At 65.2% G+C, this 56,365-nt stretch carries 48 protein-coding genes and 2 tRNA genes (1 of these 50 cut by a window edge); 26 read left to right on the top strand and 24 right to left on the bottom strand.

All coding sequences use genetic code 11. The annotated features are described in order from the left end of the window. On the top strand, positions 1-596 hold the 3' portion of the coding sequence (locus BZL41_RS03230) for a nitric oxide reductase activation protein NorD (protein ID WP_095597966.1). It extends 1,246 nt beyond the left edge of the window; 596 of the gene's 1,842 nt are visible here — the last part of the coding sequence; the start codon falls outside the window, past its left edge; it ends in the stop codon at positions 594-596. A 15-nt stretch (positions 597-611) separates the two neighbouring features. Here BZL41_RS03230 and BZL41_RS03225 read toward each other — a convergent pair whose 3' ends face one another. From BZL41_RS03225 to BZL41_RS28960, 3 genes are all read right to left on the bottom strand, one after another. Continuing rightward, positions 612-803, bottom strand: a complete 192-nt coding sequence (locus BZL41_RS03225) for a DnrP protein (RefSeq protein WP_084334915.1) — start codon at positions 801-803, stop codon at positions 612-614. Between the two features lie 65 nt (positions 804-868). Then, on the bottom strand, positions 869-1,552 hold the full coding sequence (locus BZL41_RS03220; protein WP_095597965.1) for a Crp/Fnr family transcriptional regulator: 684 nt from the start codon (positions 1,550-1,552) through the stop codon (positions 869-871). A gap of 73 nt (positions 1,553-1,625) precedes the next feature. After that, positions 1,626-1,760, bottom strand: a complete 135-nt coding sequence (locus BZL41_RS28960; RefSeq protein WP_256578066.1) for a hypothetical protein — start codon at positions 1,758-1,760, stop codon at positions 1,626-1,628. A gap of 285 nt (positions 1,761-2,045) precedes the next feature. Between BZL41_RS28960 and BZL41_RS03215 the strand changes: the two genes are divergently transcribed. Further along, positions 2,046-4,127: a TonB-dependent siderophore receptor gene (locus BZL41_RS03215; RefSeq protein WP_095597964.1), complete on the top strand. Its 2,082-nt coding sequence runs from the start codon at positions 2,046-2,048 to the stop codon at positions 4,125-4,127. 141 nt (positions 4,128-4,268) lie between these two features. After that, the gene (locus tag BZL41_RS03210) at positions 4,269-6,146 is read left to right on the top strand and encodes an MFS transporter (protein WP_095597963.1); all 1,878 of its coding nucleotides are present in this window, start codon (positions 4,269-4,271) and stop codon (positions 6,144-6,146) included. 264 nt (positions 6,147-6,410) lie between these two features. Here the strand turns inward: BZL41_RS03210 and sugE are convergent, their stop codons facing one another. From sugE to rdgC, 3 genes are all read right to left on the bottom strand, one after another. Further along, positions 6,411-6,725, bottom strand: coding sequence for a quaternary ammonium compound efflux SMR transporter SugE (sugE, locus tag BZL41_RS03205; RefSeq protein ID WP_084334905.1), 315 nt, complete (start codon positions 6,723-6,725; stop codon positions 6,411-6,413). Positions 6,726-6,870: 145 nt separating this feature from the next. Beyond that, positions 6,871-7,818, bottom strand: a complete 948-nt coding sequence (locus BZL41_RS03200; RefSeq protein WP_095597962.1) for a bile acid:sodium symporter family protein — start codon at positions 7,816-7,818, stop codon at positions 6,871-6,873. A gap of 75 nt (positions 7,819-7,893) precedes the next feature. Then, the gene (gene rdgC, locus BZL41_RS03195; protein ID WP_084334901.1) at positions 7,894-8,814 is read right to left on the bottom strand and encodes a recombination-associated protein RdgC; all 921 of its coding nucleotides are present in this window, start codon (positions 8,812-8,814) and stop codon (positions 7,894-7,896) included. A 218-nt stretch (positions 8,815-9,032) separates the two neighbouring features. On the opposite strand from rdgC, the gene BZL41_RS03190 reads away from it, so the two are divergent. The 7 genes from BZL41_RS03190 (at position 9,033) to BZL41_RS03160 (ending at position 12,221) form a co-directional block, all read left to right on the top strand. Further along, a tRNA-Val gene (locus BZL41_RS03190) sits at positions 9,033-9,108 on the top strand. 15 nt (positions 9,109-9,123) lie between these two features. Beyond that, a tRNA-Asp gene (locus BZL41_RS03185) sits at positions 9,124-9,200 on the top strand. A gap of 177 nt (positions 9,201-9,377) precedes the next feature. Continuing rightward, entirely contained in the window at positions 9,378-10,121 is a 744-nt protein-coding gene (locus BZL41_RS03180) for an FKBP-type peptidyl-prolyl cis-trans isomerase (RefSeq protein WP_084334899.1), read from the top strand. A gap of 372 nt (positions 10,122-10,493) precedes the next feature. Then, positions 10,494-10,922, top strand: a complete 429-nt coding sequence (locus BZL41_RS03175; RefSeq protein ID WP_095597961.1) for a YkvA family protein — start codon at positions 10,494-10,496, stop codon at positions 10,920-10,922. 148 nt (positions 10,923-11,070) lie between these two features. Continuing rightward, positions 11,071-11,388: a helix-turn-helix domain-containing protein gene (locus BZL41_RS03170; protein ID WP_095597960.1), complete on the top strand. Its 318-nt coding sequence runs from the start codon at positions 11,071-11,073 to the stop codon at positions 11,386-11,388. Next, positions 11,385-11,750 carry a hypothetical protein gene (locus BZL41_RS03165; RefSeq protein WP_095597959.1) on the top strand — a complete coding sequence of 122 codons (366 nt, stop codon included), beginning with the start codon at positions 11,385-11,387 and terminating at the stop codon, positions 11,748-11,750. Before BZL41_RS03170 ends, BZL41_RS03165 begins: the two co-directional genes overlap by 4 nt. After that, positions 11,751-12,221 carry a tetratricopeptide repeat protein gene (locus tag BZL41_RS03160; RefSeq protein ID WP_095597958.1) on the top strand — a complete coding sequence of 157 codons (471 nt, stop codon included), beginning with the start codon at positions 11,751-11,753 and terminating at the stop codon, positions 12,219-12,221. Positions 12,222-12,233: 12 nt separating this feature from the next. On the opposite strand, the gene BZL41_RS03155 is transcribed toward BZL41_RS03160, so the two are convergent. Beyond that, positions 12,234-13,994 (bottom strand): bifunctional diguanylate cyclase/phosphodiesterase, encoded by a 1,761-nt coding sequence (locus BZL41_RS03155; RefSeq protein ID WP_095597957.1) that lies wholly within the window; start codon positions 13,992-13,994, stop codon positions 12,234-12,236. Positions 13,995-14,117: 123 nt separating this feature from the next. Next, entirely contained in the window at positions 14,118-16,202 is a 2,085-nt protein-coding gene (locus tag BZL41_RS03150; RefSeq protein ID WP_095597956.1) for a carboxy terminal-processing peptidase, read from the bottom strand. Positions 16,203-16,466: 264 nt separating this feature from the next. Here BZL41_RS03150 and BZL41_RS03145 point away from each other — a divergent pair, with 264 nt between their 5' ends. Continuing rightward, entirely contained in the window at positions 16,467-17,429 is a 963-nt protein-coding gene (locus tag BZL41_RS03145) for an NAD(P)H-quinone oxidoreductase (RefSeq protein ID WP_095597955.1), read from the top strand. A gap of 42 nt (positions 17,430-17,471) precedes the next feature. Here the strand turns inward: BZL41_RS03145 and BZL41_RS03140 are convergent, their stop codons facing one another. Next, entirely contained in the window at positions 17,472-18,455 is a 984-nt protein-coding gene (locus BZL41_RS03140; protein ID WP_095597954.1) for an AraC family transcriptional regulator, read from the bottom strand. Positions 18,456-18,633: 178 nt separating this feature from the next. On the opposite strand from BZL41_RS03140, the gene BZL41_RS03135 reads away from it, so the two are divergent. The 5 genes from BZL41_RS03135 (at position 18,634) to BZL41_RS03115 (ending at position 28,125) form a co-directional block, all read left to right on the top strand. Continuing rightward, on the top strand, positions 18,634-20,619 hold the full coding sequence (locus BZL41_RS03135) for a TonB-dependent receptor (protein ID WP_256578065.1): 1,986 nt from the start codon (positions 18,634-18,636) through the stop codon (positions 20,617-20,619). Continuing rightward, positions 20,616-21,668 carry a methyltransferase domain-containing protein gene (locus BZL41_RS03130; RefSeq protein ID WP_095597952.1) on the top strand — a complete coding sequence of 351 codons (1,053 nt, stop codon included), beginning with the start codon at positions 20,616-20,618 and terminating at the stop codon, positions 21,666-21,668. Before BZL41_RS03135 ends, BZL41_RS03130 begins: the two co-directional genes overlap by 4 nt. After that, a complete protein-coding gene (locus BZL41_RS03125; protein ID WP_095597951.1) occupies positions 21,665-22,936 on the top strand; it encodes an MFS transporter in 1,272 nt (423 codons plus the stop codon). Before BZL41_RS03130 ends, BZL41_RS03125 begins: the two co-directional genes overlap by 4 nt. Before the next feature lie 238 nt (positions 22,937-23,174). After that, positions 23,175-25,580, top strand: coding sequence for a decarboxylase (locus tag BZL41_RS03120; RefSeq protein ID WP_256578064.1), 2,406 nt, complete (start codon positions 23,175-23,177; stop codon positions 25,578-25,580). Between the two features lie 25 nt (positions 25,581-25,605). Beyond that, entirely contained in the window at positions 25,606-28,125 is a 2,520-nt protein-coding gene (locus tag BZL41_RS03115) for an aminotransferase class III-fold pyridoxal phosphate-dependent enzyme (protein WP_095597949.1), read from the top strand. A 195-nt stretch (positions 28,126-28,320) separates the two neighbouring features. Here BZL41_RS03115 and BZL41_RS03110 read toward each other — a convergent pair whose 3' ends face one another. After that, positions 28,321-29,247 (bottom strand): cyclopropane-fatty-acyl-phospholipid synthase family protein, encoded by a 927-nt coding sequence (locus BZL41_RS03110; protein ID WP_095597948.1) that lies wholly within the window; start codon positions 29,245-29,247, stop codon positions 28,321-28,323. 289 nt (positions 29,248-29,536) lie between these two features. On the opposite strand from BZL41_RS03110, the gene moeB reads away from it, so the two are divergent. The 8 genes from moeB to BZL41_RS03070 all read left to right on the top strand — a co-directional run bounded on the left by moeB (position 29,537) and on the right by BZL41_RS03070 (position 38,730). Further along, positions 29,537-30,709 carry a molybdopterin-synthase adenylyltransferase MoeB gene (moeB, locus tag BZL41_RS03105; protein ID WP_095597947.1) on the top strand — a complete coding sequence of 391 codons (1,173 nt, stop codon included), beginning with the start codon at positions 29,537-29,539 and terminating at the stop codon, positions 30,707-30,709. 38 nt (positions 30,710-30,747) lie between these two features. Continuing rightward, positions 30,748-31,179, top strand: a complete 432-nt coding sequence (locus BZL41_RS03100; protein WP_095597946.1) for a Mov34/MPN/PAD-1 family protein — start codon at positions 30,748-30,750, stop codon at positions 31,177-31,179. Between the two features lie 56 nt (positions 31,180-31,235). Next, positions 31,236-31,508 (top strand): MoaD/ThiS family protein, encoded by a 273-nt coding sequence (locus BZL41_RS03095; RefSeq protein ID WP_095597945.1) that lies wholly within the window; start codon positions 31,236-31,238, stop codon positions 31,506-31,508. A 94-nt stretch (positions 31,509-31,602) separates the two neighbouring features. After that, entirely contained in the window at positions 31,603-33,462 is a 1,860-nt protein-coding gene (locus BZL41_RS03090) for a CoA transferase (RefSeq protein WP_095597944.1), read from the top strand. Further along, positions 33,459-35,108 carry a class I adenylate-forming enzyme family protein gene (locus BZL41_RS03085; protein ID WP_084334862.1) on the top strand — a complete coding sequence of 550 codons (1,650 nt, stop codon included), beginning with the start codon at positions 33,459-33,461 and terminating at the stop codon, positions 35,106-35,108. The genes BZL41_RS03090 and BZL41_RS03085 overlap by 4 nt, the downstream gene beginning before the upstream one ends. 65 nt (positions 35,109-35,173) lie before the next feature. Next, the gene (locus BZL41_RS03080) at positions 35,174-36,388 is read left to right on the top strand and encodes an acyl-CoA dehydrogenase family protein (RefSeq protein WP_095597943.1); all 1,215 of its coding nucleotides are present in this window, start codon (positions 35,174-35,176) and stop codon (positions 36,386-36,388) included. A 12-nt stretch (positions 36,389-36,400) separates the two neighbouring features. Further along, positions 36,401-37,633 (top strand): MFS transporter, encoded by a 1,233-nt coding sequence (locus BZL41_RS03075; protein ID WP_095597942.1) that lies wholly within the window; start codon positions 36,401-36,403, stop codon positions 37,631-37,633. Continuing rightward, on the top strand, positions 37,630-38,730 hold the full coding sequence (locus BZL41_RS03070; RefSeq protein WP_143518011.1) for a glucuronyl hydrolase: 1,101 nt from the start codon (positions 37,630-37,632) through the stop codon (positions 38,728-38,730). Before BZL41_RS03075 ends, BZL41_RS03070 begins: the two co-directional genes overlap by 4 nt. 71 nt (positions 38,731-38,801) lie before the next feature. Here BZL41_RS03070 and BZL41_RS03065 read toward each other — a convergent pair whose 3' ends face one another. From BZL41_RS03065 to BZL41_RS03035, 7 genes are all read right to left on the bottom strand, one after another. After that, complete coding sequence (locus tag BZL41_RS03065) at positions 38,802-39,206, bottom strand: nuclear transport factor 2 family protein (protein ID WP_095597940.1); 405 nt, start codon at positions 39,204-39,206, stop codon at positions 38,802-38,804. A 411-nt stretch (positions 39,207-39,617) separates the two neighbouring features. Next, positions 39,618-40,271 (bottom strand): HAD family phosphatase, encoded by a 654-nt coding sequence (locus tag BZL41_RS03060; RefSeq protein ID WP_095597939.1) that lies wholly within the window; start codon positions 40,269-40,271, stop codon positions 39,618-39,620. Beyond that, positions 40,272-41,261, bottom strand: a complete 990-nt coding sequence (locus BZL41_RS03055) for an ABC transporter ATP-binding protein (RefSeq protein ID WP_095597938.1) — start codon at positions 41,259-41,261, stop codon at positions 40,272-40,274. It abuts the gene before it with no gap. Continuing rightward, positions 41,258-42,055, bottom strand: a complete 798-nt coding sequence (locus BZL41_RS03050) for an ABC transporter permease (protein WP_095597937.1) — start codon at positions 42,053-42,055, stop codon at positions 41,258-41,260. Before BZL41_RS03050 ends, BZL41_RS03055 begins: the two co-directional genes overlap by 4 nt. Then, positions 42,042-42,953 carry an ABC transporter permease subunit gene (locus BZL41_RS03045; protein ID WP_095597936.1) on the bottom strand — a complete coding sequence of 304 codons (912 nt, stop codon included), beginning with the start codon at positions 42,951-42,953 and terminating at the stop codon, positions 42,042-42,044. The genes BZL41_RS03050 and BZL41_RS03045 overlap by 14 nt, the downstream gene beginning before the upstream one ends. Then, positions 42,950-43,756 carry an alkaline phosphatase family protein gene (locus BZL41_RS03040; protein ID WP_095597935.1) on the bottom strand — a complete coding sequence of 269 codons (807 nt, stop codon included), beginning with the start codon at positions 43,754-43,756 and terminating at the stop codon, positions 42,950-42,952. Before BZL41_RS03040 ends, BZL41_RS03045 begins: the two co-directional genes overlap by 4 nt. Positions 43,757-43,811: 55 nt before the next feature. After that, on the bottom strand, positions 43,812-44,870 hold the full coding sequence (locus BZL41_RS03035; protein WP_095597934.1) for an ABC transporter substrate-binding protein: 1,059 nt from the start codon (positions 44,868-44,870) through the stop codon (positions 43,812-43,814). Positions 44,871-45,206: 336 nt separating this feature from the next. Between BZL41_RS03035 and BZL41_RS03030 the strand changes: the two genes are divergently transcribed. Together BZL41_RS03030 and BZL41_RS03025 are read left to right on the top strand one after the other, a co-directional pair. Beyond that, complete coding sequence (locus tag BZL41_RS03030; protein WP_095597933.1) at positions 45,207-45,926, top strand: UTRA domain-containing protein; 720 nt, start codon at positions 45,207-45,209, stop codon at positions 45,924-45,926. Positions 45,927-45,980: 54 nt separating this feature from the next. Then, positions 45,981-46,685: a hypothetical protein gene (locus BZL41_RS03025; protein ID WP_143518010.1), complete on the top strand. Its 705-nt coding sequence runs from the start codon at positions 45,981-45,983 to the stop codon at positions 46,683-46,685. 16 nt (positions 46,686-46,701) lie between these two features. On the opposite strand, the gene BZL41_RS03020 is transcribed toward BZL41_RS03025, so the two are convergent. The 7 genes from BZL41_RS03020 to BZL41_RS02990 form a co-directional block, all read right to left on the bottom strand. Beyond that, positions 46,702-47,886, bottom strand: coding sequence for a DUF3322 domain-containing protein (locus tag BZL41_RS03020; protein WP_095597931.1), 1,185 nt, complete (start codon positions 47,884-47,886; stop codon positions 46,702-46,704). Then, on the bottom strand, positions 47,883-51,263 hold the full coding sequence (locus tag BZL41_RS03015; RefSeq protein WP_095597930.1) for an ATP-binding protein: 3,381 nt from the start codon (positions 51,261-51,263) through the stop codon (positions 47,883-47,885). The genes BZL41_RS03020 and BZL41_RS03015 overlap by 4 nt, the downstream gene beginning before the upstream one ends. Next, on the bottom strand, positions 51,260-51,865 hold the full coding sequence (locus tag BZL41_RS03010; RefSeq protein ID WP_095597929.1) for a DUF4194 domain-containing protein: 606 nt from the start codon (positions 51,863-51,865) through the stop codon (positions 51,260-51,262). The genes BZL41_RS03015 and BZL41_RS03010 overlap by 4 nt, the downstream gene beginning before the upstream one ends. A gap of 8 nt (positions 51,866-51,873) precedes the next feature. Next, positions 51,874-53,310 carry a DUF3375 domain-containing protein gene (locus BZL41_RS03005; protein WP_095597928.1) on the bottom strand — a complete coding sequence of 479 codons (1,437 nt, stop codon included), beginning with the start codon at positions 53,308-53,310 and terminating at the stop codon, positions 51,874-51,876. Next, positions 53,310-54,599 (bottom strand): M18 family aminopeptidase, encoded by a 1,290-nt coding sequence (locus BZL41_RS03000; RefSeq protein WP_095597927.1) that lies wholly within the window; start codon positions 54,597-54,599, stop codon positions 53,310-53,312. Before BZL41_RS03000 ends, BZL41_RS03005 begins: the two co-directional genes overlap by 1 nt. 258 nt (positions 54,600-54,857) lie before the next feature. After that, the gene (locus BZL41_RS02995) at positions 54,858-55,517 is read right to left on the bottom strand and encodes a HEAT repeat domain-containing protein (protein ID WP_095597926.1); all 660 of its coding nucleotides are present in this window, start codon (positions 55,515-55,517) and stop codon (positions 54,858-54,860) included. Positions 55,518-55,599: 82 nt separating this feature from the next. After that, positions 55,600-56,365, bottom strand: a 766-nt coding sequence (locus BZL41_RS02990; protein WP_305884100.1) for an RHS repeat domain-containing protein, incomplete at its 5' end; no start/stop codon positions are given.

Genomic DNA, 56,365 nt, shown 5'->3' with positions numbered 1-56,365 from the left:
GGCAGACCCGCCGCGACCTGACCTGCCTGCTGCTGGCGGACCTGTCGATGTCTACCGAGGCACATCTGGACAACGAGCACCGGGTCATCGACGTGATCGGCGACAGCCTGTTGCTGTTCGGCGAAACCCTATCCGCTCTTGGCGATCCTTTCGCCCTCTACGGCTTTTCCTCGCTGCGCCGCCAACAGGTGCGCCTGTCGGAACTGAAAGCCTTCGAACAACGCTACGACGACCACACCCGTGGGCGTATCCAGGCGCTCAAGCCTGGCTACTACACCCGCATGGGCGCGGCGATCCGCCAGGCCAGCCGTCTGCTCGCCGAGCGCGGCCAGCGGCGCAAGCTGTTGCTGCTGGTCACCGATGGCAAGCCCAACGATCTGGATCTCTACGAGGGGCGCTACGGGGTGGAGGACACCCGCGAGGCGGTGATGGAGGCACGCCGCCAGGGCATCCTGCCGTTCTGCATCACCATCGATCAGGAGGCCGGCGACTACCTGCCGTACATGTTCGGCGCCAACGGCTACACGCTGATCCGCCAACCCCGGCAGTTGCCGCTGCGGCTGCCGCAGTTGTACCGGCAGTTGACCCAGCGCTGATGGCGAGGGGACGGGTCAGGACAGGCTGCGCGGCAGCCAGACGATCATCGCTGCGCAGAACAGCGCCAGACCGATGCAGAACCAGAGGAAACGCCTCTGCCGGCGCGCCGCCGCGCCGTCCGCTCGCACCGGCAGCGGCATGCCGCAACGCCGGCACGCGACGGTGCCGGCCGGGTGCTCTTCTCCGCAGTACAGACAGTTCGCCATGGGTCACCTCCGGGGGCGAAGACTGGCATGCCATGCGCGCGTTCACGCTTGATGGCGATCAAGCCTCACTCGAATTGCTCCAGGCGCTGGCGGTCGAGGATACGGATTTGCCGGCCGTCGAGGTCGATGATGCCCTCGTCGCTCAGGCGGCGGATGATTCGCGAGAAAGTCTCCGGCTGGATACCCAGGTGCCCGGCCACCAGTTGCTTGGCCACCGGCAGCTCGATGCGGTTCTCGTCCTCGGGGAGCTGCGCCATCTGGCTGAGGAAGTAGCGGATCACCCGGTGGGTGGCGTTCTTCAGCGAGAGGGTCTCGATCTCGTTCAGACGCTGATGCAGACGTACGCAGAGCTTGCCGAGCAGGGCGAAGGTCAGTTGCTGGTTGACCTGCAGCAGGCGCATGTAGGCGGCGTTGGAAAAACGGTAGAGCTGGGTCGGCCCCACGGCCTGGGCGGAGGCCACATAGTTGGGCGTGTCCATGAGCATCATGGCTTCGGCGAAGGTCTGGCGGTCGCCGATGATCTCGAAGATTTTCTCCTGGCCGTCCGGCGTCAGGCGAAAGATTTTCACGCAGCCCGAGATGACGAAGTAGAACGCGGTCGCCTTGTCGCCCTGGTTGAAGAGGGTGTCTCCTTTCTCGAGGTTGAGCAGTTGGCTGGCGGCGAGCAGTTCCTTGAGCTGGTCGTCGCTCAGCGGCTCGAAAAGGTGATGGCTGCGCAGGATCTGATGGTGAACGCGATGTGGCCCCATGGGTGTGTTCCTGGAAATGGCTGGGCCGCGGGCAAGCCGCGGCCGGAAAAACGATGATGGACCGGATACGGGGTTAGCGGACGGCGCTCGTCTGATCTGCGGCCGGGGTAGCGTTCGGGGCGGTGGTCAGCGACAGCGCAACGCCACTGGCCAGCGACAGCACGGAAGCTAGCACGCAACCCCAGATCAGCGGGTAGAACAGCTTCATGGGTAGGTTCTCCAGCAGGCATGGATGAGTTGAGACATCTGGGTGTCTCTTTTTCAGGCTTGCAGTTTGACGATCGAGGCCAGGGCGAATGCTGTCCTGGATCAATAAGCCGGTGGGAAACGGAGGCCGGTCGTCGTTTGGAAACCCAAGGCGATTTTTGTCAAGAAATTGTAAGCATTCTTATTAACAGTCGATACGAATTCACATATAGTCCCGCCCCAACCTTTGGGTCTTGTCCGCTCGGACAGGTCCGCTTCTGTTCTTTTTCTCTGGGGGAGACAAGTGATGTCGTCTGTCTGCATGCCTTCGCGCCTGGCCCTGGGCGTTGCCCTGGCTTTTTCTTCTTTGCCTCTGATCGCGGCCGAGACCCATGATCTCGGCGAGACTACGGTAGTCGGCGACTGGCTCGGCGAGGCGTCCGAGCAGGACGTGAAGAACCATCCCGGCGCGCGGACCGTGGTGCGCCGCCAGCAGATCGAGGAGAGCGGCGCCAGCAACGTGCGCGACGTGCTGCGCCGGGTCCCCGGTCTGCAGGTGCAGGACAGCAACGGCACGGGCGGTAGCGACATCTCGCTGAACGTCGGCAGCCGCGGCCTGACTTCCCGCCTGTCGCCGCGCGCCACCATCCTGCAGGACGGCATTCCCCTGGCCATCGCGCCCTACGGTCAGCCGCAACTGTCCCTGGCGCCCACCAGCCTGGGCAACATCGAGTCCATCGACGTGGTGCGCGGCGGCGGCGCGGTGCGCTACGGCCCGCAGAACGTCGGCGGCATCATCAACTTCGTCACCCGTGGAATTCCCGAGGAACTGGTGCGGGAAATCAGCTACCAGACCGAATCGGCACCGGCCCAGGGCGGCTTTCTCAACCGTACCAATGCCTTCCTCGGCGGTACCGCCGACAACGGCCTGGGCGCGGCGCTGCTGTACTCCGGCGTGCGTGGCGATACCTACCGCGACCACAGCGGTACCCGCATCGACGACGTGATGCTCAAGTACAAGTACGCGCTGAGCGATATCGACGAGCTGTCCGGCAGCCTGCAGTTCTACCAGGCCGACGCCGACATGCCGGGCGGCCTGAGTGCCGCCGATTTCGATGCCGACCCGTACCAGAGCACCCGCCCGTACGACAGCTTCGAAGGCGACCGCAAGCAGGCGGTGGTCAAGTACACCCGCACCCCGGACGCCGAGCGCCAGTTCGAGGTGACCGCCTTCTACAACACCAGCTACCGCAGCGGCATGCTCGCCAACAACACGCCGCAGCGCATGACCTGGCTGCGTGAACTGCCGCGCGACTACGAGGTGTTCGGCATCGAGCCGCGCTACTCGCAAATCTTCTACGCCGGCGACAGTAGCCACGAAGTGGGCATCGGCTACCGCTACATGGAAGAGGACTCCACCGAGAAGCGCTACGACCGCAGGGGCTTCGGCACCGGCGGCGATCCGTACAGCGTGCCCAAGCGCCTGGCCATCTATAACGTGGCCGACACCGAGGCGCATTCCTTCTACATCGACGACCGCATCGATATCGGCAACTGGACCGTCACTCCCGGCGTGCGCTACGAGCGGGTGCGGGTCAACTCGACCAACCGCCTGGACGGCGAAAAGAGCCAGCAGCGCTCCCGCGAGCCGCTGCCGTCGCTGAACGTCATGTACCACCTGTCCGATGCCTGGAAGCTGTACGCCAACGCCAACACCTCGTTCGGCAGCATCCAGCACTACCAGCTTTCCCGCGACGCCAGCCTGAAGGCGGAAAAGGCGCGTACCTACGAGGTTGGCACCCGTTACGACGACGGTCTGTGGAATGCCGAACTGACGGTGTTCCAGATCGACTTCGACGACCAGCTCGAATACCAGTCGGCGGGGGATATCTGGGTCAACTCCGGCAAGACGCTGCACCGCGGCGTGGAAATGGCCGGTGGCTACGAACTGGCGGGCCTCGACCCGCGCCTGCAGGGGCTGTCGATCTACGCCTCGCTGGCGCTGACCAAGGCGACCCGCGAGGAGGGCGAGAACGAGGGCAACGACCTGCCGTTCTACTCCCGCGAAGTGGCGACCCTCGGCCTGCGCTACGAGACCGGCCCCTGGACCTGGAACCTGGACGGCTATGCGCAATCCCGCCAGTTCGCCGATGCGGCCAACACCGATGAAGAGAGCGCCGACGGCTCCCTTGGCGAGATTCCCGGCTTCGGCTACTGGAACGCCCGCGGCGAGTACGCCTTCGGCCCGCAACTGGCCAACCTCAAGCTGGCCGCCGGGGTGAAGAACCTGTTCGGCCGCGAGTACTACACGCGCTCCACCGACACCAACCGGGGTAAATATCTCGGCCAGCCGCGTACGGTGTATCTGCAGACCAGCGTTTCTTTCTGACGCCTTCCGAGCCCCGCGCCAGACGCGGGGCTCGGGCCTCTTGCCTCGATCCGCGCAAAAAACGCGTAAAAACCTGTGGCTTCCGGCTGGCTTCCTGCCATCCAATAGGGCAGGCCATCACGGGCTATCAGGTAAGGGACTATGAGCGCACCCTCTCAATTCGCTTTGCTCGGCAAACGGCGTTTCCTGCCGTTCTTCCTCACCCAGTCGTTGGGGGCTTTCAACGACAACATCTTCAAGCAGTCGCTGATCCTCGCCATTCTCTACAAGCTCGGTTCCAGTGCGGACAAAAGCCTGTTGGTGAACCTCTGCGCGCTGCTGTTCATCCTGCCGTTCTTTCTGTTCTCCGCCCTCGGCGGGCAGTTCGGCGAGAAGTACGCCAAGGACTCGCTGATCCGCGCGATCAAGTTCGCCGAGATCGTCATCATGGCCGCCGGTGCGACCGGATTGCTGCTGGGCAACCTGCCGCTGATGCTCGCCGTATTGTTCTGCATGGGCACCCAGTCGGCGCTGTTCGGGCCGGTGAAGTATTCGATCCTGCCGCAGCACCTCAAGGAAGAAGAGCTGGTCGGCGGCAACGCTCTGGTTGAGATGGGTACCTTCCTGGCCATCCTCGCCGGCACCATCGGCGCCGGGATCATGATGTCCTTCGAGGGCTACGCCGGCATCGTGGCCACCTCGGTGATCCTGGTGGCGGCGCTGGGCTACCTGGCCAGCCGCGGCATCCCCCGTGCCCACGCAGCGCTGCCGGAGCTGGCGCTGGATTGGAACATCTTCCGGCAATCCTGGGCCATCCTCCGCCTGGGGCTGGTCAAGCAATTGCCCTCGGTGTCGCGCTCGATGCTGGGCAACTCCTGGTTCTGGTTCCTCGGTGCGGTCTACCTGACGCAGATCCCGGCCTATTCCAAGGACCTGCTGCACGGCGATGAAAGCGTGGTGACGCTGATCCTCACCGTGTTCTCCGTGGGCATCGCGCTGGGCTCGGTGCTCTGCGAGCGGTTGTCCGGGCACAAGGTGGAAATCGGCCTGGTGCCCTTCGGCTCCGCCGGCCTGACCCTGTTCGGCATCCTCCTCTGGTGGCTGTCCGGCGGCTTCCCCCTGGCCGCGCAGCCGCACGACTGGCTGGGTGTGCTCGCCCACGGCCAGGCTTGGGCCGTCCTCGGTTGCGTGCTGGGCATCGGCATGTTCGGCGGCTTCTACATCGTCCCGCTGTACGCGCTGATCCAGGCCCGTACCGCCGAGCACGAGCGCTCCCGGGTGATCGCCGCGAACAACATCCTCAACGCGCTGCTGATGGTGATCTCGGCCATCGTCGCGATCCTCTTCCTGACTGTCGCCGGGCTGTCGATCCCCGAGTTGTTCCTCGCTGTATCGCTGATGAACGTCGCGGTGAACGCCTACATCTTCAAGATCGTCCCCGAGTTCAGCATGCGCTTCATGGTCTGGCTGCTCGGCCACTCGATGTACCGGGTCGAACACAAGGGGTTGGACGCCATCCCGGATGAGGGGCCGGCGCTGCTGGTGTGCAACCACGTTTCCTTCGTCGACGCCCTGTTGATCGGCGGCGCGGTGCGCCGGCCGGTGCGCTTCGTCATGTACTACAAGATCTACAACCTGCCGGTGCTCAACTTCATCTTCCGCACTGCGGGTACCGTGCCTATCGCCGGGCGCAACGAAGACCTGCTGATCTACGACGCGGCGTTCCAGAAGATCGGCGAATACCTGAAGAACGGCGAAGTGGTATGCATCTTCCCCGAGGGCAAGTTGACCGGCGACGGCGAGATCAACGAGTTCAAGGCCGGCGTCGAGCGCATCCTCGCGGAAAACCCGGTGCCGGTGATCCCCATGGCACTGCAGGGGCTGTGGGGTAGCTTCTTCAGCCGCGACCCGAACAAGGGCTTTTTCAAACGCTTCTGGTCGCGCATCACCCTGGTCGCCGGCCCGGCCCTGGCGCCGGAGAACGCCGACCGGCAGACGCTCCAGGCCCAGGTGAGCGAATTGCGCGGGGCGGTGCGGTAAGGTCGTTCGATGTCGCGCGGGCGGATAAATCCGCCCCTACAAGGATGACGGCATCGGCCTTTTGCGATGGGGATGGATTGTCAGATGTGGGAGCGAATTCATTCGCGATGGGGTGACGGCGGAGCTTCGCCAATCGCGAATGAATTCGCTCCTACGATTGCGTGCTTTTCGTAGGGGCCTGCTCTGCGGGCGAAGCGCTTGTGTTGCCTGTTTCGCGAGCAGAGCTCGCTCCTACAGGGTTACGTGCCGCCGATGGCATTCCACTCAATGGCTCAGCTTGAGCCCCACAAGGCCGCAGGCGATCAGCGCCACGCTGGCCAATCGGAGTGGGGCCAGCGACTCGCCGAACAGGATCACACCGGCAATCACGGTGCCTACCGCGCCGATGCCGGTCCAGATCGCATAGGCGGTACCCAGGGGCAGTTCCTTCATGGCCAGGCCGAGCAGGCCCAGGCTTGCCAGGATGGCGCCGACGGTGAGCAGGGTGGGAAGGGGACGGCTGAAACCGTCGGTGTATTTCAGGCCGACGGCCCAGCCGACCTCGAACAGACCGGCGAAAAACAGAATGAACCAGGACATGGATGACCTCCTCGGGTAACGGTCATGGAGGAGGGGCCGTCCCCGGGTGGTCACGTCAGGCGTGGTGAGGTCGTCCTCACATGCCGTCATTCTGCACGGGATCGACACCGGGGCAAGCAACCCCGGATCGACGGAACTACCTGAATCATTTCGAGATTTTTTCGGAATCCTGACCTGTCCGACGATAGACGGTCGCCAGCAGGGCGCCGGAGAGGTTGTGCCAGACGCTGAACAGCGCGCTGGGCACCGCCGCCAGTGGCGAGAAGTGCGCACTGGCGAGGGCGGCGCCCAGGCCGGAGTTCTGCATGCCGACCTCGATGGACAGCGTCTTGCGCTGCGCCAGCGGCAGGCCGAAGACGCGACCGATCAGGTAGCCCAGGGCAAGCCCAAGGCCGTTGTGCAGCACCACCACGGCCATGATCAGTAGCCCGGATTCGGCGATCTTCGCCTGGCTGGCCGCCACCACGGCGGCGACGATGATCACGATGCTGACCACCGAAACCAGCGGCAGCACGTCCACCACGTGATGCACCCGTTTCCCGAGCAGGCGTTGGGCGATCAGGCCGAGGACGATGGGCAGCAGCACGATCTGCAGGATGGACATGAACAGGGCGCCGAACTTCACCGGCAACCAGGCTGAGGCCAGCAGCCAGATCAGCGCCGGGGTCGCCAGCGGCGCGAGCAGGGTCGTGACGGCGGTGATCGATACCGACAACGCCACGTCGCCGCGGGAGAACCAGGTGATGACGTTGGATGCGGTGCCGCCTGGGCAGCAACCGACCAGGATCACGCCGACGGCGATTTCCGGCGGCAACCCGAGCACCTGGCAGAGCAGCCAGGCGAGCCCCGGCATGATCAGGAACTGCGCGGCGACTCCGAGCAGCACCCACAGCGGACGGCGCACCACCTCGCGGAAGTCCTCGGTCTTCAGGGTCAGACCCATGCCGAACATGATCAGCCCCAGCAGCGGCACGATCCAGGCGGTGGCCGGCAGGAACCAGTTTGGCTGGAAAAACGCCAGCACGGCGAACAACAGCACCCAGAGGGCGAAGGTATTGCCGACGAAGCGGCTGAAAGCAGTGAGCGCACGCATGGGCCGATCCTTGTCGTCAGGCGATCAGGCTGGTGGTACGCGGGGTGGCTGGCGACCGCGTACCGCCAGATTCCATCAGATACCTTGAGGAATTTCCTCGCCACCCAGGGCTTCGAACAGCGCCGGGAGGAATTCGGAGAAGGTCAGCATCATCAAGGTGAAGCTGGCGTCCAGTTGGCCGAGGGCATCGTCGCCACCGTCCTGCTCGGCCTGGTCCTGCAGCAGGTCTTCGAAGCGCAGGCGCTTGATCGCCAGCTTGTCGTCCAGCACGAAGGACAGCTTGTCCTGCCAGGCCAGGGACAGCTGGGTGACCAGCTTGCCGGTGCTCAGGTGCAGCTGGATTTCCTCGCTGGTCAGGTCCTGGCGCTTGCAGCGCACCACACCGCCGTCTTCATGAGTGTCGCGCAGCTCGCATTCGTCGAGAACGAAGAAGCCTTCCGCGGCCTGTTGCGACTTCACCCAGTCGGTGAGCGTGGCGGTGGGGGCGACCTTGACGCTGAGCGGACGCACCGGCAGCGAGCCGATGGCTTCGCGCAGGGTGGAGAGCAGGTCTTCGGCGCGCTTCGGGCTGGCGGAGTCGACCAGGATCAGGCCCAGCTTGGGGGCGATCGCGGCGAAGGTCGCCGAGCGGCGGATGAAGGCGCGCGGCAGGAAGGTCTGGATAATCTCATCCTTGAGCTGGTCGCGCTCCTTCTTATAGACCTTGCGCATCTGCTCGGCTTCGATCTCGTCGACCTTCTCCTTCAGGGCATCGCGCACCACGCTGCCGGGCAGGATGCGTTCTTCCTTGCGCGCGGCGATCAGCAGGAAGTCCTGGCTGACGTGCACCAGCGGTGCGTCTTCGCCCTTGCCGAACGGCGCCATGAAACCATAGGTGGTCAGTTCCTGGCTGGCGCAGGGGCGGGCTGGCTTGGCGGCCAGTTGCGCTTCCAGCGCTTCGGCATCGAAGGGGATGTCCTGGGTGAGACGGTAGACGAGCAGGTTGCGGAACCACATGAGGGGGGAACTCTCCATTACGCAAAGCGAAAGCGCGCATTATTCTCCCCCCGACGCTCCAGGCCAACCCTGGGCGAAGCGGCGAGCGCAATTAATCGAGTGCCGCCCGGCAAATGGAAGGGTCTCTCTAACTCTTTGGAAGTTTTGAAAATTTTTTTCATCGGGGGCTTGCCAAGGCCGGAATGCCTCTCTAGAATGCGCACCACTTCGAGAGCGAAGGGTGGTTAGCTCAGCTGGGAGAGCATCTGCCTTACAAGCAGAGGGTCGGCGGTTCGATCCCGTCACCACCCACCAATCTCGGGGTTACGCGCAGCGGTAGTTCAGTCGGTTAGAATACCGGCCTGTCACGCCGGGGGTCGCGGGTTCGAGTCCCGTCCGCTGCGCCACTTTTTCCCTCCTCGCTTTCCCCTCCTGTGACACCTCGCTTCATTTCGTAAAATTCCTTTTGAACACCTGAACTTATCGTGGTTTTCCCGTTCGTATCCCCGTAGCCAGTCATGATGGCGGCCTGCTAAGCTCGCCCTTTCACTCGACTGCCTCTGGCGCACGAACAAGGAAACAGCATGAGACAACATCGGTTGGCCGCAGCGATGGCCCTGGTAGGCCTGGTTCTCGCGGGCTGCGATTCGCAGACCAGCGTTGAACTGAAGACTCCGGCCCAGAAAGCCTCCTACGGCATCGGCCTGAACATGGGCAAGAGCCTGGCCCAGGAAGGCATGGACGACCTCGATTCGAAAGCGGTCGCCCAAGGCATCGAAGATGCCATCGGCAAGAAAGAGCAGCGCCTGAAGGACGAAGAGCTGATGGAAGCCTTCGCCTTCCTGCAGAAGCGTGCCGAAGAGCGCATGGCGGCGATCAGCGACGAGAACGCCAAGAAGGGCAAGCAGTTCCTGGAAGAGAACGGTAAGCGCGAAGGCGTGACCACCACCGCTTCCGGCCTTCAGTACGAAGTGCTGAAGAAGACCGACGGCGCCCAGCCCAAGCCCACTGACGTGGTCACCGTGCACTACCAGGGCAGCTTGGTGGACGGCAGCGTCTTCGACAGCTCCATCGAGCGTGGCAGCCCCATCGACCTGCCGGTCAACGGCGTGATCCCCGGTTGGGTGGAAGGCCTGCAGCTGATGCATGTCGGCGAGAAGTACAAGCTGTTCATCCCCAGCGAACTGGCCTACGGTGCGCAGAGCCCGTCGCCGATGATCCCGGCGAATTCGGTGCTGGTATTCGAACTGGAGCTCCTTGGCATCAAGGGCCAGGGCCAGGGCGAGGCACCTGAGCAGACCGAGCCGGCCGAGCAGCCTCAGCAGTAAGGTTTACCCCGTTTCACACAGCGCCCCGTTTTGACGGGGCGTTGTCGTTTCCGGGCCTTGCTAAAGACGAACCCGGCGGCTGACCGGCGAGTCTCTATTTATATGTCGCTGCGTTCCGATGTTACGGTTATTCACATTGACGGCGGTTTTTATTTCTGATCTTCAAGGTGGCCGAACGTAAGTTTGGGATGATTTTTAAGTTGCTGTTTTTATTAGATTTTTCTGGCTGGATAAATTTTATCCGATCCGTGGCCAAGCCCCGTGAACCGGGCCTTTGGTAAGCTGCTCACAGATATGTTCACAAGGTTATCCACAGCTTTGGTGGATAACCGGGACGAGCCCGCCAAGCTCGCGGGCTGTGGAGGAGGAAGGGTGAAAGCACCGTGGAATTTTGCGCGTTACCTGCCCGTGGCCGAGCGTTTGTTGGTGCGGGGGCGCTTGCCGAAGTTGTTGCTCGCGGTGGCAAAAAAGGGTGGCCGCGAAGGGCGCCGCCTGGGCGGCGTCAAGGATGATCTGCGTCTGTTGCAGGCACTGTGCCTCGCCTGGTGGCGCGGCGAGTACCGGGCCATTGGCTCCCAGGCACTGGTGGCTTCGGTGGCGGCGCTGGCGTATTTCCTCTCGCCGATGGATGCGATTCCGGACTGGCTCCTGGCAATCGGCCTGATTGACGACCTGGCGGTCCTGGCCTGGGTCTTGCGTACCTGGCGGAGCGAACTGGATGCGTTCCGGGCCTGGCATTTCGCCCAGCCGGCGGAACGGGTCGCACCGCCCTTGCTGCCGGCACCGGGCCCTCAGGAGTAACGAGCGAAGCGCATTCCATCGTATCCACGGGGCCGTCGGGAAAATGCGTGCCGCTCCGGGCGCCCTTCGTCCGGCATGGCCTGTTAAGATGACGCCCTGCACGGAAAGTGCCGAGGTTGCGAGCACTTCTTTTTCCATGGAGAGCGTGATGAGTGTGCAAGTGATCATGCGTGACGGCGAGGCGGAGTACGCCGTCCTGCCCTGGTCCGAGTATCAGGCTTTGTTGAAGGCCGCCGGACGAAACGGGCAGGTCTCTCCGGATGAGTCAGCGGAACCTACCGGCCTGGAGCGTCTCGCGGCGTTGCGCGAAGCCCGGGGGATGACCGTCCAACAGCTGGCTCAGGCGGTCGGCGTCAGCCCCCACTATCTGGATCTGATCGAGAAAGGCGAGCGCCAGCCCGACATGGCCATCCGCCGTGCCTTGGCGCGGGCGCTGGGTATAGCAGGCTGGGAGTCCCCGTCTTGAGTGTGCGTATCAGTCGCCTGCATTGGCAGGCGCTTCTCAACGAACTGGACGATGCGCGCCGCCAGCGCCATCTGCTCACCTACCGCGCCCTGATCGAGCGCCTGCAGTTGCCGCCGCCGGCCATGCAGACACTCACTGCCGCGCTGGAACATCTGGCCGTACTGGATGCGCGTGCCGAGCGGCCGTTGCGCAGCTCGCTGGTGATCAGCCAGGGGGCGAGCCGCCTGCCGCGTACCGGCTTCTTCGATTGTGTGGCGCGCATCGGGCGCTTCTCCGGCCCGTCGGATGGCGTGGCGGCGGCGTCCTGGCATGCGGCCGAAGTGGCACGTGTATTTGAATTCGACTACCCCGAGGAACCCTGAATGCTCTGGTGGCGCTTGCGCGCACGCTTGGGCTACATGATGGCCCGTCGCCTGTTTCACTGGCGGAAGCTGATGGAGCAGCCGCGCGTCTGGCGTTGGATGGAAGGCCAGTTCGCGCGCATGGCCAACCTGGGGCATGTCCCGGCCCAGAGTTTCTACGGGCACCTGCTGCTGTTCCGTGGTCAGGGGCTAGGCGCAAGGGACGAGGGGCTGCGCCTGCTGCGACTGGCGGCCCAGGCAGGAGACGCCAAGTCGGCCTACCAGCTCGGCGTCGCAAGCCTCAACGGCGATGCACGCAAAGCCCCGGATGGCGTGGAAGCTGCACGCTGGTGGACCCTCGCCGCCGAGGCCGGACATCCGCTGGCGGCACGCAAGCTCGCCGATCTCTACCGCGTCGGTGGCCACGGTTTGGCAGCCGATCCGCTCAAAGCCGAGCAGTTGAGCCAGCGCGCCAGCCGGCTCGGGCTCTGATGCCGTAGCCGTTCACCCCGCCCACTGTTGCGTATCGATGATGTGCAGGCTGTAGCCGGGCACCGTCTTGGCTTGGCGCTTGGCTTCCGAGGCCAGGCTGGCCAGTTGGCTGGCGTCGAGGTTGGCGGAGGCTGCGGAACGAAGCTGCACCACGCCCAGGGATAGCGACAGCAGCGGAAACTCCTCGCGTACGCCCAGGCGGTTATGGCTGACGAAACAGCCCGCCTGCAAGTGATCGGCACGATAGAAGCGCCGGCACTGTCCCTGGAAATCCTCCAAGAGCTGATTGAGGCGCGGACGCCAGTCCTCCGAGCCGAGTACCAGCATGAAGTCGTCGCCGCCGATATGACCGACGAAATCCCGCGTCGGATCGACCCGCTCGCTCAGGCATTGCGCCAGGCAGAGCAGCACTTCGTCGCCCTTGGCATAACCGTAGAGATCGTTGAAAGGCTTGAAGCTGTCGATATCCACATAGCAGACCACCGCTTCGCGGCCTTGCTGGAGCAAGCGTTGCAGGCATTGCTGAATGGGTACGTTGCCCGGCAGCAGGGTCAACGGGTTGGCGTGCCGGGCCTGTTGGATCTTCAGTTCGGTGATCAGCTTGAGCACGTCGATGACCCGGCCCAGGCCCTGGTAGCGGCCATCGAGGGTGATGATGAAGTCTTCCTCGATGCGCTGGCGGGCGCGGCTGGTGAGTAGGCGGCTGACCTGCTGGAGCGACTGGCCCATTTCCACGGCAAGAAAGTCCTCGCTCATCAGCCGGCTGATCGGCTTGCGCGCGTACAGCTCGGTGGCGAAGGGCTTGAGTAGCGCATCCGACAGCGAATGGCGATGCACGATGCCGACCGGCTGGCGGTGGGCGTCGAGGATCGCCAGGGAGTTCAGGTTCGGCTGGCTGCGGAAGGCATCCAGCACGTCGCCCACTAGGGCGTTGTCGGCCATGGCCGGCTGATCGATGAGCAGCGCGGAGAGATCGGTACCTTCTTCGGCCAGCGAAGCTACCGAGGCATCCAGGCGTGGCAGCAGGCCGCGGGCATCCCGTGGCGGTTGGTCCTGGGGACGGCCGAGCAGGTAGCCCTGCACCAGGTCGACCCCCATCTCGGCGAGCACGGCCAGTTCTTCCGGCAGTTCGATGCCCTCGGCGATGACCTGGGCGCGGGAGGCCTTGGCCATCTGCAGGATGGAACCGACGAGTTCGCGCTTCACCGCGTCCTGGTGGATACCGTCGATGAAGTGGCGGTCGATCTTCACGTAGTCGGGGCGCAGTTCGGACCACAGGCGCAGGCTGGAGTAGCCGGCGCCCAGGTCGTCGAGGGCGATGGAAAAGCCCATGGCGCGGTAGTGATGCAGGGCGGTGTCGAGCAGGCCGAAATCTTCGGTGGGGGTTTGTTCGGTCAGCTCGATCACCACCTGGCTCGGTGGGATGCCGAAGGCTTCCAGCAGTTGCAGGGTGCGGCCGGGCTGGTGGGAAGGATCGAGCAGCGATTCCGGGGATACGTTGAGGAACAGGCTGCCGTTCAGCTTGAGTTCGTGGAAGCGTGTGCAGGCGCGACGCCGGCATGCGATTTCCAGTTCGTTGAGACGGCCGGCATGACGGGCCACGGCGAACAGGGTGACGGGGGAGTGCAACGAACTGTTGGACGGGCCGCGGGTGAGGGCCTCATAGCCCAGGATGCGTCGCTCGGATAGCGACACGATGGGTTGGAACAGGCTGTTCAGGTCGCCGTGAGCGAGGATCTGGGCCAGTGCGCTCAACTGCTCGGTGACGGTCATGGCAGGTCTCGTAGGCCGGATGGCAAAAGGCCGGCATTGGTGCCGGCCTCTGCATTTCACGACAAACTCGTGACCCTTTTATGACGGTTGCTCACCGTGTGCCCGCTGTCCGGGCGCCGGTTTTCAGTGCTTGGCCACCGCGGCGCTGAGGCCCAGGTAGTCCAGCAGGATGCGACCGCTCTCGGAGAGATAAGCGTCGTCTTCCGGCTTGGTCTTCTCATCGTCCAGCGGCAGCGCTTCCTCGTCTTCCTGTTTCAGCTCCTTCAGCGGTTCTTCGCCCTTGGCCTTGCGCCGGGCATTCTCGATGGCCAGTTGCTTGGCCTCGATGTCCGTTTGCTGGGTGCGGCGCTTGCTTTCGTTGAGGCTGACGGTGGTTTCCTGCATCAGCTGCTGGGCCAGGGCCAGGCGCTTGCGAGTGAAGACGAAGTCGGGATCGTTCGCCGTGCGGGCGTCGTGGCGGGCCTTGAGCTCGGTCAGGAATGGCTTGAACGGGTCCATTTCCGGGCGGATCGCCGGGCGGATGCTGTCCCAGGGCATGGCCTCGGGGAGGGCGCTTTCGCCGATTTCCTTGGTGTCCACCACGTCCGGGTAGGTGATGTCGGGAATCACGCCCTGGTGCTGGGTGCTCTGCCCGGATACGCGGTAGAACTTGGCCAGGGTCAGCTTCAACTCGCCGTGGTTGAGCGGCTGGATGGTTTGCACCGTGCCCTTGCCGAAAGTCTGTCCACCGAGGATCAGGGCGCGATGGTAGTCCTGCATGGCACCGGCGAAGATTTCCGAGGCGGAGGCCGACAGGCGGTTGACCAGCACGGCCAGCGGCCCGGTGTAGAAGGCACCAGTGTTTTCGTCGGCGAGCACGTCGACGCGGCCGTCGCTGTTGCGCACCAGCACGGTCGGGCCCTGCTCGATGAACAGGCTGGTCAGCTCGGTGGCTTCCTGCAGGGAGCCGCCGCCGTTGTTGCGCAGGTCGATGACGATACCGTCGACCTTTTCCTTCTGCAGTTCGGTGATCAGGCGTTTGACGTCGCGGGTGGTGCTCTTGTAGTCCGGGTTGCCGGCGCGGAAGGCCTTGAAGTCCAGGTAGAAGGCCGGCACGTCGATGACGCCCAGCTTGTACTCGCGACCGTCATGCTCCAGCTTGAGCACGGACTTCTTCGCTGCCTGCTCCTCCAGCTTCACCGCTTCGCGGGTGATGGACACCACCTTGCTGGTTGGGTCGTTCGGCGCGTTGCTCGCCGGGATCACCTCCAGGCGTACCACCGAGCCTTTCGGGCCGCGGATCAGCTTGACTACTTCGTCCAGGCGCCAGCCGATCACGTCGACCATTTCGCCGTTGCCCTGGGCAACGCCGATGATCTTGTCGGCAGGGGCGATCTGCTTGCTCTTCTCGGCCGGGCCGGCCGGCACCAGGCGGACCACCTTGACGTGCTCGTTGTCGCTTTGCAGCACCGCGCCGATGCCTTCCAGCGACAGGCTCATGTTGATGTCGAAGTTTTCCGCGTTGTCCGGCGACAGGTAGTTGGTGTGCGGGTCGTAGGACTGGGCGAAGGCGTTGATGTAGCTCTGGAAGATGTCTTCGCCGCGGGTTTGATCCAGACGCGCGCGCTGGTTCTTGTAGCGCTTGGTCAGCACTTCCTGGATGTTCTTCGAGTCCTTGCCGGCAATCTTCATGCGCAGCACTTCGTCTTTCACGCGCTTGCGCCAGAGATCGTCCAGCTCGGCCTTGTCCTTCGCCCAGGGGGCGTCCTTGCGGTCGACCAGGAGCGTTTCGTCGACGCTGAAGTCGAAGCTGTCGACGCCCTTGTCGAGCAGGGCGAGCGCATAGTCGAGGCGCTCCTTGAGGCGATCGAGGTGGCGCTTGTAGATGGTGAAGCCCGGTTCGAGGTTGCCGCTCTTGAGGAAGTCGTCGAACTGGGTCCGCCATTTGTCGAACTCGGCGATGTCGGCGGCGGTGAAGTAGCTGCGCGACGGATCAAGCATCTTCAGGTAGCCCTGGTAGATCTTTTCCGAACGCTCGTCGTTCAGCGGCGGCTTGTTGTAGTGATGGCGCTTGAGCAGCTCCACCACGTTGAGACTGGCGATCACCTGCTCGCGGTCGGGCTGCAACGCATCCCAGCCATCGGGGCCGGCGGTGGTCTTGGCGAACAGCGGCATGGCGCTGAAGCCAAGGATGAAGGCAAGGGCGGTGCTGGGCAGGAGGCGTTTCATACTGATTCGACGTGCGGGCAAGTGATGACGCATATTAGGCCGTCTATAAGGGCGCCCGGTTCCGTCTGGAACGAGGCGGCATAACGCGAAAGCCCGACTTGGCGGGCTGTGCGAAGGCGTGCGGGGCAAGGGTGGGACGAAGCTGAGAACCGGCGGGAAAGCGGAGTTTGCGAGCCTGGTTCGACGCCGCGTCACGCGTGCAGTCCGTCATGGTTCACACAGTCTGTTAGCGCTGGGCTGGTCAGAACTCACTATGGAGGCAGCGTGAAGGCATTGCAAGGTGTGGAAGGACGCTTGGAGTGGATGGATCGACCGGTTCCGCTCTGCGATGTGGGCCAGGTCCGCATCAAGGTAGCCGCCGCCGGGCTGAATCGGGCCGATCTGTTGCAGAAGGCGGGGCTCTACCCGCCGCCGCCGGGGGTGAGCGACACCCTTGGCCTGGAGTGTGCCGGAGTGATCGCCGAAGTGGGGCCGGGCAGCGCCTGGCAAGTCGGCGACCGGGTCTGTGCGCTGCTCGCCGGCGGCGGCATGGCCGAGGACGTGGTGGTCGATGCACGTCATGTGCTGCCGGTACCGGAGCGTCTGTCGCTGGCCGAAGCGGCGGCGCTGCCGGAGGTCTATGCCACGGCCTGGCTCAACCTGTTCCGCCTCGGCACGCTGCAACCGGGCGAAAAGGTCCTGCTGCATGCCGGTGCCAGCGGTGTGGGGTCGGCGGCCATCCAGTTGTGCAAGGCGTTCGGCAATCCCTGCTGGGTCAGCGTCGGGTCGGCCGAGCGGCTGGCCTACTGCGAGTCCCTGGGTGCCCAGGGGGGCGCATTACGCGGCGAGAACCTCGACGATCTGCGCGATTTCGGCCCGTTCGACATGATCCTCGACCCGGTCGGCGGCAACTACGCGGCCCTTAACCTGGACCTGCTGGCCCGCGACGGCCGCTGGGTGAACATCGGCCTGATGGGTGGGCGCAAGGCGGAGCTGGACCTGGCCTTGTTGCTCGGCAAGCGCGTCCAGTTGATCGGTTCGACCCTGCGCAACCGCGACGATCAATACAAGGCCGAGCTGATCGGCGAGCTGCGCCGCAACGTCTGGCCGTTGTTCGATGAGGGCCGCCTGCAGCCGCGGTTGGAGAAGCGCTTCCCGGCGAAGGACGCGGATGCCGCCTTCGAAGCCCTGGCGAGCAACCGTATCGCCGGTAAAGTGGTGCTGGTGCTGGACGAAACCCTCGCCTGACTTGCGGCTTCCCCTCTCCCACAGGCGAGAGAGGGGCTTCGCCTAAACGCTGCTCGTCTCCCGCCGCCGTTTGCCGAACACGGATTTCGGCGCCTTGCCGAAGAAAGCGGAAAACGCCGCGCTGAAGTTGTTCGGGTAGCGATAGCCCACCTGATAGGCCGCCTGGGCCACTTGGCAGCCGCTTTCCAGCAGGGCATAGGCCTTGCGCATGCGCAGCTCGTGAAGCATGCGGTGCGGCGTGGTGTTGAAACGGTAGTGGAAGCCCTCCTTGAGCTTGAATTCGTTCAGCCCCACCGCCGCGCACAAGTAGGGGATGGTCAGCGGCTGGTCCATCTTCTCGATCATCAGGTCGCGGGCACGCTCCAGTTTCTCCACGTCGCGGGGGCTGAACTGCAGCGCCTCCGGTGCCGGCGGGCTGAGCAGGTGGAGCTGCTCGGCGAGCAGGCTGAGGGCATGGATGTGCATATCCAGCGGGGCCGCGCTCTGCGGGTCGCTGAGGTAGCGGGTCAGCGCGCCGGCATGGGCGTTGCTGGCGCCGGACGACTTGCGGAACGCCAACTGGCGTATGTTGCCGCTGCCCAGCAGGCCGTCGGACCGCTCCGTACCCACGTACTTGCGCAAGGTGTTTTCGCCCACCAGCAGGCGCAGTTGGGAGACCGTCGCACCGGCATCGTAACAGCGCTCGCCGTGGCTGCTCTGGAAGGTGGTGACGGTGGTGTAGCCCGCGCGGAAGCACAGCGCATCGCCGTTGCAGCCCTTGTAGCCGGAATGCCCTTGCAGACCGAAGGTGATGACCAGCATGGGGCGGCCATGGGGGTTGATGGTTTCTTCGATCAGGTCGTGGGTGGGGTGATAGCGCGAGCGCACCACCATCAGGTCGTTATCCAGGGCGAAACGTTCCGAATAGCACTCGCCCAACTCTTCCGGAAGCTGGTGACGCTCCCAGCCGGAGGTTTCCCGGCGGGTAACGCGCGCCTGGGTCATCGCTAACCGGTATGGCTGGGAAATCCTTTGAAAAGCAGCCATGAGGTGTCCTTCTCCAGTTTCGATACGGGAAAATCCTGAAATCATACAAATCTAGATGATACGCATTCTTATTTATCTCTAAGATTCCGGTGACGTCAATAGCACGAACTTTGTGACAGATGCCGTGTTTGTGAGTGCTTCTGTGACTCCGTTTGCTTTTGTTTTGCTCGGGGGAGAGATGAGTAAAAGTGTCCGCATGGGGCTCGGCCTGCTGGGGGGCTTGCTGATGCCGGCGGTGGGGATGGCCGAAACGCAGCAGGAGCTGCCGGCCATGACCGTGACCGCCAACAAGATCGAACAGCGCCAGGAGGAAGTGCCGGCCAGCCTCTCGGTGTTGCAGGGCGAGGATCTGCGCGATGCCGGGGTGGAAGACTTGGAAGCCCTGGCCCGGCGCACGCCGAGTTTCGGTTTCCAGCCGTTCGGCCAGTCCGGCACCAACGTGCCGGTGGTGCGCGGACTGACCTCCAGCGCTACGGCTTTTTCATCGTCGATGCTGATGCTGGTGGATGGCGTGCCGACCCTGATGGGGCAGGGCTTCGACAACGACCTGCTGGGCGTGGAGCGGGTGGAAATCCTTCGCGGCCCGCAATCCACGCTGTACGGACGCAACGCCGAGGCCGGGGTGATGAGCATCCACACCCGCCAGCCCGGCGACGAACCTTACGCTCTGGTCGATGCCACCCTGGGCAGCCGCGACAAGCGCTCGCTGCGTTTCGACCTGAGCCAGGCGCTGGTGGCGGATACCCTATACGCCGGCATCGCCGGGGAGTGGCGCGAGCAGGACGGCTTCATCGACAACGCCTACCGGGGCGGTGACGAGGACGATCGCAAACGCCATAACGGCCGTGCCGTGCTGCGCTGGACGCCGGCTGCGACTACCAGTGCCACGCTGCGCTACAGCCGCCAGGACTACCGCGACGGCGGCTCGCAGTGGGGAGCGGCGGGGGCGGCGCGCCGCGAGCTCCGATCTGGAACCGCGAGCTGGAACCATTCGAGCGGTCGTAGCCTGTCGCTGGACGTGGTCCACGAACTGGATTCCGGCCTGCGCCTGCGCTCGATTACCGCGCGCAACGACTTCTACGACCGCGTCCGCCAGGACACCGACTTCCTCCCCGCCGATGTGCTGCACGTGGAGCGCGACCACCACCTGAGCACGCTGTCGCAGGAATTCCGCCTGGAAGGCGAGTGGGAGCAGAGTCAGTGGCTGCTCGGGTTCTATGCGGATCGCGACGACCATGACCTGGATTTCCGCCAGAAGCTGCCCCTGGGCCTGACCCGCACCCGGGTAGACCTGGGCGGCAATTCCACTGCCCTGTTCGGCCAGTGGACCCTGCCCCTGGCGTCGCGCTGGTCGCTGACCCTGGGCGCCCGTGTCGAGCAGGACAAGGTCAGGCTGTCGCCCCACGACGGCGGCAGCCGCAGCGACGAGTGGCAACGCTTCACACCCAAGCTGGCGGTGCAATACGCCTGGGCCGCCGATGCCCAGCTCTACGCCAGCTACTCCGAAGGTTTTCGCGCCGGTGGCTTCAACGCTTTCGCCGCGTCGGCCGGCTATCCGGGCTACGACCCGGAGCAGGTCGATGCCTATGAGATCGGCCTCAAGGGCTGGGCGGCGGACCGCCGTCTGCGTTACTCGGCCGCGCTCTACTGGATGGACGTCAGCGACATGCAGGTGCAGCAGGTCGTCCAGCCCGGGGTGGTCTACATCACCAACGCCGCCGAGGCGCGTTCCACCGGCCTGGAGCTGGAGGCCGACTACCTGCTCGGCGCCCACTGGCGCGTGCAGGCGTCCCTCGGCCTCAACCGCACGCGCTTCGAACGCTTCCGGGATGGCAGCGCCGACTACCAAGGCAACCGCAATCCCTTCGCCCCCGACCTCACCGGTTACCTGGGCCTGCGCTACGACGCGGCCGAAGGCTGGTACGCCCAGGCCGGGCTGAGCGGGGTGGGGCGCACCTACCTCGATCCGGCCAATCGGTACAGCCGCGGCGGCTACGGCCTGCTCGACCTGAGTGCCGGCTACCGCTTCGACCACTACGGCCTCGCCGTCTACGTGGAAAACGCCACCGACAAGCGCTACGACGCGGTCGGTTACCTCAACGGCATGGCGCGGGTGTACAGCGAACCGCGCGAAATCGGCCTGCGCCTGAGCTACCAGCTATGAACCATCACTCGTCCATGAATGCCCGCCACCCCCTGCAACCCTACTGGGAGATCGCCCTGGCTTCGGTACAGGCCGACGCCCTGCGCGTGGCCCTGGAGTTCCGCTTGTTCAACCTGCTTGCCGAGCCTTTGCCGGCCACGGTGGTGGCCGAGCGCCTGCGCCTGCACCCGGTCAACACGGCGCACCTGCTGGAAATGCTCTGGAGCATGCGCCTGCTGGAGCGCCAGGGAGCCGACGCGGCGCCCGGCGACTGGCGCTACCGTGCCGCCCCGGTGGCCCGACGCTACCTGGACCAGGATTCGGAGCACTACTGCGGCGATGCCTGGAGCTTCCGCCTGCAGGCGCTGCGCCACTTCGGCAGCCAGTTGGGCGAACAGGTCCGCACCGGCGAGGCGAGCACCGCGCCGCGATTGGCCGGGACGGCGGCCAATTGGCAGGCGGCGGCACGCCTGCAGATCGCCCAGGAGCAGCGCGCGGCCACGGCCGAGGCGGCGCTGGCGGTGGTCTCGCGGCTGCCCGAGTTTCCCCGTGCCGAGCGGCTGCTCGACTTGGGCGGGGGGCCCGGCCTGGTCGCCATCGCCCTGACAGAGGCCAATCCGGCGCTGCACGGCGAGGTATTCGATTTCCCGGAAACCATCGGCGTGGCCGAGGAGAACATCGCCCGCGCCGGCCTCGGCGAGCGTCTGCGCGGGCGCGGCGGCGATCTGACCCGTGATGCCCTCGGCGAGGGCTACGACCTGATCTGGTGTTCCTCCGTCCTGCACTTCGTGCCCGATCTCGACCGCGCCCTGGAGAAGATCCACGCCGCACTGCGGCCGGGTGGGGTGTTGGTCTGCGCCCAGGCGGAAATCCCCGACAGCCCGGACGCGGCGCGGGAGGTACTGCCCTACTACCTGTCCATGCGCATGCTCGGCCGCCAGGTGACCCGCGCCGGTGGCCTGTGCCGCGCCCTGGAACGGGCCGGTTTCGGCGGCTTGGAAACCCTGCGCGAGGTGCCGTTCCCGATGACGCCGGTCACCGTCGTGATCGGTCGCCGGAGCCGGCGATGAGTGCGCCCGTCCTGCGCCTGTTCGGGCGCCAGGCAGTGTTCGGCTGGCTGAACTTCGCCCTGGCGGTGCCGAGCATCTATCTGTTGCTTGGGCTGCCGCTGGTGATGCGCCAGCACGGCTGGTCGGGCACCGACATCGGCCTGTTCCAACTGGCCGGGCTGCCGGCCGTGTTCAAGTTCCTCCTGGCCATGCCGGTGGAGCGCTGGCGCTTCGCCGGCGGCCACTACAGGAGCTGGGCATTGCTGTTGTGCCTGCTGCTGGCGGCGATCCTGGCATTGACCGGCCGTCAGGAACTGCTCGGCAACCGCGGCCTGTTCTTCGCCCTGGCGTTGTTAGCCGGGGTGCTGGCGACCTGGGCGGACATCCCGGTCAACGCCCTGGCGATCAAATTGCTGCCGGAAAGCGAACGCATGCGCGCCGGGGCGATCCGCTCGGCGGCGCTGTTCCTGGCCGCCATCGCCGGGGGTGGCCTGATGCTGCTGGTGCACAACCGCTGGGGCTGGCAGGCACCGTTCCTGCTGATGGCGGCTGCCTTGCTGATCGGCGCGGCATTGCTCCCGTTGCTCGGCGAGGCTCCAACTGAGATACGCCCGGTCGTGGCGGAGACGCCCCACGGCGACGGCTGGCGCGGCTATTTCGAGCAGCCCGGCGCGGCGCTCTGGACCTGCCTGCTGCTGTCCTGCTTCCCGTTCATCGGTGCCAGTTGGCTGTACCTCAAGCCCCTGCTGCTCGACCAGGGCATGCCGCCCGACCGCGTCGCCTGGGTGGCCGGGGTTGGCGGCGGGGTGATCGGCGCCCTGGCCAGCGTGGCGAGCGGGAGGCTGATCCGCCTGCTCGGTGTAGCCCGGGCCATGCCGCTGTTCACCGGCTTTGCCCTGGTCGCCTTGGCCAGCCTGACCGGCGTGGTCTGGGCCGGCGCCGGCACGCTCGGGCTGGTGCTCGGCGCGGCTTTGGTGGCGGCGGCCATGGGGGCGATTTCCGCCCTGGTCTTCGGCCTGATGATGTTTTTCACCCGCCAGCAACGCCAGGCCGCCGACTACGGCCTGCAGGCCAGCCTGTTCGTGGTCTCCCGGCTGGCGGTACCGGTGGCCGCCGGGATGCTGCTCGACCGCCTGGGCTACACCGGCATGCTGCTGGGCCTGACCCTGGCGATGCTCGGGGTCTCCGCCCTGGCCCTGGGCGCAGGGCGGACCCTGGCACGGGTGACGGAACGAAACGGGGGCGCGGCGCGGCTGACCGCCATGGAGCAGGGAGGGCGCCGCCCCTGAAGGAGTAATGCGCGTGAGCTGTACAGGCGCGCAGAGGCAGCCGCGGAAGATACCGCGGCAACAGAGCCTGTTCACGATCTCGCGAGCTAGAGCCCTACAAGGCGAAAACAGGCGAGGACGCGGAGTTTACAACTGTAAATGAGCATTCCGAGCCTGTTTTCAACGCAGTAGGGCCGACGCGCAGCCGATCGTGGACTGGATCGAAGAAGCTGTGCAGAGGGAAGGACCTATGAGGGGAATGTTGGGAGTATGTCTGGTCACCCAGACGCAAACGCTGTTCGAAGATGTTGCGTTCGTCGTCGAGCAGTTGAGGAGGGGCCTGGTCCCTGTGTCGACCGAGCCGTGGAACGCGACCGCCTGTATCGAGGAAATGTGCCGGGCGATGGGCGGACGGCCGCGTAGCGAGGAGGTGTTGGAAACCCTGATGGTCCAGGCCGAGAGCTATCTGCAGGAGAACACGGTGGCCAACCGTCAGCCGCTGGAGGTGGAGCTGCTGCACTTCTCCACGCTGGAGGCCGCGCGGGCGCAGTTGACCCGGCATGGCGAGCGCTCGCGGGTGGAGCTGTTCATCGTCGATGCCTGCCGGCAGGAGGAGGCGGACGAAGACCCGTTCGACGATCTGTTCGCCGCTTGCCGGCATGAGGACGAGGGCCCGCGCCTGTCGCCGCATTCGGCGGTGCTGTATTGCTCCCGTCCGGCGCTGTCGGGCTGGATGGCGCGGGCCGGCGGCAACCGCCACCTGCGCGTGCCGCTGGAAGACCGGGCGGCCAGCCGCGCCGATCTGCTGCGGATCGCCGTGGACCACCTCGAACACGTGCACTTCAACCGCATGCTGGCCCGTTCGGTGAGCCATGCGCTGCCGCCGGTGAGCATGGCGACCGAGGTGACGCGCTTCATGGCCGACCGCTGGCAGGACGGCTGGGATTTTCATTCCTATACCGGGTCGATGGTGGCCGGGCTGATCCAGTCCATGCAGCAGACTACCGCAGGCAGCGGCGTGCGTTGCCTGCACGGCTGCAACGAGCACAGTCTGGCGGTCGCGGCGCTGGCTGGCTGGCAGCTTTACGGGCGCGCCTACGTGATCGCGGTGACCTCCGGGATGATCGACGAATTCCGCGGCACCCTGGCCAACCTGAAAAGGGCCGGCGCGCCAGGGCTGATCATCTGCGCGGACAGCCCGGACAACGCCTGGTTCGCCTTCCAGGGCACCCTGGATGCGGACCACGACGGCCGCCAGGTGATCGCTGCCCGGGGCCTGCGCTACGTGTTCATTCGCAAGGTGGATGAGGTGGCGGCCAGGCTGGCGGAAGCCTTCGCCCTGCTCGCCGAACGCGGCGAACCGGTGTTCGTGCTGGCCACCCAGGCGGTGCTGGAATCGCGCCCGCTACAGGCGCTGGACGTTCCGCTGCCACCCACTGGCGAGCGTCCGGGATCGGCGTTGAGCGAGGCGCAGCGCGCCGCTCTGGACGAAGCGCTGCGGCTGATCAATCAGGCGCCGCTGCAGATGCTCTGGCAGTGCGGCAAGCTTTCCGATGCGCAACGCGAACGGGTCTATGCCATTGCCGAGGCGGCCGGCATCGCCCTGACCGACACCATCACCCAGCCGGGCAGCGTCGGGCCGTACCACCAGGGCCGGCCGGTGCCGAACTACCTGGGACCGCTGTCGCTTTACGGCTTCAGCCGGCGCGTCTACCGCTTCCTGCACAGGGACCATGAGGTTGTCGGGCCGGACGAGCAGTGCCTGTTCTTCCTCAAGAGCAAGGTGGATCAGGCCGCTACGCCGTTCTCCGAAGGCAAGCTGAAGCGGCAGGTCCGTGTGGTGCAGGTCAACCACGAGCCACGGCATCTGTCGCCGTTCACCGATCTGGCGCTGGATATTCCGCTGGACCTGTTTCTCGGCCACGTCCAGGCCAACCTGGCGGTGGACCCGGAGGTGCTGGCCTTGCGCCGGGCCCGGCTGGCCAGTGTGCGGGCGATCCCCGAAGCGGTGCCGGTGGACCACATCGCGACGCTGCCGATGACCGCCAACTACTTCTTCCTGCGCCTGGGCGATCTGGTGCGCGAGCTGATCGAGCGCCACGACTACCGCTACACCGGCATCTATGACGTCGGCCGCTGCGGCATTTCCGCGCTGCGCAACGTGCCGCGCACCGGGCCGGGGTTCTCCGGCTGGTACGGCCGGGCACTGATGGGCGACGGGCTGATGGCGCTGCCCTACATCGCCATCACCACCGAGGGCAACGTACTGGCCTTCATCGGTGACGGCGCGCGGGCGCTGGTACCGGATATCGAGACCCGTCTGGCCGCTGGCCTGGCCCAGGATCCGCGCGGGGCGACGAAGAACGTCACGCTGTTTTACCTGACCAACGGCGTCCTCTCGATGATCCAGACCTACCTGGACAAGCGCTACGCGCACAACGGCGCGCGCCAGGTGGCGGTGACCGTGCCGGCACCGGCGCCGGCCGTGGAGCGGGTCGGGCCGATCAATGTGAAGCGCAGCCGGGTGGTGCAGTTCGACCCGGACTTCCTGCGCAGTGCCCTGACCGCTCCCGGCCAGCTCAACATCATCGATGTGACCCTCGCCCACAACTCCGACGGAGATGGCCTCAGCCTAGTCTCCGAAACCGCCTGGAACCGCCAGTGACACTGGCCACAAGGACTTTCGAACCATGAAATTCGGATTCATCGCGCACCCCACGTCGGTTGCGCTCAAGCGTCACGTGAAACTCCTCGACCTGCTCGACCGCAACATCGCCGAGCAGGACCGCGGCTACAGCCATGACCTCTGGCAATGGCGCAACCTGGTGCCCTTCGCCGACTTTGGTCGCATCGTCAGCGCGCGCGGTGCGGTCTGCGAGGGCATCGTCCACTACATGCCGCTGACCGCCGAGGAAATGCTCGCCCAGCCGCGCGCCATCGCCCGGCGGGTGATCGAAGGGGTGGACAGCCTGAAGGAGCAGGGTGCCCAACTGGTCGGCCTCGGCGGCTTCACCGCCATCGTCGGCAACCGTGGCCTGCAAACCCTGGAACGCACCGGCGTGCCGGTCACCACCGGCAACTCGCTGACTGCCTATGCGGCCTACCGCAACGTGCTGGAAGCCATGGAGCGCCTGGAGGTGAACCCGGTGGACACCGAGGTGGCGGTGGTCGGCTACCCCGGTTCCATCGCCCTGGCCATCGCCAAGTTGCTCGGCCATGACGGTTGCCGTCTGTGCCTGATCCACCGCGGCGGCGAGGAGCAGGCGCGCCAGGGACTGGAGTACCTGCCGGAAGACCTGCGTGGCCGCGTGCGGCTAAGCAACGACATGCAGAGCTGCTACGACAGCGTGCGCTTCTACGTCGCCGCCACCTCCAGCGGCGGCGTCATCGATCCGTACCGCCTGGCGCCGGGCTCTGTGGTGGTGGACGCGGCGTTGCCGCGCGACGTGATGCCCTACCGGCAGGACCGCAGCGACATCCTGATCGTCGACGGCGGGCTGGTCTCGGCCGGTTCTTCGCTGCGCTTCGGTGGCGAGAGCATGGGTCTGTCGCCGAAGAAGTTCCTCAACGGCTGCCTGGCGGAAACCCTGGTGCTGGGCCTGGAAGGGCGCGCCGAACCGTTCTCCATCGGTCGTGAGCTGCCGGAAGACAAGGTGCTGGAGATCGGTCGCCTGGCCGAAGGCCACGGGCTGCTGCCGACGCCGATGGCCTCCTACGGCGAACGTCTGACCCAGTCGGACTTCGACGGGCTGCGGCGTTTCCATCACCCGCGCAGCCAGCCGTTGACCCTGGAGGAGAAGCCGCAACTGCGCAGCGAGGCGCTGCGTTGCTTTGGCGAGCACATCAACCCGATCCTTCGCGAGTTCTACGCCTTCAACCATATCGAACGGGTGTTCAGCCATGGTCGCGGCTGCTGGCTGACCGACCTGGACGGCAGCCGCTACCTCGATTTCGTCGCCGGCTACGGCTGCTTAAACACCGGTCACAACCACCCGCAGGTCAATGCCGCCCTGCAGCGTTACCTGCAACAGGAGCACCCGACCTTCGTCCAGTACGTCTCGGTGCCGCTGCAGACCAGCCTGCTGGCGCAGCGCCTGAGCGAGCTGGCACCGGGCAACCTGGGCCGGGTGTTCTTCAGCAACTCGGGCACCGAGGCGGTGGAGGCGGCGCTGAAGCTGGCCATCGCCGCCATGGACCGCTCGCGTGTTTCGCGGGTGCTGTATTGCGACAACGGCTACCACGGCAAGACCCTCGGCGCGCTCTCCGTCACCGGGCGCGACAAGCACCGGCAGCCGTTCAAGCCGCTGCTGCCGCGCTGCGACTCGATCCCCTTCGGCGACGTGGACGCACTGGAAAAAGCGCTGCTGGAAGGCGACGTCGGCGCCTTCATCCTGGAGCCCATCCAGGGCGAGGGTGGGGTGGTGGTGCCGCCGGCGGGCTACCTGAAGCGCGTCCGCGAGCTGTGCAGCGACCACGACTGCATCCTCATCCTCGACGAGATCCAGACCGGCCTGGGCCGCACCGGCAAGCTGTTCGCCTGTGAGTGGGAGGGCGTCGATCCGGACATCCTGGTGCTGTCCAAGTCCCTCTCCGGCGGTGCCGTGCCCATCGGTGCGACGCTATCGCGGGCGGACCTCTGGGACCGTGCCTACGGCAATATCGACAGCTTCGCCCTGCACACCTCCACCTTCGGCGGCGGCAACCTGGCGGCGGCCTCGGCCCTGGCGACCCTGGACGTGATCGCCGCCGAGGACCTGCCAGGCAATGCGTCGCGGGTCGGCGGCATGCTCAAGGAGGCACTCAGCGAGGCGGTGGCCGGCTACCCGTTCATTCGTGAGGTACGCGGGCGCGGGCTGATGATCGCCATCGAGTTCCAGAACAGCTTCGGCGGCGGGGTGGAGGCTTTCGTCCGCGAGTTCGCCAGCCGCATGCCGGGCAACGCGGCGGGCACCTACCGGATGATGTCGGGCAAGGCCAAGCGGCTGATCCGCGAAGCCATCGAGGAGCTGGAAAAGAACTTCGAGGAGATGTTCGTGCTGCGCTTCGTGACCAAGCTGTCGAAGGAGCACGGCATCCTCACCTTCGTCACCGCCAACAACAACCGGGTCATGCGCATCCAGCCGCCGCTGGTACTCAGCGAGCAGGAGGCGCAGCGCTTCGTCGATGCCTTCGCGGCGGTGTGCAAGGACATGTCGACGTTCCTGGAGTAAGCGTGAGGGGCGGGTTCGTTCATCCGGCGATGCGCTGCCGGGCGAACGAATTCGCCCCCTGCCAGGAGCCGTAGCCCGGATAAGCCTTGGCGCAATCCGGGGATCATGCCCCCGATTGCACGGCGTTTATCCGGGCTACGTTGGACAGCGTTCGTACATCCGTAAGGACGAATTCACTCGCCCGCAATTGCCCACTCACGCAGGCTTGCTCGCCACCACGGTGGGGAACAGGCGGGCGCGGTCGTCGAGGAAGCGGATGTCGGTGAAGCCGGCCTCTTCGAGTTGGACGCGAGTCTGGGTGTGGGTGCGGAAGGCGCTCCACTTGGCTTCGATGATCCGCATGAACACCAATTGCTGGAAGGCCAGCGCCTCCGGGTCGATTTCCGCCATGTTCCAGGGGGACTCCGGGGACAGCACCGGTGGCGGCGTGAGGAAGCTGGTCACCAGGGTGCCGCCTGGCTTCAGGGCATCGAAGAAGGTGCGGTAAAGCGCGACGATCCGCGTGTCGTCCGGCTCGTAGACGTTCAGGCCGTTGCTCGCCAGCACGTCGACTTCTTCTTTCAGCGTCAGGGCCCAGGCGTCTTCGCGATGCAGCGTCAGGCGGTCGGCCAGGCCGCGCTCTTCCGCCAGTTGCCGAGCGCCGTCCAGGGCCTGCTGGTCCAGGTCGATGCCGATCAGGCGCACATCGGGGCCGTGCTCCAGCAACAGCAATTCGCCCATCAGCCCGCAGGGAACCGATGCCATGACCGCACCCGGGTGGAGCAGGGCCTGTAACTGGCTGCGGAAAATACCGAAGCGCTCGCGCGTCGCCAGGGCGGACGGTGCCTGCTCGAACAGCCAGCGCTCCATAGGCGAGGCGGCCCGGCTGCCGGGGCTGTAGGTCACCACACGGTGTGTCCAGTAGGCGTTGAGACCGCGATGTTCGAGGAGGAAGCGGCCCAGCTCGATCCCGGCCAGTTCGTCCAGTATCTGCAGTTGGCGTTCGACCGTCGCGCTGGGGTGGTCGCCGGCAGCGCGCAGGCGCATGCCGATCGCCTGTAGCCGTTCGTCGAAGGCGGCGGATGCGCCTGTTCCGTGGGAGATCAGCTTGTCGTGCGTCGGGGACGTGTTCGGAGCGTTCATCGGAGGCCATCCATACCGTTGAAGGGGAAATGTCTGGCGGCAGTGTGACTGGGTGGGCAAATCCAAGGCGTGAAGTCGGCCGAAATATTCGCCCTCGGCGGACCATCGATTGCCGGACGGTCGCAGGCCAAAGGCCAGCTTTTTCACGGTATTCCGCCCCGTGGAGGAGGGCTCTCCGCTCTGCATATGAATCGGTCCCGACGGCATACGAATTACGCCGGGCCATCAATTGATCGGGCCGGGGCGTTATTCGAGACTCTTTCGCATTCAGACAGTCAGGGACCCGATGATGAAACTTCCACCTTTGGTTGAACCCACCGCGACGTTGAGCAAGGAAGAGGTTGTCCGCTACAGCCGGCACCTGCTGATTCCGGATGTGGGCGTGGATGGCCAGCGCCGCCTCAAGAGCGCCAGGGTGCTGGTGATCGGCGCCGGCGGCCTGGGCTCGCCGGCATTGCTCTACCTGGCCGCCGCCGGGGTCGGCACGCTGGGGATCATCGACTTCGACGTGGTCGATGAATCCAACCTGCAGCGCCAGGTGATCCACAAGGTCTCCACCGTCGGCCATCTAAAGGTCGAGAGCGCCGCCGCCGCGATCCGCGAGCTGAACCCCCATGTGAACCTGGAACTGCACACCGACCGCCTCGAGCCGGAAATGGCTGTGCAACTGTTCGCGCAGTACGACCTGATTCTCGACGGTACCGACAACTTCGCCACCCGCTACCTGGTCAACGATGCCTGCGTGCTGGCCGGCAAACCCTATGTGTGGGGCTCGATCTTCCGTTTCGAGGGGCAGGCTTCGGTGTTCTGGGAGGACGCGCCCGGTGGCGTTGGTCTCAACTACCGCGATCTCTATCCCGAGCCGCCGCCGCCGGAACTGGCGCCGTCCTGCTCCGAGGGCGGGGTGCTGGGGATTCTCTGCGCCTCCATCGGTTCGATCATGGCCACCGAGGCGGTGAAGCTGATCACCGGTATCGGTGAACCGCTGCTCGGCCGGCTGATGGTCTACGACGCCCTGGACATGACTTACCGGCAGATCGCCCTGCGCCGCGCCCCGGATCGCAAGCCGATCACCGAGCTGAGCGACTACCAGGTCTTCTGCGGCCTGAATCGGCCTCTCGGTGTGCAAGATTCGGACATCCCCTCGATCAGCGCCGTCGAGCTGAAGGCGCTGCGCGAGCGGGGCGCGCACCACGAGGTGATCGACGTCCGCGAACGCACCGAGTGGGACATCGTGCATATCGATGGCGCCCGGCACATGCCGAAGAGCCCGTCGCTCGCCCGCGAGATCGAGGCGCGCTTCGGCAAGGACACCCCGCTGATCCTGCATTGCAAGAGCGGGCTGCGCTCCAAGGCGGTGCTGCTGGAGCTGCAACGCCTGGGCTTCAGCGACGTGCGCAATCTGGAAGGCGGGATTCTCGCATGGGTCCGCGACGTGGATACGACGCTGCCCAGCTATTGACTCGATCAGGACCACCCGACCACGGGAGTAAGGACGCCATGCTGATCATTCTTTCCGAACTGCTCGACGCCATGCTCGCCCAGGCGCGCGAAGACCACCCGATCGAAACCTGCGGCGTGATCGCCGGGCCGGTCGGCTCCAGGCGGCCGACCCGGATGATTCCGATGCGCAACGTCGCGCAGTCGGAGACCTTCTTCCAGTTCGACCCGCAGGAACAACTGCGGGTCTGGCGGGAAATGGAGGCGCTCGGCGAAGAGCCGTGCGTGATCTACCACTCGCATACCCATTCGGCCGGCTACCCCAGCCGCGACGACATCCGACTGGCCGGCGAACCCCAAGCGCACTACGTGATTCTCTGCACCGCCGAGAACGCCGGTGCGCCGGTGCGCAGCTTCCGCATCGTCGACGGCAAGGCCACCGAGGAAACCATCCAGGCCGTGGCGCAGTACCCCACCGCCCTGGCCGGCTGATCCGGCCCTTTTTCTTCATCCCATCGTTTTTCGCCAACAGGCCCAAGGAGTCAGGCATGCCCGTTTCCGTTTCCATTCCCACCCTGCTGCGTCCGCTGACCCAGGACCAGAAGCGCATCGAGATCGAAGGCTCCACCGTGCGCGAGCTCATCGAGCGCATGGACAGCCAGTATCCCGGCATCAAGGAGCGTCTGCTGGACGGCGGCGAGATGCACCGTTTCGTCAACGTCTACGTGAATGACAACGACATCCGCTTCGCCGACAACCTGGGCACGGCGCTGAAGGATGGCGACAACGTGACCATCCTGCCCGCCGTCGCCGGTGGTTGATCGGCGTCCCGCGCATTCCCTTCCCGTGGCGCCGGTCCTCCCCGGTTTCGCCGGCACGCGGGTTTTTTTCATGGATCGATTCGGCGTGAACCCTATGACCTTTCCCCTGGCCGGATGCACGCTGTCCGGCGCTTTCGCTCATGTCCCAACGGCCTTCGTCCCCGCGGCATCGGCCGTGTTCAACCAGGCAGGTGCCCTGGGTATCGGCGTGGTATTCCAGCCCGGCACCTGTGCCGACGGGCTGGATTTCCGCTTCGAGGTGCCGGGGCTTGCGCCCATCGCTGGGCGCCTGCTCGGTTGGGCCGACGGCCGTCCGGACGGTGCCAGCGAACTGACCGTACAGGCCGCCTCCGGGCTGATGGCCGTGCATGGCCGCGCCAGCGGCGGAGCGCGGCCGTTGGGGGTGGACTATGTGTCCACCCTGGCCGCCAGCCTGGCCCTGCAAGGCACCTTCGCCGCCGCCGTCGGCCAATTGCGTGGCAGCGGCCACAGCCGGGTGGACGTCTCCCTGGCCGGCGCCGCAACCCTCGCTATCGGCCAGTACCTGGCTGGTGCCACCGCGCCGGAAGGGGCCGAGCGGCTGCTGCCTGGCTGCACCTCTCCGGATGAGCGTCCGCCGTTCACCTCCGCCGATGGCGTGGTGTTCGAGCTGGAGACCCTGGACGCCGAACCCTGGCGGCGCTTCTGGAACGGTCTCGGCATTCCCGGCGAGTTGGCCGGCAAGGGCTGGAGCGCCTTCCTGTTGCGCTATGCCAAGGCGGTTTCGCCGATGCCGGTGGCGTTGATGGAGGCGCTGGCGCGGCTGCCCTATGCAGTGATTGCCGAGCGCTGCGCCGAGGCCGGGTTGTCCATCTGCCCGCTGCGCAGCCTGATCGAGCGGCTGGAAGACGACGATCTGCCGCTGCTGCTGGAGCACGGCCCCTGGCACTTCACCCCCGGCGCCAGCGGCCTGCCGCCGACCACCCTGGGCGGGCGCGGCGACCTGCCGCTGAGCGGCCTGCGGGTGATCGAGTCCTGCCGGCGCATCCAGGGACCGCTGGCCGGTCACCTGCTGGCGCTGCTCGGCGCCGAGGTAATCCGCATCGAGCTGCCTGGCGGCGACCCGCTGCGCGGCATGCCGCCCTTGGTGGATGGCTGCTCGGTGCGCTTCGACGCATTGAACCGCCACAAGCAGGTGTGTGAGTTGGACATCAAGTCGGCCCGTGGCCGCGCCGAGCTGCTGGAGCTGGCCAGCCAGGCCGATGTCTTCCTGCACAACTGGGCGCCGGGCAAGGCCGCCGAACTGAACCTGGATCACGCCGACCTGGCGCGGGTCAATCCCGCGCTGATCTACGCCTATGCCGGCGGCTGGGGCGAGGACTGCCGCCTGCACGCCATGCCCGGCACCGACTTCATGGTGCAGGCGTATTCCGGTGTTGCCCGTCAGATCGCCCGCCGTTCGGCCAGTGCTGGCGGCTCGCTGTTCACCGTGCTGGACGTGCTGGGCGGCGTGGTCGCCGCCCAGGGCATCAGCGTGGCCTTGCTCAAGCGCGGGCTGCGCGGCGAGGCGGGGCGGGTCGACAGCTCGCTGCTCGGCGCCGCGACCCTGCTGTGCACCGCCGAATTGCTGGCCCTGCGCGACGGCAAGGCGCCGGTCGAGCCGCCCGTCGCCGGGGTCTACCCCACCGCGGCCGGGCTGCTGGCCATCGAATGCCGCGATGCGGCCGAAGTGGAGCGCCTGCGCTATGCCCTGGATTTCCCGCTGGATGCAGAGCCGGCGCTGCGCGACGAGCAGATCGTCCGCTGCCTGGCGTCGCGCGATGCGCAGGCCTGGCAAAACCTCTTGCGGGAGTTCGGCCTGGCCGCTTCCGCCGTTCGAGAAGACCTGTCGGCAGTTCACGAAGACGGGCGGATAGCGCCGTGTTTGCGTACGGAAGCCTACACCCTGGTCAAGTCTCCCTGGAGTTTCACATGAACAACACAGGCATCATCGATCTGGTTCCCATGGACGTTCGCCGCGAGTGGGTGCGCAATGGAACCTATCCGAACAAATCGGTTTTCCAACTGTTCCGCCAGCATGCGGAGCGTCATCCCGAGAAACTCGCCGTGCTGTCGCCGGAGGAAAGCATCAGCTACGGCGAACTGCTCGACCGCTCCCTGCGCCTGGCCGCCGGCCTGCGCGCCCAGGGCATCGTGCCGGGCGACGTGGTCGCCTACCAGCTCACCAACAGTTGGCGCTGCTGTGCCATCGACCTGGCCGCCGCCGCCCTCGGCGCGGTGGTCGCGCCGTTCCCGCCGGGGCGCGGGCGGCTGGACATCGAATCCCTGCTGCGCCGCTGCGACGCCCGCGCAGTGGTGGTGCCGGCCGAGTTCGGCGGCATCGACCTGTGCGAGCTGATCGAATCCCTGCGTCCGACTCTGCTGTCGCTGCGCATCCTCATCGTCGAGGGCGAGGCACGGCGCGGCTGGTCGTCGCTGGACCGGCTAATGGACGCGGAGCCGCTGGGCACCGAGACGCTGCCCAAGGTTTGCCCGAACTCGCCGGTGCGCCTGCTGGTGTCTTCCGGTACCGAATCGGAGCCGAAGCTGGTGGCCTACTCGCACAACGCCCTGGTCGGCGGCCGTGGCCGCTTCCTCCAGCGCCTGCATGAGGACGGCGAGAGCTTCCGGGGGATGTACCTGGTGCCGCTGGGCTCCTCGTTCGGTTCCACCGCCACCTTCGGCAGTCTGTCCTGGTTGGGCGGCTCCATCGTCGTCCTGCCGAAGTTCGACGTGCCGGCGGCGATCCGCGCCATCGAGACCCTGCGTCCCACCCATATCCTCGGTGTCCCCACCATGCTCCAGCGCATCGCCGCCGATCCGCTGCTGGCCGAGGTGGACAAATCCAGCCTGGTCGGCCTGATCAGCGGCGGTTCGCTGATCGACGAGGCCAGCGTGCGTCGCTGCGTCGAGGCATTCGGCTGCGGCTTCATCAGCCTGTACGGCTCGGCCGACGGGGTGAACTGCCACAACACCCTGGACGATCCGCTGGAAGTGGTGCTGCGCAGCGTCGGCCGGCCCAACCCGAGCGTCTGCGAAATCCGTATCGTCGACGATCAGGGCGTCGAACTGCCCCAGGGCGAGGTCGGCGAGATCAAGGCGCGCGGGCCGTTGAGCCCGATGCAGTACGTCAACGCGCCGGAACTGGACGCCCGCTACCGCGACGCCGAAGGCTGGGTATGCACCGGCGACCTCGGCTACATCGACCGCGACGGCTATCTGGTCCTGGCCGGTCGCAAGAAGGACATCATCATCCGTGGCGGGCAGAACATCAGCCCGGTGCAGATCGAGATGCTCGCCACCGGCCATCCCGACGTGGTCAGCGCCGCCTGCGTACCGGTGCCGGACCCGGACCTCGGCCAGCGCGTGTGCATCTGCGTGACCCTGCGCGAGGGCGCGCCGCGCTTCTCCCTCGCCGAACTGACCGACTACCTGCGGCAGCAGGGGCTGGAAGTGAACAAGCTGCCCGAGTACCTGCGCTTCTACCGGCACCTGCCGCTGAGTCCGGCCGGCAAGGTGGACAAGAAGGCGCTGGCCGCCGAAGTCGCCTTCCTCGAAAGCGGTGTGGGCATCGCCTGCTGAGAGGGTGTGAAAAAACTCTTGCCGACTGAGGTCTTCGATTTTTTACATCCTCTGAGGAACCGAACATGAACCAGCCTTTGCAATCGCGTCCTGCCGAGGGCGCACTGGAACTGGCAAAGCGGGTCCGGACGTTCGTGGACGAGCGCATCCTGCCCCGCGAAGCCGAGCTGGCCGGCCCGCGCGAAAGCGCCAGGGCCTGCCAGGACGAACTGACCGCCGCTGCCCGCGAGCAAGGTCTCTGGGGCCTGTTCTACCCGGGGCGGATGAGCAGCCTGGAGGCGTACCTGGCGGTGGCCGAGCAGGAGGGGCGCTCCGAATATGGCGGGGCAATCTTCGGCACGGAACTCGCCCTCGACACGCACATGCTGACGCGCCACGGCGGTGCGGAAGTCCGCGCCGCCTTCCTTTCGCCGTTGCTCACCGGGGAAGGGGTGTCCGCCTACGGCATGTCCGAGCCGGACAGCATCGGCTCGATCCCGGCGACCATCGCCACCACCGCCACGGCGGAGGGCGACCACTGGCGCCTGGACGGACGCAAGTGGTTCATCTGCCGCGCCGACCGCGCCACCTTCGTCACCGTGGTGGCGCGTACCGAAGGCGCTGGCGTGGACGGGGCGCTGTCGATGATCCTGGTACCTACCGATGCGCCCGGCTTCTCCATCGCCCGCGAGGTGGACATCCTCGGCCGCTTCCAGGGGCAGTGCGAGATCGTCTTCGACGGCGTGCGCGTACCCCGGCACAACCTGCTCGGCCAGCCCGGTGCCGGCCTGGCGCTGATGCAGGAGCGCCTCGGCCTCGGCCGACTGCTGCGTGCCGTGCACTGGCTGGGCCTGGCGCAACGCAGCTTCGACCTGATGTGCACGCGCATCCGTTCGGCACGCGGCGAGCAGGCGCGGCTGGGCGGCAAGCAACTGGTGCGTCTGCGCGTGTTCGAGGCCTACCAGGCTATCGCCAGCGCCCGTGGCCTGCTGCGCGACGCGGCGCGCAAGTTCGATGCCGGGGTGGCCAACGCCATCGAGGTCAACGTGGCCAAGGTCGCTGCTTCCCAGGCGCTCAGCCGAACGGTGGACTCGGCGATCCAGGTCTACGGCGCCGAGGGGCTGAGCAGTCTGACGCCGCTGTCCGGCATCTACCGGGCGGCACGCGCCACGCACATCCTCGACGGCACCGACGACGCCCTGGTCAGCGCGGTCGGCCGCCGTCTGCTGGATGCTTACCAGGACGCGGACAGCCTGGATTTCGACTGGCCGTCGCTGACCGGAACCCCGGCAGCGCAGTAACGAGGTAATGCCATGACCCCCGACACTTCCCCGCCGGCCGCCGACAGCGCGCTGGATGCCTTCCTGCTGCGTACCGTGCTGACCGGCGCGATGGCGCTGCCGATGCTGATCTTCTATGCCATCGGCACCCTCGGTCCGTTCCTGGTGACGGACCTGAGCGTGGCGCCCGGCTGGCTCGGCTACCTGACCATGAGTGCCTTCGGTTTCGCCGCGCTGCTGTCGCTGTGGGCCGGGCCGCTGGTCAATCGCCTGGGCTCCCGGCGTGCGCTGGCGCTGCTGTTTCTGGTGGCGACCCTGGCCTACGGCCTGATCGGTGTGGCGCCCGGCTTCGGCGGGGTGGTGCTGGCGGTGGCGGTGTGCGGCATCGCTCAGGCCCTGTCCAACCCGGCGACCAACCTGCTGATCGCCGAACGGGTGCTGCCGCAGAAAAAGGCGGCGGTGGTGGGCCTGAAGCAGGCGGGGGTGCAGGTCGCGGCGCTGTTCGCCGGGCTGGTGCTGCCCGGCATCGCTCAGCAGTTCGGTTGGCGCGCGGCCTTGTTGCTGCTGGTACCGCTGGGCATGCTGCTGGCCCTGGGCGCCCCGCGCATCGCACCGAAGGCGGCAGCGGGCAAGCCGGCCAGCTTTGGCCTGGCTCGGCCGAGCCGGGTGCTGGCGCTGCTGATGGCGATCCAGCTTTGTGCGGGCGTCGCGTTATCCGCCTACATCACCTTCCTCGGCGTGTTCGCTACCCGCCAAGGTATGTCCTCGGTGGTGGCCGGCAGCCTGGTGGCGGTATTCGGCGTAATGGGCATCCTCGCCCGCGTGGTGCTCACGCCCATCGGCGGGCGGATGCGTGACGAATCCTGGCTGCTGCTGATCCTCCTGGCCCTGGCCGCCTGCGCCATCGGCGTGACCGCGCAGGCGACCCCGGAGCGACATTGGATGCTCTGGGCCGGGACCATCGGCATCGGCCTGACGGCGGTGGCCACTAACGCTATTGCCATGAGCATGCTGCTGCGCGACCGCGCCTTCGGTACTCCGGCCACCTCGGCGGGCATGCTTTCGGTGGGCTTCTTCGGCGGCTTCGCCTTCGGTCCGCCGAGCTTCGGTGCGCTGTCCGCCGGTCCCTGGGGCTTCGATGGCGCCTGGGCTGCGTTGATCGGCGTGCTGGCGCTGGGTTGCCTGCTGGCGCTGTTGCTGGTGCGGGCGCGGCGTTCGGTCGACGCTGGCGCCGAGGTGCTGTCCAATCCTGCGGGTGCGAAATGAACGGCATGTTGCATGAGGTTGCTTCGACCACGCTGAGCCGGGCGGAGCGTACCCGGGCCATCGACTCGCTGCTGCTGCGCCTGGAAGGGATCGAACGGGCATGCGGCAAGGATTTCCCGCTGTACTCGCCGGGGCTGGAGGATCGCTGGTCGGTATCGTCCGGTGGGTCCTGGCTGGGTGGCTTCTGGGCCGGGCTCTGGTGGTTGCGGGCACGGGTCACCGGCGCCTCTTCGGACCGCGACAAGGCGATCCGAATCGGCCAACGGCTGGTGTCCAAGCTGGAGGCGCCGACCCTCAACCGCAGCATGATCTTCTGGTACGGCCTGGCGCCGGGGGAGCTCTGGTTCGAGCACCTCGAGTCCCGTCAACTGCTGGACCAAGCCGGTGCGGCCTTGGCGGCGGCTTTCAGTCGCGCGCTGGGCTGCATTCCCCTGGGCACCGACATGGGCGGCGGGCCGGACGGCGACCGGCGCATCGCCATCGACACCCTGGCCCCGACCCTGCGCCTGCTGGCGCGGCACCCGCAGTGCGCTGTGCGCGACCTCGCCGGCCAGCACCTGCAAGGCACCCTGGCCGCCTGCGGCACTTGGCGCGGCGCCTACTGCGGCAGCGTGCACTGCCGGGAGGAGCGGGTAGTGCCGGAGGAGCAGGCTGGGTTGTGGTCGCGTGGCCAGGCCTGGGCGATGCTCGGGTTGGTCCAGGCCGCCGGGCTCTATGGCGAACCCTTTCTGAGCGAGGCCCGCAGGGCCTGCGAATACTGGCTGGAAACGCGCCCCGAACCCTTGCCGGCGAACCGCCTGGACCACCCCGACGCAGGCGACGATCCCTCCGCCGCGGTAATCGCCGCCCTGGCCATGCTCGGCCTCGACGGCCAGCCCGGCCAGCTCGAGCCCTGGCACGAACACGCCGAGCGCCTGCTGGCGGCGGTGGTGCGCAGTCGGTACGTCACGGTCGGCGGCGCGACACCGGGCCTCTTCGGCGGCATGCGCTACCGCACCCGCGAGGGCGAGGTGTTGGTGGAGTCGGCCTGCTCCAGCTTCTTCCTCCTCGCCGCGTTGCTGGTGCTGGATGGGCGCATGGCAGCATTGGATTTCTGAGTCGGGCGGGACGTTGCGGGCGAATGAATTCGCCCCTGCACGGGCAACCTGGCGAGTGAGTGGGGGCGGCCTTATCCAGGGCTCTGCAATACGCAGTCGATGAGCAGGGTGTCCGCGTACTCGGTCATCTCGACGATCCGTCCCTCGGACATGCGGCAGACCCAGCAGTAGCTGTTGTGGTATGGCGTGCCGGCCTGTGTCGTATTCCTACCTTGGGCTTCGACCACGACCAGATCGTTCTCGGCGATGAAACGCAGCGGGACGATGACATTGCGGTTGCCCAGTTGGGCACTCAGAGGCTTGAGCAGATTCCCGATGACGTCCGCTTTCCCTTCGTAGGTTCTGGACCAGGCCGTCGAGCCGATGATGGTCCAGCGCACATCATCCGACAGGCAGTCGATGAAGGGCCGGCCGTTGCCGTTGGCCGTTTCCGCGAAGACATGCTGCAGGCGTCGCTTGTTGTCGGCTGCGTTCATGTGGTGCTCCAAGACTATCGGCGACCGGGTCAGTTTAGGTGCTCAAGCGGAATCGGCGAGCGTTTTTGACCCGCTTTTTGTAGGAGCCAGCTCTGCTGGCGAAGCTTTTGTGTAGTCCCGTTCGCGAGCAGAGCTCGCTCCTGCACTTGGACAATCTGCACCCGTAGAGGCGGATTTATCCGCCCGCGGTGCTTCGTTGAGCGAATGAATTCGCCCCTACGCTGGCCATTTCTGTGGGAGCGAATTTATTCGCGATTGGCGAGGCATTGCCGTCTCTCCATCGCGAATGAATTCGCTCCCACTCCGGGTAGCCTATAGCCATCGCAAAAGGCCGAGTCGTCAAACTGTGGGAGGAAGCCCTGGCGAAATCCGGGAAAGCGTGGTCCCGGATGGCGTGTGTTCATCCCCACCTCAACTCCAATCGAGTATCGGCCAGCCGGCTCGCTCCGCATGTTCGCGCAGTACCGGGTCGGGGTTGACCACATGGGGGAAGTCCACCCGCGTCAGCAGCGGCAGGTCGTTGCGCGAGTCGGAGTAGAAGTGCGCACCATCCAGGCTCTCGCCTTGTTCGGCGAGCCAGGCTTCCAACCGTTGCACCTTGCCGTCGCGGTAGGTGAGCACGCCCTGGGTGCGGCCGGTGAGGAAATCGTGCTGTTCCTCCACGTCGATGGCCAGCACCTCATCGACGCCCAGCCGCTCGGCGATGGCACCGACCAAGAATTCGGCGGAGGCGGAGACGATCAGGATGCGGTCGCCAGCGGCGCGGTGGGCGGCTACACAGCGCATGGCATCGCTGAAGATCAGCGGTTCGATGACCTCTTCGACGAAGGGCGCCACCACGTAGTCCACTTCTTCGCGGCTACGGCCGACCAGCGGGGCCAGGCTGAAGGCCATGTAGTCCTCCATGGCCAGCTTGCCGAAGGCGTACTCGGCCATGAGTTCGGCATCCTTGCGCAGGAAGGATTCCTCGTCCACCCAGCCGAGCCGGGCCATTTCCCGGCTCCAGAGGCTGGCGCAGTCGCCGTCGATCAGGGTTTCATCGAGGTCGAAAATGGCGAGCGGCATTCAGGCCACCTCGCGGATGGCGGTACTGTCGATGGTCAGGCCGATGCGCTGGCCGCTGGCGTGCAGGTCGGCGGCCGAGCGGTTGAGCACGTCTACCACCAGTTCCACGCCACGGGCTTCCACCCGGTAGCGGATGACGTTGCCTAGCAGGCTGTGGCCACGCACTTCGGCATCGATGACGCCGGCCTCGCCTAGTTGGATGGCTTCCGGGCGGATCGCCACGCGGCTGTGCACCGGGCGGGCCAGCAGACGGCTGGCGCTGTCGGCGTCGAGCAGGTTGTAGTTGCCGATGAAGCCGGCGGCGAAGGCATCCACCGGCGCGGTGTAGAGGGTCTCCGCGTCGCCGCTCTGGACGATCCGTCCGGCGTTCATCAGGAAGATGCGGTCGGACAGGGTCAGGGCTTCTTCCTGGTCGTGGGTGACGAAAATGGTGGTCAGGCCCAGCTCCTGCTGGATGCTGCGGATCTGCTCGCGCAGGTGCTTGCGGATGCGCGCGTCGAGGGCGGAGAGCGGTTCGTCGAGCAGCAGCAGGCGCGGACGGGTGACCAGCGAGCGGGCCAGGGCGACGCGCTGGCACTGGCCGCCGGAGAGCTGGCTCGGGTAGCGCTCGGCGAAGTCGCTCAGTTCCACCAGGGCCAATACCTCGGCCACGCGCTTTTGCATCTCGTTGCCGGCGACCTTCTGCATGCGCAGGCCGAAGGCGACGTTCTGCTGCACGGTCATGTTGGGGAACAGTGCATAGCTCTGGAACACCATGCCGATGCCGCGTTTCTGCGGCGATAGCGGCACCAGGTCCTGGCCATCGAGGAGAATCTGGCCGCCGTTCACCTCGGTCAGACCGGCGATGCAACGCAGCAGGGTGGACTTGCCGCAGCCGGACGGGCCGAGCAGGGTGACGAACTCGCCCTTGCCGATCTCGCAGTCGATGTCGCGGAAGATGGACGTGGTGCCGTAGCTTTTGTGCAGGCCCCGGATGGAAAGGAAGCTCATATCTTGTCCTTGTTCAGACGGTTGGCGGCCCAGGTGAAGACCAGGACGAAGAAGAAGTAGGAGATCACCAGCGCGCTGTTGAAATGGCCGCTGCTGTTTTTCATGTTGTTCAGGTAGACCTGCAGGGTCTCGTAGCGGGTGCCCACCAGCAGGTTGGCGAAGACGAACTCGCCGAACAGGAAGGAGAACGACAGGAACAGCGACACCATCAGGCCCTTGCGCAGGTTCGGCAGCACCACCAGGAACGCGGCCTTCCAAGTGCTGGCGCCGAGCAGGTGGGCGGCGTCCATCAGGTCGCGCAGGTTGATTGCCTGGAGGTTATTGGTGATCGCCCGGTACATGAAGGGCAGGGCGATGGTGAAGTAACTGCCGATCAGGATCCAGGGTGTGCCGATCATGGGCAGCGGGCCTGAGCCGTAGAGTTGCAGCAGGCCCACCGAGGACACCACCGGCGGCACCGCGAAGGGCAGCAGGATGAGGATGTTCATCAGGGCGTCGAGCCGCGGGAAGTGGTAGTGCACCACGAACAGCAGCGGCAGGATCAGCACCACCGCCAGGGCCAGGGCGCCGAAGCACACCAGCAGCGACTGGCCGAAGGCACGCAGGAAGCGCTCGTCGCTCCACAGTTGCAGGTACCACTTGAAGGTCAGCCCGTCCGGCAGGATGGTCGCCGACCAACTGGTGGACAGCGAGTAGAGCAGGGTACCGGCCAGCGGCAGGAGCAGGATCAGGAACAGCACGTAGACCACCGCGCGGTGGTAGAGCGCCGCCGGTTTGGCCTCAGCGCGCGACATGGTAGCTCCTCTTCAGCAATAGCTGGTGGACCACGGTGATCAGCGCCATCAGGCCCACCAGCACCATGGCCAGGGCGCTGGCCAGGTTCGGGTCGAGGGAGATGTCGCCGGCCACCAGCCCGGCGATGCGGATCGGCAGCACGTTGAAGTTGCCGGTGGTGAGGTAATAGACCGTGGCGTAGGCGCCGAGGGCATTGGCCAGCAGGATGACGAAGGTGCCGAGCAGCGCCGGGGTCAGCACCGGCAGGCCGATATGGCGCCAGAACTGCCAGGTGCCGGCACCGAGCAGCGCGGCGGATTCGCGCCAGTCTTCGCGCAGGGCGTCGAAAGCCGGGTAGAGCAGCAGCACGCCCAGGGGAATCTGGAAATAGGTGTAGAGGACGATCAGGCCGGTCTTCGAGTAGAGGTTGAAGTCCTCGATCACCCCCAGCTTCTTCAGCAGCAGGGTCAACGCGCCGTTGAAGCCGAGCAGGATGATGAAGGCGAAGGCCAGCGGCACGCCGGCGAAGTTGCTGGTCATGTTGGAAAAGGCCATGACGAAGTCACGCAACTTCGAGTCCACCTGCCTCAGCGAATAGCTGCCGAGGATGGCGATGAGGATGCCGAACAGGCTCGACCAGAAGGAAATCTGCAGACTGTGCTTGATCGCCTGGAGGTAGAACTTCGAGGCGAAGATTTTCTGGAAATTGCCCAGTCCCCAGCCGTCGGCGGTGTTCAGACTATGGATCGCCACCCACAGCAGGGGTGCAACCTGGAAAACGAAGAAGAACACGGCGAACGGCAGCAGGCACAGCGCCGCCAGCCATTTGCCGCGCAGACGCGGGGCGGTGCGAGGGCGGACAGCGGCGGGCTCGGCTTCGCCGGGAATCTTCGGGCTCTGTTCGAGGGCGGCACTCATTTCAGCAGCTCCCGGCAGGAGGGTTTGTCGTGGGGCACGCCGAGCAGCTCGCAGACGGTGCCGCACAGCTCGGTCTGCTTCGGCTGCGCGCCGGGATCCAGGCTGAAGGCATCGCCGATCACGAACAACGGCACATCGCGTTCTTCGGCGAGCAGGCCATTGTGGGAGCGGTCGTTGTTCATCCCGTGGTCGGCGGTCACCAGCACCTGGTAGCCGGCGTCGAGCCAGGTCTGCAGGTATTCGGCCAGCAGGATGTCGGCGCGCCGCGCGCTGTTGCGGTATTGCGGCGAGTCGAGGCCGTGGTGGTGGCCGGCGTCGTCGACATTCATTGGGTGGACCAGAAGGAAATCGGGCGCATGGCGCAGCCGCAGGCTTTCCGCGTCGGCGAACAGGTGCGAATCCGGGTAGTGGTCGGCGTAGTAGAAGTGGCCGTGTTGGATCGGCAGGCCCGGCGCCTCGGTGTGGCGGTCGCGGGCGGCCTGGAAGGGCGCGCGGTTGTACAGCTCGCTGATCCAGTGATAGGCCGCGGCGGCGGTGCTCAGGCCGGCGTCATGGGCGTAGTGGAAGATGCTGCGCTGATTGGACAGCCGCACCACGTCGTTGTGGATAACGCCGCTGTCGATCGGCCGCACACCGGTGAGGATGCATTCGTAGAGTGGGCGGGACAGCGAAGGCAGCTCGCAGACGAGCCCGTACAGCGCTGCGCGGCCGGCTTCGCACCAGGCCAGGAGGTGACCCATGGCGTGGCGGGCCACGTCGTGGTTCAGACCATCCAGCAGCACCAGGATGACTTTGCGTTTCATCGGCTTCCCGTGGGGCAGGGCGGAGGCGGCATGCGCCGCGCCCGCCCGTGTCCGCTTACTGCATGTTGATGATCACGTTTTCCTGCCAGAGCTGCGGCAGGGCCTTGGAGGTCGCTTCCCAGGCGGCGGCGTCCTTGATCGGCTGGACCTTGGCGTACTGCTCGTTGGGCAGCAGCTTGGCCTTCACGTCTTCCGGCAGGGTCAGGTGCTCGGCGCGGATCGGCCGGGCATTGCCCTTGGCCAGGTTGATCTGGCCGGCGTCGGAGAGGATGTACTCGCGGGCCAGCTTGGCGGCGTTCGGGTGCTTGGCGTACTTGTTGATGATGGTGCTATAGCCGGAGATCACCGAGCCATCGGACGGAATAAGCACTTCGAAGCGGCTGGGGTCGATCTGGTCGCGGTAGGACAGGCCGTTGAAGTCCCAGACCACGCCGACTTCCACTTCGCCCTTCTCCAGGGTCTGGATGGTCGGGTTGGACAGCGACAGGCGGCCCTGCTCGGCGATCTCGGCGAAGAAGTCCAGGCCCGGCTGGATGTTCTTCTCGTCACCGCCGTTGGCGATGGCCGCGGCCAGCACGCCGTTCACTGCCTGGGCGGCGGCGCTGACGTCGCCGATGGCGACCTTGTACTTGCCTTTTTTCAACTCGGCCCAGGAGGTGGGAATGTCCTTGACCAGTTGCTTGTTGACGATGAAGGCGATGGAGCCGGTGTAGGCCAGCATCCAGTGGCCATCCTTGTCCTTGGCCCAGTCGGGAATCTGCTCCCAGGTGGTCGGCTTGTAGGGTTGGGTCACGCCCTGCTGCACGGCGATGGGCCCGAAGGCGGCACCGACGTCGCCGATGTCGGCGGTGGCGTTGTCCTTCTCGGCGGCGAACTTGGCGATTTCCTGCGCCGAGCTCATGTCCGTATCCATGTGCTTGAGACCGTATTGCTTCGCCAGGTCGGCCCAGGTGTCCTTCCAGTTGGCCCAGCTGTCGGGCATGCCGACGCTGTTCACTTCGCCTTCGGCACGGGCCGCTTTTTCCAGGGCCTGTACATCTCCTTCCGCTGCCATCGCCGAGGTACCCATGGCAATGGCCGATCCCAACAGTGAAGCCAGCAGCAGGCGTTTCATTCGAAGCTCCTTTCGCGCAGTTGTGTTGTGTGGTCTAGATCAGCAAGACCCAGGCCAATCTAGGCCCGTTGGATGACAGTTTGATGTCGCGCCTCGGGTCGGTTCCTTCTCGTCCGGGGACCGTACCGGTGCGCCCATGAAGCGTAGACCATGGCTGGAACGGCCGATTCGCAAGGGTTTTCGCCGCAGAATGGGCCTGGCATATGACGTGCTAGAAACCCTGCTGTCATCTATCGGTCATCTAGGCTTCCTAGCATGTCGGCGGGCTTCGGAGCTTTTACGGACCCGTTGGAACGCTCCTTTCTGGAGCTGGACTAGTCCAAAAGAGGAACATCGATGCGCGAGGAAGCGCCGCGTACTGTTACCGCCATCTGCCGGGCGCTGGAGGAGCAGATCGGCCATGGCCTGCTGGCGCCGGGCAGCAAGCTGCCGGCCGAGCGCAAGCTCAGCGAGTTGTTCGATACCACGCGGATTACCCTGCGCGAAGCCCTGGGCCAATTGGAAGCACAGGGGTTGATCTACCGCGAGGAGCGCCGCGGCTGGTTCGTCTCGCCGCCGCGGGTGGCCTACAATCCCCTGGTGCGCAGCCACTTCCACGCCATGGTTGGCGAGCAGGGGCGGGTGCCGGCCACCGAGGTGCTGTCCGCTCGCTTGCAGCCGGCCAGCGTGGACATCTGCGATGTGCTGGAATTGCCGGCGCTGTCCCGGGTGATCCAGATCCGCCGCGCCCGGCGCATCGACGGACGGCTGGTGCTCTACGTCGAGCATTACCTGAACCCGGCCTACTTTCCTGGCATCCTCGACTTCGACCTGACCCGCTCGCTCACCGAGCTGTACGCCGGCGAATACGGCATCCGTTACGGCCGGGTGCGGTTCGACATGGTGCCGACCGCGCTCCAGCCGGAAGCGGCCGCGGCCCTGCGGGTGGCCGCCGGCAGCCCGGCCTTGCGCATCACCCGGATCAACCGCGACCAGCACGGGCGCATCATCGATTGCGATCTGGAGTTCTGGCGGCACGACGCCATTCATGTGCAGGTGGAGGTGCCGGAAAACTAAGTACCTGAAGGTTTATCATGCCAATCTCAATCCAGGTATCAGGATACTGGCACTATGACTCAATCTCTCTTTCCCGCTACGTCCCTTTCATACGCTGAGGCTCGTGAGCGGCTGATCCAGTTGCTGTCGGAGTGTGCGAGCAAGTTAAGCGATGCCGATTGGCGAGCGGGTTATGAACGCATCGACGCGCTGGAGGAGGACGATGTTCTCGACTTGGTGACCGATGCCGCGCTCTTTTCCTTCCGTGGCAAGCGCCGGGCGATCGACCGTATCCTGCCGAAGCTGAAAGCGGGCGACGAGCTGTCCGCGCGCTTGATGGAAGGGCTGGCCGGCGCACTGTTCTCGGTGTTCGAGATAGCGCGAATCGACAATGACCAGATCATCCTGCGGGATGTGTTGGATAACGGTCGGGAGCGGGTCATGACCGATCTGTCCCTGGCCAGGAGCGGCAGGCCTGGCCTGGTGTTCGCTGCCCGACTGATCGACGTCGGCCCCTGGTACATGGGGTTGGGTATCGTGCTGCCGTTGGACAAGAGCGAGGCCCTCGCCATTGCGATGTTTCTGGAAACGGGAGCGCGAGATGATCTGCACGAGTTGGTCTATCACTGCACCGTGCACGATATCAGCCTGGTGCATGCGATCGTCATGCCGATGGTGGATGCCTTCTGCGAAGAATTGGACGAGGACGACAAACCGGTTTGCGAGCTGATGGAGGAGCTGGGTAGCAGGAGCGGTCTGCTGAGTCGCATCGAGCGCTGACGGCCCGTTTCGAAGGCTACAGTCTCTCAGGCTCGTCTCGCAGGGCGCGCTCCAGCCAGCCGAAACGGATGCGTTCCTGTTCCATGCGCACGCGCGGGCCGTAACGGTTGGCTTGCAGGTCCTGGTACAGCGCTTGTTCCTCTGCGGTCAGGCGCGGCAGCTCGGCGGTGCAGCGTTCGTTTTCCTGTTCTTTGCCCCATAGTTCCTCGTGCGCCAGCAGGGTCGCGCGGTCCATCAGCAGCGAGCGGGCATCGGGCAGGTACGCGCGCAGGCGATTGAGAATGGCGAAGCCATGGGTATCGATATCGCCCCAGTAGTAAAGGGGCTGGTCGCGTAGCCAGGGCAGCGCCTTGAGATTGTCCAGTGCATAGCCCTGGCCGAGGACCACCAGCGCTTGTGGCGTACCTGGGAAGGCGAGGAAGTTGGTCTCGTTCTCGGTGACGAAGACTCGCTTTACATTGGGACGCAGGTAGGCCAGCTCTTCCAGCGGAGCGCCAATGTCCAGCAGCCCGCCGATCGCCAACTCCGGGTCGAGGATGCGCAGTCGCACCAGCAGGGGTTTGTCGCGCAGTCCATAACGCTGGTTGAAGGCGCGCGTGCCCCGCGCGGTGTCGTCGATCTGTTCGGCAGGCAGCACCAGGTCGAGCAGCTCGGCGACCAGGCCACGGCGCTGTTCGATGAACTTGGTATCCACACCGGGGATGTCCAGTTGGCGCAGGTACAGTCCGCAGCGCGGATGGGCACGGAACCAGTGCAGCACCGCCAGCAGTCGTGGCCAATGCTCCGCTTCTTCCAGGGCCCGCAACGGATAACGAATGAGCCAGTCGCGCAGCGCCGGAAATGCCTCCAGACAGTCGTTCGCCAAATGCCGAAAACGCTCGGCTTCGCCCTTCTTGCCGAGCATTGCCTGAGCGGCTTCAGCGCTATCGATAAAGGCCCCGCACGGCACTTGGTTGCGGCCGAGCTGACGATGGTTGATCTCCATCCAATCCAGTCGGTAATGGCCTTCGCCCTCCTGCAGCAGACGAATCCACTGGCGCACCTCGCCGAAGCGTTCGGCCAGCGCCTTGCTGTCCGGGCGCTTGAAGCGCAGGGGCAGGGGAAATGCTTGTTCGCTGGTTAACTGAGTACGCAGCAATACGCCTTGGTCCCACAGGCGTTGTACTTGGGTGCGGAGGTCGGTGGGGGTGGTCCAGGTCATGGTGTCTCGCGTTGCGCCTTCTGCTCGCGATACTCCTCGATACTCAAACAGCGCAACAGCGACTCACGACCTTGGTCGTTGTGCACGAAGCCGACGCTGGCGACATAGGGTTCGATGATGTGGATCTTCTGCAGCGGAGTGACGATCAGCAATTGCAGGTTGAGTTTCTTGAACAGCTCCAGGCCGTAGCGGGCAGATTCGTCGGAGCCGCGGCCGAAGGCTTCGTCGATCACCACGAAGCGGAACGAGCGGGAGCGGGTGGCGCCCCATTCCAGGCCGAAGCGGTAGGCCAGGCTGGCGGCCAGCACGGTGTAGGCGAGCTTTTCCTTCTGACCGCCGGATTTGCCGCCGGAATCGCTGTAGTGTTCGTGCTCGCTGTTGTCTTCGCGCCAGCGCTCGGAGGCGGAGAAGGCGAACCAGTTGCGCACGTCGCAGACCTTGCGGGTCCAGCGCCGGTCCAGTTCGGTGGTGCCTTCGCGGCCGCGGAAGCGTTCGATGATCCGCCGTACTTCGAGGAACTTGCTTTCGGCGTACTGCTCGTCTTCGCTGCCGGTCAGGCTGCCCTCGGTACAGGCCTTGAGGCTGGCGCGGAATTCACTGATCTCGCCATCGCCGCTGGACTGGGCTTCGAGCTGGATCAGGCGGCCGGGGTTGTAGTCGATCTCGCGCAGCGACTGGTTGATCTGGGCGATGCGCTCGCGGATTTCCAGCTCTTCCTTGTTCAACTGGAACTGGAAGCCGGCCACTTCGTTGATGATGTTCTCGTTGAGCATGGCCTTGAAGCGTTGCTCGAAGCGCGGCAGGTCGTCGCGTTGCAGGGCTTCGAGCATGGCCCGGTAGTCGGCGGCGGCTTCCACGCTGGCGTCCACGTCGCGGGTTTCCAGTGGATAGTCGTTGCGGTAGTCGCTCATCGCCTGGACGATCCGATCACGCAGGCGTTTGAGCTTGTTATTTTCGGCTTCGTAGCGTGCCTGTAGCCATGCGCGCATATCCCTCTCGCGGTTATCGCAGGACTCCACGGTCAGGCTGTGTTCGCCCAGGGCTTCGTTGCGCAGGGCCGCCAGTTCGACGAAGCGGGCCTGTTGTACGGGCGTGGCGGCGGCGTGGCTGGCCTGGGCCTGGTCGGCCAGGGCCTGGATGTCCTCGCGTTGCTGGCGACGGCGTGACAGCTCGTCGCTCTTCGCGTCGAGGGTACGACGCAACTCGCCCAGTTCGTCTTCCAGGGTATGCAGTTGCTGTTGCAGGGCGCGCAGGGTGTCGGATTCAGCCTCCAGTTGCCGGCGTTCGTTCTCCAGACGCTGGATGTCGCCGAGCAACGGGCGCCAGTCCAGTTCCTGGAAGTCCTGGAACACCGAGAGCTGGTTGAGCAAGGCGATGCGCTGGTCCAATGCCTTTTGCCGCTGTTGGTGGTCGGCGATGGCAATGGCGAACTCCTGAATGCGGATTTCCAGGTCGGCGGCCTGTTTTTCCAGGGCGGCGATCTTGTCGGCATTGCTCCAGCCGAGCACGTACTGGGTGCGGTCGCCCAGGCGACGACGGTCGTCCTTCTCGTGGCGCTCCTGGCTGGACTTGACCTGTCCGGCGCGGGTGACCGCCTTGTCCTCGCGGCGGAACTGTTCCAACGAGGCGCAGCAGGCGTAGTCGAAGCGCCGTGCCAGTTCGCCTTCCAGCCAGTCGTAATGGGGGCTTTCCGGGTGGATCTGCAGCTTGCGTACCAGCGAGTCGGGATGCGTCTCGGCTGGCGCCTGGGAGCGTTTGGCGCGGACGCGGAAATACACCAGGCGCTCACCCAGGTGGGTCTGCTCCACCCACTGGGCAACCTGGGCGTAGTGTGCGTCGGGTACCAGCAGGGAGAGGCCGAAGTTGTGCAGCAGGCGCTCGGCCACGCCCTCCCAGTCGCGCTGGTCCTCGCGAATCTGCAGCAGTTCGCCGGCGAAGGGCAGCTCGTCTTCGTCCAACGCCAGCGCTTCGCACAGGCGGGCGCGGATATCCAGCATGCGCTTGGGGATGTTGGAGCGGCGCTCGCGCAGCGACGCCAGTTCCGCGTGCAGTTGGGCGTGTTGTTCGCGTAGGCCGCGCAGTTCGAAGCTGAGTTCGTTCTCTGCATTCTGCGCCGCGGCGCGTTGTTCGCGGGCGTTCTCGTCGAGTTCGGGCAGCGCCTGGCGGTTGGCGAGGAACGCTTCGGCGGCGCTGGCCTGCGGCAACTCCAAGGCACCTGCCAGTTGGTCATAGCGCTCGCTGGCGCTCTGGCGGCGCCGTAATTCGCCTTCCAGTTGGGCGATCTCCTGCTCGATCTTGGCCAGGCGATCGCCGCCATTCTGGACGATGGCACGGTTCAGGTCGTCGCGCCGCGATTGCCCCTGCTGCTGGCGTTGCTCCAGGGCGCGGCGCTGTTCGTCCAGGCGGGCGATCTCCTGATCGAGATTGCCCAGGCGTTTGGCCAGCAGCTCGCCCTTGAGCCCGGCGAACCAGGGGGCCAGGGCATCGCGGCATCCGGCCAGCGCTTCGGCACCGTCGGAGAGTTCGGCGTGGCGGGCGCAGTCCGCTACCAGCGGCTGCAGCAGTTCGACCTGGCGCTTGGCCTTGAGTACCGCTTCGTGGGCGCGGTTGAGGTCGTCGAAGTGATGAATCAGCGCCTGGATGCGTTCTTCCGCCGGAAACTCTTCCAGCATGTGCTCGCGGACGAAATCGGTGAGATTGCCCACCGACTTCATCGACACGGTCTGGCTGAACAGTTCCAGGGCCTGCTCGTCGGCGATGCCGAAGCGTCGGCGGAAGGCGGCGCCATAGGCGGGAAAGCTGGTTTCCAGGGCGACGTTGGGTAGCTCGCGCAAACGCTTGCGCAAGGCGTTGAGGTCGCTGCCGAAGTTGGCGAAGTGCTCGGTGATCGACAGCGGCCGGTCGGCGATCACATAGAAACGATCGGGCTGGCTGCGGTTGTCGGTGATGTAGAAGACCTGGGCCAGGGTTACGTGCTGGTCGTAGCCTTCGTTGTAGAAGTGGCCGAGGATCACCGAGTAGCTGTTGTGGTCGCGTAGCGCCACCGGGCGGGCGTTGATGCCACTGTCGCCGCGCTCGGACTTGTAGTGGCCGAGCACGTAGGAGCGCAGGGTGCGCTCCTTGGCCTCGGCGCCGGCCGCCTTGTTGTAGGCGATCTTCTGCGCCGGCACCAGCAGGGTGGTGATGGCGTCCACCAGGGTCGACTTGCCGGAGCCGATGTCGCCGGTCAGCAGGGCATTGTCGCCGTGGGTGGGGAAGCGCCAGACCCGCTGGTGGAAGGTGCCCCAGTTGTATACCTCGAAGCTGTGCAGGCGAAAGCCGGCGCGCTCGTCGCTGCTGGCGAAGTCAAGTAACTGCAGGGTTTCGGGGGCACTCATGGGGTCACCTCGTCGGCTGCCGGAGGCGTGGCAGCGTTTCCGGCTTGCGCCCGATAGTCACGCAAGCGCTGGTCGAATTCGTTCAGCCATTGAGCATCCACATAGGCTTTGAGGATGCGCCGCACTTCGTAGAGATCGTCGCTGCCGCGCAATTTGCGCAGGAAGCCCAGCTCGGCGACCTTGGCGATGTGCGTGTCGATACGATCGGCCAGACGGGCCTCGTTGCTGCCTTCGGGCAGGAACAGGCGCAGCAGGTCGGCGATCTGTTCGCGGGAAAGGATCAGCCGGGCATCCGCGGCGCTGGCGTCGAACTCGGCCAGACGCTTGCGCAGCAGGGCCAGCAGCAGGCTGACCGGATAGCTCAGTTGGCGTCGAGGGATCAGCCGCGGCAGGTCGGCGTCCTCGTTCGGGCGCTGTTGCAGATAGGCGTATCCTTCCGCCTCGTCTAGGGTCAGTTCGAGGCCGAGCACGGCAACGTAATCGCGCACGGCGGTTTGCCGGTCGAGCAGCACCTGCCATTGGGCACCGTCGTCCTCGCGATAGAGCACGCCCTTGAACAGGGCGATCAGCAGCAGGGAGAAGAGACTGTCGGTTTCGGTCATGGGCACATTCACTGGCTGAAAACGATCAGAGGCACGCTGGCGCGGCGTAGCCTGCCTTCGGCGTCATGCCACTGGATCAGTTGCGGCTGGCTGTCGTCGAAGGCACTGCGCTTGTCATTGGCCGCCAGGTCCAGATAGGCGACCAGCTCGGCCAGGCCTTGTCGCAGTGGGTACTGCTGCAGCAATTCGCCGAGACTGATACGCGGGTGTTGGCGCAGTGCCTGGCGAATCTGCGCGAGCAATTGAGCCTTGTCGATGTAGATCTGTTCGAACAGGGCGGCGGTGTCGCTCTCGGTCTTGCCTTCGAGAAGAATCTGTGCGTCGATACGTGGCTTCAGCGGCGGGCTGTAGAGCGGCCGATCGAGCGCCAGGTTGAGACTGGGGGCCGACTCGTCGAGGCTGAACGGCTCGCCTTCCGGTGGATGCTCGCGTAAGGCCAGGGCCTGGGTCTCGATATCGCGCAACAGGTGCATGATACGACGGTTCTCCAGCCAGGCCTGGTCGTCCAGGTAGCGGCGCAACTGCTCCGAGAGCCGTGCCACGGTGCGTTGCGCCGACTCCCCGGCATCCAGCCAGTCGTAGTGCACGCGCAGCAGCCGGCGGTCGGGCTCCAAGCTCTGCACCGGCGCCAGTTCGAAGGCGCGGCTGAGCAGTGCGGTCAGCTCCTCCTGGCGGGCGGGCGACATGAGAAACTCCCAGAAAGCACGGAAGCTGCGGCCCTGGTCGGAGTCGCGAATCATATCGCGCTCGCCGAAGATATCGCCGAGCAGCGCGCCCTTGCCGCCGTCCCAGGTGGCGATGCGCTCGCGCACCGCGCGGTCAAGGTCGCGGAAGTTCTGCTCCACTTCGCGGAAATCGGCCAGCAGGCTACGGGCGGTGGCGCTGACTTCGAGAAAACGCTCCTTGACCCGCGTGTCGTCCATCAATTGCAGATCGCCGCTACGGATGCGGGCGATCTCCTCGTCCAGCGCGGCCTTGCGTTTCTCCAGTTCGGCGATGCGTTGCTGCGGATCGGTCTCGCTGCCTTCGACCATCTGCTTGAGCAGCTCGAAGATGGCCAGCAGGCGCGACTCGGTGCCGATGAACTGGCGCTTGCCCAAACTGGCCAGCCATGCGACGGCCTGTTCGGTGGCTGGAGTCAGTTCAAAGTGGGCTTCGTCGCTGCCGGGCGGGTAGTACTTGCGCAGCCAGCCGTTGGCGTTGTCAGCCCAGGTGTCCAGATATTCGATGGCCGGTCTGGGGTAACCGTTGTCGCCGAGTTCCTGGTTGAGGCCATAGAGCAGATCGTCCAGGCGCGCGGCCAAGCTGTGTTGATCGAGACTGCGGAGGTTGGGTGAGACGAAGGTCTGCTCGAGAAAGCTGACGATCAGTGGCGCATGGGGCGAGCAGAGCAGGCGCCAGGCCGGATGGCGCTGGCGCAGGCCGACGAGCTGGTGGTAGTCCATCAGGGAAGGTCGGGGCAGGAATAAAACGCCGTGAGTACCTTCACCAGATGCGCCAGATCGTGGCTGCCGGCCAGTTCGCGAATGGAGTGCATGGCGAAGGTCGGCAGGCCGATGTCGACGGTGCGCACGCCGAGTTGGCTGGCGGTGATCGGGCCGATGGTGGAGCCGCAGGCCATGTCGCTGCGCACCACGAAGCTCTGCACCGGCACTTCGTTTTCCAGGCACAGGTGGCGGAAGAAACCGGCGGTTTCGCTGCTGGTGGCGTAGCGCTGGTTGCTGTTCACCTTGATCACCGGGCCAGCGTTGAGCTTCGGGCCGTGGTTGCCGTCGTGCTTGTCGGCATAGTTGGGGTGCACGCCGTGGGCGTTGTCGGCGGAGACCAGCAGGGATTTCTGGATGATGCGGGTGAAGGCATCGCCTTCCGGCAGCAGGCGGCGCAACACCTGTTCCAGCATCGGGCCGTCGGCGCCGCAGGCGGAGCAGGAGCCCACTTCCTCGTGGTCGGTGCACACCAGCATGCAGGTCTCGTCGCCTTCGGCGGCCAGCAGCGCCTGCAGGCCGGCATAGCAGGAGAGCAGATTGTCCAGCCGCGCGCCGGCGATGAAGTCGCCGTTGAGGCCGATCACCGCGGCGCCCTGGGTGTCGTAGAAGCTCAGTTCGTAATCCAGCACCGTATCGGCGCTGAGGCCGTGTTCCAGGGTCAACTGGTCGGCGAGCAGGTCGCGGAAATCGGCGCCCTCGTCACCCACCACCTGGGCGAGGATCGGTGGCAATTCGGTTTGCGCGTTGATCGCCCAACCCTGATTGGCCTCGCGGTTGAGGTGGATGGCCAGGTTGGGAATGATCGCGATGGGGTTCTTGAAGTCGATGAGCTGGCTTTCCACCTTGCCGGCATGGCGGAAGGTCACCCGGCCGGCGAGGGACAGGTCGCGGTCGAACCAGGGCGCCAGCAAGGCACCGCCATATACCTCCACACCAAGCTGCCAGAAGCCCTGGCGCTGCAGCTCAGGCTGCGGCTTGACGCGCAGACAGGGGCTGTCGGTGTGGGCGCCGATCAGGCGCATGCCACCTTCGACGGGCGGGCGGCGGCCGAGCTTCACGGCGACGATGGATGAGTCATTGCGGGTAACGTAATAGCGGCCGCCGGGCTCTGCGACCCACGGCTCGCGCTCGTCCAGATGTTTGTAACCGGCCGCCTCGAGGCGCATGGCCAGGCTGTCGGTGGCATGGAAGGGCGTGGGCGAGGCCTTGAGGAAATCGATCAGGCCTTGGTTCAGCTTTTCGCGCATAACGGGCTCCAGGCAGCAATGCCGGCGAGTTTATCGGATTGCGCCGGGGGTTGCAGGAGCGGGTGCTCGCAATCAAATCTTTGGTTCTCACGCTTGCAGGCGCTGCTCTAACCGGAACAGTGTGCCGGCCTAACCTGACAACCTGAACCGAAAAAGACTAAACAGCCTGCTGGGCACTTTGATACGTTTTGAATGTATGTAGCAAGCCCAGCACGAGCCTAGATCTCTGCCTATAGATTCAGTAGGAATGGAGCCAAATTATTGTTCGGGCATATTTCTGAGATCGCTGATTTCACCGACTGCATATTCCAGGCTGGAGATTACGGATGCTTGGGTTTCGTTTGAGAGACTATCTTTCAAAAACTCTAGAACTTCTAAAGCCAAGCTCTCGTCGGCGCTCCATTTAAAATAAATCGCATCGACTAAATTATTGGCTATAGCGCAGCGCACTCTGTAGCCTGAGCCTCTGTATAGCTCTTTAATTTCCTTTAGATATTTTTTGTCTATCAAGAAGAGCGCAAAACAGTACCGCGTCTTTTCTTCGGAGTCATGGCAGCTTTTAAATCTGATTTTTGCTATTTCGTAAGCATCCGTAGCTCCTAGCTTTGAGAGCGCTATAGCGGCCTGTCCACGAACCATCCAGTCCCCGTCATCTAGGCATTTCTTTATTTTTGAAATGCTGTTGGTATCCAAGTGGTCTTCAATTGCCTCAATACATGCAAGTCTCACTAATTCATCAGTATCGCGCAAGTGCTCTTGTAGGGTGGATAGTATTTCCACATCGCTAGGAAGAAGACTGATCTTTTCTATTGATCGCAGTCTTGCCTCAGGATCTTCACTCTTGACTGTTTCAAGAAGGAGCTTCTTTGCGTCAGGCGAGGAAATATCTATAGCGTCAATTTCATCTAGTAAATCCATGGTGCCTCTGGCTTGCTAAGTAAGTAATGTGCATTCGGGCGCGTCAATTCTGTATTGAATAGGTTGCGCCCTTCTGAGCTAATTATTGCTGCCCCAGGTCAATAATATTGGGGCGTGCAGGTGAGCTCCAACCCGGGAAGGGGGACGGTGGCGGAGTGGGCGATGCAGGAGTATTGCCCCCGGCTTCACACCATAAATCTACAGGGCAGTTGGGGTTTGGATAGTCTAAGGCTTCGCAAAGCTCGCAGGGTGCGGCCCCCACAGAGCAAGCGAGCTCAATGTGTATTTGCGGCCCAGTTATCGAACGCAGCTTTCCACTGTTGTTCCGCCTTTTATTGCGATTACGCTCGCCGCGAGCCTTCTCTTCTTTTTGATATCTGCGTCGTTCCTCACCACTTAGACTTTTATCACGAGCTCGCTGCGAAATCTCTTCGTCAGAGAGGTTGGCGAGCCCTGAATCACTTTGGTTCTGCCGGCCCCCTTTCGCCAACCCAAAGAAGTCAGAATAGTTAACCGGATTTCCTTCCACATACCCATAAGTATTCAGCCCTCCCGCCAACCCAATCGGATCACTCTCCACATAGCGCCCGGTCTCCGGGTCGTAATCCCGGAAGTAGTTGTAGTGCAGCGCACTGTGCGCGTCGTAGAGCTGGCCGGGGAAGCGTAGGGGGATGTCGGTAATGATGCCGTCGCCGTCCACGTCGGGGTTGGCGGGGCCGACGCCGAAGGCGTCGCTGTTCCAGCTCCATAGCAGCCGTTGGTTGGCGTCGGTGGCCAGGCGCGGGGTGTTGAGGTGGTCGGCGTGCAGGTAGTACAGGCGGTTGCTCGCCAGGGTGCTGCCGTCGCTG

The organism is Pseudomonas sp. PIC25 (genome assembly GCF_002286785.1).
GTDB lineage: Bacteria > Pseudomonadota > Gammaproteobacteria > Pseudomonadales > Pseudomonadaceae > Pseudomonas_M.
The sequence above is the reverse complement of the archived record's forward strand: the minus strand, read 5'-3'. Positions and strand labels throughout refer to the sequence as shown.

What these genes read in the sequence shown, in the direction of transcription:
- BZL41_RS03180 (WP_084334899.1), top strand. Translation starts at nt 9,378, where the DNA reads ATGAGACAACATCGGTTGGCCGCAGCGATGGCCCTGGTAGGCCTGGTT.
- BZL41_RS03130 (WP_095597952.1), top strand. Translation starts at nt 20,616, where the DNA reads ATGAACCATCACTCGTCCATGAATGCCCGCCACCCCCTGCAACCCTAC.
- BZL41_RS03025 (WP_143518010.1), top strand. Translation starts at nt 45,981, where the DNA reads ATGACTCAATCTCTCTTTCCCGCTACGTCCCTTTCATACGCTGAGGCT.
- BZL41_RS03030 (WP_095597933.1), top strand. Translation starts at nt 45,207, where the DNA reads ATGCGCGAGGAAGCGCCGCGTACTGTTACCGCCATCTGCCGGGCGCTG.
- BZL41_RS03220 (WP_095597965.1), bottom strand. Translation starts at nt 1,552, where the DNA reads ATGGGGCCACATCGCGTTCACCATCAGATCCTGCGCAGCCATCACCTT.
- BZL41_RS03210 (WP_095597963.1), top strand. Translation starts at nt 4,269, where the DNA reads ATGAGCGCACCCTCTCAATTCGCTTTGCTCGGCAAACGGCGTTTCCTG.
- BZL41_RS03070 (WP_143518011.1), top strand. Translation starts at nt 37,630, where the DNA reads ATGAACGGCATGTTGCATGAGGTTGCTTCGACCACGCTGAGCCGGGCG.
- BZL41_RS03055 (WP_095597938.1), bottom strand. Translation starts at nt 41,261, where the DNA reads ATGAGCTTCCTTTCCATCCGGGGCCTGCACAAAAGCTACGGCACCACG.
- BZL41_RS03155 (WP_095597957.1), bottom strand. Translation starts at nt 13,994, where the DNA reads ATGACCGTCACCGAGCAGTTGAGCGCACTGGCCCAGATCCTCGCTCAC.
- BZL41_RS03160 (WP_095597958.1), top strand. Translation starts at nt 11,751, where the DNA reads ATGCTCTGGTGGCGCTTGCGCGCACGCTTGGGCTACATGATGGCCCGT.
- BZL41_RS03065 (WP_095597940.1), bottom strand. Translation starts at nt 39,206, where the DNA reads ATGAACGCAGCCGACAACAAGCGACGCCTGCAGCATGTCTTCGCGGAA.
- BZL41_RS03125 (WP_095597951.1), top strand. Translation starts at nt 21,665, where the DNA reads ATGAGTGCGCCCGTCCTGCGCCTGTTCGGGCGCCAGGCAGTGTTCGGC.
- BZL41_RS03090 (WP_095597944.1), top strand. Translation starts at nt 31,603, where the DNA reads ATGACCTTTCCCCTGGCCGGATGCACGCTGTCCGGCGCTTTCGCTCAT.
- BZL41_RS02995 (WP_095597926.1), bottom strand. Translation starts at nt 55,517, where the DNA reads ATGGATTTACTAGATGAAATTGACGCTATAGATATTTCCTCGCCTGAC.
- sugE (WP_084334905.1), bottom strand. Translation starts at nt 6,725, where the DNA reads ATGTCCTGGTTCATTCTGTTTTTCGCCGGTCTGTTCGAGGTCGGCTGG.
- BZL41_RS03215 (WP_095597964.1), top strand. Translation starts at nt 2,046, where the DNA reads ATGTCGTCTGTCTGCATGCCTTCGCGCCTGGCCCTGGGCGTTGCCCTG.
- BZL41_RS03085 (WP_084334862.1), top strand. Translation starts at nt 33,459, where the DNA reads ATGAACAACACAGGCATCATCGATCTGGTTCCCATGGACGTTCGCCGC.
- BZL41_RS03200 (WP_095597962.1), bottom strand. Translation starts at nt 7,818, where the DNA reads ATGCGTGCGCTCACTGCTTTCAGCCGCTTCGTCGGCAATACCTTCGCC.
- BZL41_RS03040 (WP_095597935.1), bottom strand. Translation starts at nt 43,756, where the DNA reads ATGAAACGCAAAGTCATCCTGGTGCTGCTGGATGGTCTGAACCACGAC.
- rdgC (WP_084334901.1), bottom strand. Translation starts at nt 8,814, where the DNA reads ATGTGGTTCCGCAACCTGCTCGTCTACCGTCTCACCCAGGACATCCCC.
- moeB (WP_095597947.1), top strand. Translation starts at nt 29,537, where the DNA reads ATGAAACTTCCACCTTTGGTTGAACCCACCGCGACGTTGAGCAAGGAA.
- BZL41_RS03225 (WP_084334915.1), bottom strand. Translation starts at nt 803, where the DNA reads ATGGCGAACTGTCTGTACTGCGGAGAAGAGCACCCGGCCGGCACCGTC.
- BZL41_RS03120 (WP_256578064.1), top strand. Translation starts at nt 23,175, where the DNA reads ATGTTGGGAGTATGTCTGGTCACCCAGACGCAAACGCTGTTCGAAGAT.
- BZL41_RS03060 (WP_095597939.1), bottom strand. Translation starts at nt 40,271, where the DNA reads ATGCCGCTCGCCATTTTCGACCTCGATGAAACCCTGATCGACGGCGAC.
- BZL41_RS03075 (WP_095597942.1), top strand. Translation starts at nt 36,401, where the DNA reads ATGACCCCCGACACTTCCCCGCCGGCCGCCGACAGCGCGCTGGATGCC.
- BZL41_RS03050 (WP_095597937.1), bottom strand. Translation starts at nt 42,055, where the DNA reads ATGTCGCGCGCTGAGGCCAAACCGGCGGCGCTCTACCACCGCGCGGTG.
- BZL41_RS03170 (WP_095597960.1), top strand. Translation starts at nt 11,071, where the DNA reads ATGAGTGTGCAAGTGATCATGCGTGACGGCGAGGCGGAGTACGCCGTC.
- BZL41_RS03035 (WP_095597934.1), bottom strand. Translation starts at nt 44,870, where the DNA reads ATGAAACGCCTGCTGCTGGCTTCACTGTTGGGATCGGCCATTGCCATG.
- BZL41_RS03010 (WP_095597929.1), bottom strand. Translation starts at nt 51,865, where the DNA reads ATGACCGAAACCGACAGTCTCTTCTCCCTGCTGCTGATCGCCCTGTTC.
- BZL41_RS03140 (WP_095597954.1), bottom strand. Translation starts at nt 18,455, where the DNA reads ATGGCTGCTTTTCAAAGGATTTCCCAGCCATACCGGTTAGCGATGACC.
- BZL41_RS03150 (WP_095597956.1), bottom strand. Translation starts at nt 16,202, where the DNA reads ATGAAACGCCTCCTGCCCAGCACCGCCCTTGCCTTCATCCTTGGCTTC.
- BZL41_RS03100 (WP_095597946.1), top strand. Translation starts at nt 30,748, where the DNA reads ATGCTGATCATTCTTTCCGAACTGCTCGACGCCATGCTCGCCCAGGCG.
- BZL41_RS03080 (WP_095597943.1), top strand. Translation starts at nt 35,174, where the DNA reads ATGAACCAGCCTTTGCAATCGCGTCCTGCCGAGGGCGCACTGGAACTG.
- BZL41_RS03110 (WP_095597948.1), bottom strand. Translation starts at nt 29,247, where the DNA reads ATGAACGCTCCGAACACGTCCCCGACGCACGACAAGCTGATCTCCCAC.
- BZL41_RS03005 (WP_095597928.1), bottom strand. Translation starts at nt 53,310, where the DNA reads ATGGACTACCACCAGCTCGTCGGCCTGCGCCAGCGCCATCCGGCCTGG.
- BZL41_RS03135 (WP_256578065.1), top strand. Translation starts at nt 18,634, where the DNA reads ATGAGTAAAAGTGTCCGCATGGGGCTCGGCCTGCTGGGGGGCTTGCTG.
- BZL41_RS03020 (WP_095597931.1), bottom strand. Translation starts at nt 47,886, where the DNA reads ATGACCTGGACCACCCCCACCGACCTCCGCACCCAAGTACAACGCCTG.
- BZL41_RS03115 (WP_095597949.1), top strand. Translation starts at nt 25,606, where the DNA reads ATGAAATTCGGATTCATCGCGCACCCCACGTCGGTTGCGCTCAAGCGT.
- BZL41_RS03095 (WP_095597945.1), top strand. Translation starts at nt 31,236, where the DNA reads ATGCCCGTTTCCGTTTCCATTCCCACCCTGCTGCGTCCGCTGACCCAG.
- BZL41_RS03015 (WP_095597930.1), bottom strand. Translation starts at nt 51,263, where the DNA reads ATGAGTGCCCCCGAAACCCTGCAGTTACTTGACTTCGCCAGCAGCGAC.
- BZL41_RS03000 (WP_095597927.1), bottom strand. Translation starts at nt 54,599, where the DNA reads ATGCGCGAAAAGCTGAACCAAGGCCTGATCGATTTCCTCAAGGCCTCG.
- BZL41_RS03045 (WP_095597936.1), bottom strand. Translation starts at nt 42,953, where the DNA reads ATGAGTGCCGCCCTCGAACAGAGCCCGAAGATTCCCGGCGAAGCCGAG.
- BZL41_RS28960 (WP_256578066.1), bottom strand. Translation starts at nt 1,760, where the DNA reads ATGAAGCTGTTCTACCCGCTGATCTGGGGTTGCGTGCTAGCTTCCGTG.